The organism is Actinomadura macrotermitis, assembly GCF_009604375.1.
Taxonomy (GTDB): domain Bacteria; phylum Actinomycetota; class Actinomycetes; order Streptosporangiales; family Streptosporangiaceae; genus Spirillospora; species Spirillospora macrotermitis.
In genome coordinates, this window is record NZ_WEGH01000001.1 from 55800 (window position 1) to 111195 (window position 55396).

The 55396-nt window shown below is 73.6% G+C and carries 51 protein-coding genes and 1 tRNA gene (1 of these 52 running past the window's edge); 26 read left to right on the forward strand and 26 right to left on the reverse strand.

Annotated elements, in window-relative coordinates:
• From ACRB68_RS00265 to ACRB68_RS00275, 3 genes are all read left to right on the forward strand, one after another.
• Positions 1-649 carry the 3' portion of a phosphotransferase enzyme family protein gene (locus tag ACRB68_RS00265; protein ID WP_328593555.1) on the forward strand. Its footprint begins 386 nt before the window's first position, so only the last 649 of its 1035 coding nucleotides appear in the window; its start codon lies beyond the left edge, outside the window; its stop codon occupies positions 647-649.
• Positions 650-693: 44 nt separating this feature from the next.
• Positions 694-1284, forward strand: coding sequence for a TetR/AcrR family transcriptional regulator (locus tag ACRB68_RS00270; RefSeq protein ID WP_153530322.1), 591 nt, complete (start codon positions 694-696; stop codon positions 1282-1284).
• A 73-nt stretch (positions 1285-1357) separates the two neighbouring features.
• Positions 1358-2227, forward strand: coding sequence for an NAD(P)-dependent oxidoreductase (locus tag ACRB68_RS00275; RefSeq protein ID WP_153530323.1), 870 nt, complete (start codon positions 1358-1360; stop codon positions 2225-2227).
• On the opposite strand, the gene ACRB68_RS00280 is transcribed toward ACRB68_RS00275, so the two are convergent.
• Entirely contained in the window at positions 2200-2868 is a 669-nt protein-coding gene (locus tag ACRB68_RS00280; RefSeq protein WP_153530324.1) for a histidine phosphatase family protein, read from the reverse strand. The two genes, ACRB68_RS00275 and ACRB68_RS00280, sit on opposite strands and share 28 nt — an antisense overlap.
• 66 nt (positions 2869-2934) lie before the next feature.
• Here ACRB68_RS00280 and ACRB68_RS00285 point away from each other — a divergent pair, with 66 nt between their 5' ends.
• Genes ACRB68_RS00285 through ACRB68_RS00310 form a run of 6 tightly spaced genes read left to right on the forward strand, consistent with a single transcriptional unit; the run spans position 2935 to position 8695 of the window.
• Positions 2935-3321: a VOC family protein gene (locus ACRB68_RS00285; protein WP_153530325.1), complete on the forward strand. Its 387-nt coding sequence runs from the start codon at positions 2935-2937 to the stop codon at positions 3319-3321.
• A gap of 10 nt (positions 3322-3331) precedes the next feature.
• The gene (locus tag ACRB68_RS00290; RefSeq protein WP_153530326.1) at positions 3332-3958 is read left to right on the forward strand and encodes a class I SAM-dependent methyltransferase; all 627 of its coding nucleotides are present in this window, start codon (positions 3332-3334) and stop codon (positions 3956-3958) included.
• Between the two features lie 48 nt (positions 3959-4006).
• The gene (locus ACRB68_RS00295) at positions 4007-4831 is read left to right on the forward strand and encodes a hypothetical protein (RefSeq protein WP_153530327.1); all 825 of its coding nucleotides are present in this window, start codon (positions 4007-4009) and stop codon (positions 4829-4831) included.
• Complete coding sequence (locus tag ACRB68_RS00300) at positions 4828-5922, forward strand: hypothetical protein (protein WP_153530328.1); 1095 nt, start codon at positions 4828-4830, stop codon at positions 5920-5922. The genes ACRB68_RS00295 and ACRB68_RS00300 overlap by 4 nt, the downstream gene beginning before the upstream one ends.
• Positions 5923-5924: 2 nt before the next feature.
• Positions 5925-7379, forward strand: coding sequence for a hypothetical protein (locus ACRB68_RS00305; RefSeq protein ID WP_328594055.1), 1455 nt, complete (start codon positions 5925-5927; stop codon positions 7377-7379).
• Positions 7376-8695 (forward strand): AAA domain-containing protein, encoded by a 1320-nt coding sequence (locus tag ACRB68_RS00310; RefSeq protein ID WP_153530330.1) that lies wholly within the window; start codon positions 7376-7378, stop codon positions 8693-8695. Before ACRB68_RS00305 ends, ACRB68_RS00310 begins: the two co-directional genes overlap by 4 nt.
• Before the next feature lie 2 nt (positions 8696-8697).
• On the opposite strand, the gene ACRB68_RS00315 is transcribed toward ACRB68_RS00310, so the two are convergent.
• Complete coding sequence (locus tag ACRB68_RS00315; RefSeq protein ID WP_153530331.1) at positions 8698-9504, reverse strand: ABC transporter ATP-binding protein; 807 nt, start codon at positions 9502-9504, stop codon at positions 8698-8700.
• Between the two features lie 95 nt (positions 9505-9599).
• Between ACRB68_RS00315 and ACRB68_RS00320 the strand changes: the two genes are divergently transcribed.
• The 3 genes from ACRB68_RS00320 to ACRB68_RS00330 all read left to right on the forward strand — a co-directional run bounded on the left by ACRB68_RS00320 (position 9600) and on the right by ACRB68_RS00330 (position 11251).
• Positions 9600-10115, forward strand: coding sequence for a hypothetical protein (locus tag ACRB68_RS00320; protein WP_153530332.1), 516 nt, complete (start codon positions 9600-9602; stop codon positions 10113-10115).
• 85 nt (positions 10116-10200) lie between these two features.
• Positions 10201-10887, forward strand: coding sequence for a hypothetical protein (locus tag ACRB68_RS00325; RefSeq protein WP_328593556.1), 687 nt, complete (start codon positions 10201-10203; stop codon positions 10885-10887).
• Positions 10888-11035: 148 nt separating this feature from the next.
• Positions 11036-11251 (forward strand): hypothetical protein, encoded by a 216-nt coding sequence (locus ACRB68_RS00330; RefSeq protein ID WP_153530333.1) that lies wholly within the window; start codon positions 11036-11038, stop codon positions 11249-11251.
• 3 nt (positions 11252-11254) lie between these two features.
• Here ACRB68_RS00330 and ACRB68_RS00335 read toward each other — a convergent pair whose 3' ends face one another.
• Positions 11255-12745, reverse strand: coding sequence for a coiled-coil domain-containing protein (locus ACRB68_RS00335; RefSeq protein ID WP_153530334.1), 1491 nt, complete (start codon positions 12743-12745; stop codon positions 11255-11257).
• A gap of 91 nt (positions 12746-12836) precedes the next feature.
• Positions 12837-13358: a GbsR/MarR family transcriptional regulator gene (locus ACRB68_RS00340; protein ID WP_328593557.1), complete on the reverse strand. Its 522-nt coding sequence runs from the start codon at positions 13356-13358 to the stop codon at positions 12837-12839.
• 100 nt (positions 13359-13458) lie between these two features.
• Between ACRB68_RS00340 and ACRB68_RS00345 the strand changes: the two genes are divergently transcribed.
• Together ACRB68_RS00345 and ACRB68_RS00350 are read left to right on the forward strand one after the other, a co-directional pair.
• Complete coding sequence (locus tag ACRB68_RS00345) at positions 13459-14370, forward strand: ABC transporter ATP-binding protein (RefSeq protein WP_153530336.1); 912 nt, start codon at positions 13459-13461, stop codon at positions 14368-14370.
• The gene (locus tag ACRB68_RS00350; protein ID WP_153530337.1) at positions 14367-15962 is read left to right on the forward strand and encodes an ABC transporter permease; all 1596 of its coding nucleotides are present in this window, start codon (positions 14367-14369) and stop codon (positions 15960-15962) included. The genes ACRB68_RS00345 and ACRB68_RS00350 overlap by 4 nt, the downstream gene beginning before the upstream one ends.
• A gap of 9 nt (positions 15963-15971) precedes the next feature.
• Here the strand turns inward: ACRB68_RS00350 and hrpA are convergent, their stop codons facing one another.
• A complete protein-coding gene (hrpA, locus tag ACRB68_RS00355) occupies positions 15972-19928 on the reverse strand; it encodes an ATP-dependent RNA helicase HrpA (protein ID WP_153530338.1) in 3957 nt (1318 codons plus the stop codon).
• A gap of 176 nt (positions 19929-20104) precedes the next feature.
• On the opposite strand from hrpA, the gene ACRB68_RS00360 reads away from it, so the two are divergent.
• Positions 20105-21574, forward strand: coding sequence for a serine/threonine-protein kinase (locus ACRB68_RS00360; protein ID WP_153530339.1), 1470 nt, complete (start codon positions 20105-20107; stop codon positions 21572-21574).
• On the opposite strand, the gene ACRB68_RS00365 is transcribed toward ACRB68_RS00360, so the two are convergent.
• From ACRB68_RS00365 to ACRB68_RS00380, 4 genes are all read right to left on the reverse strand, one after another.
• Positions 21559-23055 (reverse strand): NADH-ubiquinone oxidoreductase-F iron-sulfur binding region domain-containing protein, encoded by a 1497-nt coding sequence (locus tag ACRB68_RS00365; RefSeq protein ID WP_328593558.1) that lies wholly within the window; start codon positions 23053-23055, stop codon positions 21559-21561. The genes ACRB68_RS00360 and ACRB68_RS00365 overlap by 16 nt on opposite strands.
• The gene (locus ACRB68_RS00370; protein ID WP_153530340.1) at positions 23052-23792 is read right to left on the reverse strand and encodes a hypothetical protein; all 741 of its coding nucleotides are present in this window, start codon (positions 23790-23792) and stop codon (positions 23052-23054) included. The genes ACRB68_RS00365 and ACRB68_RS00370 overlap by 4 nt, the downstream gene beginning before the upstream one ends.
• A gap of 224 nt (positions 23793-24016) precedes the next feature.
• On the reverse strand, positions 24017-24925 hold the full coding sequence (locus ACRB68_RS00375) for an SDR family oxidoreductase (RefSeq protein ID WP_153530341.1): 909 nt from the start codon (positions 24923-24925) through the stop codon (positions 24017-24019).
• 3 nt (positions 24926-24928) lie between these two features.
• Positions 24929-25690: an SDR family oxidoreductase gene (locus ACRB68_RS00380; protein ID WP_153530342.1), complete on the reverse strand. Its 762-nt coding sequence runs from the start codon at positions 25688-25690 to the stop codon at positions 24929-24931.
• 64 nt (positions 25691-25754) lie between these two features.
• Between ACRB68_RS00380 and ACRB68_RS00385 the strand changes: the two genes are divergently transcribed.
• Genes ACRB68_RS00385 through ACRB68_RS00400 form a run of 4 tightly spaced genes read left to right on the forward strand, consistent with a single transcriptional unit; the run spans position 25755 to position 29177 of the window.
• Positions 25755-26507 carry an enoyl-CoA hydratase family protein gene (locus ACRB68_RS00385; RefSeq protein WP_153530343.1) on the forward strand — a complete coding sequence of 251 codons (753 nt, stop codon included), beginning with the start codon at positions 25755-25757 and terminating at the stop codon, positions 26505-26507.
• Positions 26504-27367 carry a CoA transferase subunit A gene (locus ACRB68_RS00390; protein ID WP_153530344.1) on the forward strand — a complete coding sequence of 288 codons (864 nt, stop codon included), beginning with the start codon at positions 26504-26506 and terminating at the stop codon, positions 27365-27367. The genes ACRB68_RS00385 and ACRB68_RS00390 overlap by 4 nt, the downstream gene beginning before the upstream one ends.
• Entirely contained in the window at positions 27364-28113 is a 750-nt protein-coding gene (locus ACRB68_RS00395) for a CoA-transferase subunit beta (RefSeq protein ID WP_153530345.1), read from the forward strand. Before ACRB68_RS00390 ends, ACRB68_RS00395 begins: the two co-directional genes overlap by 4 nt.
• Positions 28110-29177, forward strand: coding sequence for an NAD(P)H-dependent flavin oxidoreductase (locus tag ACRB68_RS00400; protein WP_153530346.1), 1068 nt, complete (start codon positions 28110-28112; stop codon positions 29175-29177). Before ACRB68_RS00395 ends, ACRB68_RS00400 begins: the two co-directional genes overlap by 4 nt.
• Here ACRB68_RS00400 and ACRB68_RS00405 read toward each other — a convergent pair.
• Complete coding sequence (locus tag ACRB68_RS00405) at positions 29172-29786, reverse strand: TetR/AcrR family transcriptional regulator C-terminal domain-containing protein (RefSeq protein ID WP_153530347.1); 615 nt, start codon at positions 29784-29786, stop codon at positions 29172-29174. The genes ACRB68_RS00400 and ACRB68_RS00405 overlap by 6 nt on opposite strands.
• Positions 29787-29828: 42 nt before the next feature.
• On the opposite strand from ACRB68_RS00405, the gene ACRB68_RS00410 reads away from it, so the two are divergent.
• A complete protein-coding gene (locus ACRB68_RS00410) occupies positions 29829-30407 on the forward strand; it encodes a peroxiredoxin-like family protein (RefSeq protein ID WP_153530348.1) in 579 nt (192 codons plus the stop codon).
• On the opposite strand, the gene ACRB68_RS00415 is transcribed toward ACRB68_RS00410, so the two are convergent.
• Both ACRB68_RS00415 and ACRB68_RS00420 read right to left on the reverse strand, forming a co-directional pair.
• The gene (locus tag ACRB68_RS00415) at positions 30401-31414 is read right to left on the reverse strand and encodes an aldo/keto reductase (RefSeq protein ID WP_153530349.1); all 1014 of its coding nucleotides are present in this window, start codon (positions 31412-31414) and stop codon (positions 30401-30403) included. The two genes, ACRB68_RS00410 and ACRB68_RS00415, sit on opposite strands and share 7 nt — an antisense overlap.
• Before the next feature lie 109 nt (positions 31415-31523).
• Positions 31524-32372 (reverse strand): helix-turn-helix transcriptional regulator, encoded by an 849-nt coding sequence (locus ACRB68_RS00420; protein ID WP_153530350.1) that lies wholly within the window; start codon positions 32370-32372, stop codon positions 31524-31526.
• A gap of 107 nt (positions 32373-32479) precedes the next feature.
• Between ACRB68_RS00420 and ACRB68_RS00425 the strand changes: the two genes are divergently transcribed.
• Both ACRB68_RS00425 and ACRB68_RS00430 read left to right on the forward strand, forming a co-directional pair.
• Positions 32480-33001, forward strand: coding sequence for a MarR family winged helix-turn-helix transcriptional regulator (locus ACRB68_RS00425; protein ID WP_153530351.1), 522 nt, complete (start codon positions 32480-32482; stop codon positions 32999-33001).
• 150 nt (positions 33002-33151) lie between these two features.
• Entirely contained in the window at positions 33152-34321 is a 1170-nt protein-coding gene (locus tag ACRB68_RS00430; protein WP_153530352.1) for a PP2C family protein-serine/threonine phosphatase, read from the forward strand.
• Positions 34322-34349: 28 nt separating this feature from the next.
• On the opposite strand, the gene ACRB68_RS00435 is transcribed toward ACRB68_RS00430, so the two are convergent.
• From ACRB68_RS00435 to ACRB68_RS00475, 9 genes are all read right to left on the reverse strand, one after another.
• Complete coding sequence (locus ACRB68_RS00435) at positions 34350-35528, reverse strand: acyl-CoA dehydrogenase family protein (protein ID WP_328593559.1); 1179 nt, start codon at positions 35526-35528, stop codon at positions 34350-34352.
• Positions 35529-35561: 33 nt separating this feature from the next.
• Complete coding sequence (locus ACRB68_RS00440; RefSeq protein WP_153530353.1) at positions 35562-36368, reverse strand: FAS1-like dehydratase domain-containing protein; 807 nt, start codon at positions 36366-36368, stop codon at positions 35562-35564.
• Positions 36365-37510 (reverse strand): CoA transferase, encoded by a 1146-nt coding sequence (locus ACRB68_RS00445; RefSeq protein ID WP_153530354.1) that lies wholly within the window; start codon positions 37508-37510, stop codon positions 36365-36367. The genes ACRB68_RS00440 and ACRB68_RS00445 overlap by 4 nt, the downstream gene beginning before the upstream one ends.
• Before the next feature lie 66 nt (positions 37511-37576).
• Positions 37577-38731, reverse strand: coding sequence for an acetyl-CoA C-acetyltransferase (locus ACRB68_RS00450; protein WP_153530355.1), 1155 nt, complete (start codon positions 38729-38731; stop codon positions 37577-37579).
• A 12-nt stretch (positions 38732-38743) separates the two neighbouring features.
• On the reverse strand, positions 38744-39367 hold the full coding sequence (locus tag ACRB68_RS00455) for a TetR/AcrR family transcriptional regulator (RefSeq protein ID WP_153530356.1): 624 nt from the start codon (positions 39365-39367) through the stop codon (positions 38744-38746).
• A gap of 1 nt (position 39368) precedes the next feature.
• The gene (locus tag ACRB68_RS00460; RefSeq protein WP_153530357.1) at positions 39369-40148 is read right to left on the reverse strand and encodes an SDR family oxidoreductase; all 780 of its coding nucleotides are present in this window, start codon (positions 40146-40148) and stop codon (positions 39369-39371) included.
• Positions 40145-41326, reverse strand: a complete 1182-nt coding sequence (locus ACRB68_RS00465; RefSeq protein WP_328593560.1) for an acyl-CoA dehydrogenase family protein — start codon at positions 41324-41326, stop codon at positions 40145-40147. Before ACRB68_RS00465 ends, ACRB68_RS00460 begins: the two co-directional genes overlap by 4 nt.
• A gap of 71 nt (positions 41327-41397) precedes the next feature.
• Positions 41398-43308 (reverse strand): PP2C family protein-serine/threonine phosphatase, encoded by a 1911-nt coding sequence (locus ACRB68_RS00470; protein ID WP_328593561.1) that lies wholly within the window; start codon positions 43306-43308, stop codon positions 41398-41400.
• 399 nt (positions 43309-43707) lie between these two features.
• Positions 43708-44628 carry a hypothetical protein gene (locus tag ACRB68_RS00475; RefSeq protein ID WP_328593562.1) on the reverse strand — a complete coding sequence of 307 codons (921 nt, stop codon included), beginning with the start codon at positions 44626-44628 and terminating at the stop codon, positions 43708-43710.
• A gap of 101 nt (positions 44629-44729) precedes the next feature.
• On the opposite strand from ACRB68_RS00475, the gene ACRB68_RS00480 reads away from it, so the two are divergent.
• Positions 44730-44803 (forward strand) — tRNA-Pro (locus ACRB68_RS00480).
• Between the two features lie 81 nt (positions 44804-44884).
• Here the strand turns inward: ACRB68_RS00480 and ACRB68_RS00485 are convergent.
• Complete coding sequence (locus ACRB68_RS00485; RefSeq protein WP_207709540.1) at positions 44885-45706, reverse strand: tyrosine-type recombinase/integrase; 822 nt, start codon at positions 45704-45706, stop codon at positions 44885-44887.
• A 1031-nt stretch (positions 45707-46737) separates the two neighbouring features.
• Between ACRB68_RS00485 and ACRB68_RS42770 the strand changes: the two genes are divergently transcribed.
• Positions 46738-47508 carry a cation-translocating P-type ATPase C-terminal domain-containing protein gene (locus ACRB68_RS42770; RefSeq protein ID WP_407924284.1) on the forward strand — a complete coding sequence of 257 codons (771 nt, stop codon included), beginning with the start codon at positions 46738-46740 and terminating at the stop codon, positions 47506-47508.
• On the opposite strand, the gene ACRB68_RS00495 is transcribed toward ACRB68_RS42770, so the two are convergent.
• Positions 47487-48980 carry an MFS transporter gene (locus ACRB68_RS00495; RefSeq protein ID WP_153530359.1) on the reverse strand — a complete coding sequence of 498 codons (1494 nt, stop codon included), beginning with the start codon at positions 48978-48980 and terminating at the stop codon, positions 47487-47489. The genes ACRB68_RS42770 and ACRB68_RS00495 overlap by 22 nt on opposite strands.
• A gap of 385 nt (positions 48981-49365) precedes the next feature.
• On the opposite strand from ACRB68_RS00495, the gene ACRB68_RS42940 reads away from it, so the two are divergent.
• Positions 49366-49803: a hypothetical protein gene (locus ACRB68_RS42940; RefSeq protein WP_456356034.1), complete on the forward strand. Its 438-nt coding sequence runs from the start codon at positions 49366-49368 to the stop codon at positions 49801-49803.
• Here the strand turns inward: ACRB68_RS42940 and ACRB68_RS00500 are convergent.
• The 3 genes from ACRB68_RS00500 to ACRB68_RS00510 all read right to left on the reverse strand — a co-directional run bounded on the left by ACRB68_RS00500 (position 49733) and on the right by ACRB68_RS00510 (position 53892).
• A complete protein-coding gene (locus ACRB68_RS00500; protein ID WP_153530360.1) occupies positions 49733-51304 on the reverse strand; it encodes a helix-turn-helix domain-containing protein in 1572 nt (523 codons plus the stop codon). The two genes, ACRB68_RS42940 and ACRB68_RS00500, sit on opposite strands and share 71 nt — an antisense overlap.
• Positions 51305-52403: 1099 nt before the next feature.
• Positions 52404-53201: an SDR family NAD(P)-dependent oxidoreductase gene (locus ACRB68_RS00505; RefSeq protein ID WP_153530361.1), complete on the reverse strand. Its 798-nt coding sequence runs from the start codon at positions 53199-53201 to the stop codon at positions 52404-52406.
• Positions 53202-53313: 112 nt separating this feature from the next.
• Positions 53314-53892 carry a hypothetical protein gene (locus ACRB68_RS00510; protein WP_153530362.1) on the reverse strand — a complete coding sequence of 193 codons (579 nt, stop codon included), beginning with the start codon at positions 53890-53892 and terminating at the stop codon, positions 53314-53316.
• A 74-nt stretch (positions 53893-53966) separates the two neighbouring features.
• Between ACRB68_RS00510 and ACRB68_RS00515 the strand changes: the two genes are divergently transcribed.
• Positions 53967-54524, forward strand: a complete 558-nt coding sequence (locus tag ACRB68_RS00515; RefSeq protein ID WP_328593563.1) for a TetR/AcrR family transcriptional regulator — start codon at positions 53967-53969, stop codon at positions 54522-54524.
• Positions 54525-55396 lie beyond the last annotated feature (872 nt).

The window sequence follows — 55396 nt, forward strand, 5'->3', positions numbered from 1 at the left end:
GGACCGGCACACCCCGCCGGTGCAGCAGAGCATGCTCGTCGCGACGCCCCGCGCCGCCGACGCGGTCGCCGAGATCGACCGGGCGCTCGCGGCGGTCGCCGGCGAGGGCACCGATTTCGCCGCGCTGACCGAGCGGCGGCTGCTGGAGCGGCGCGCGCTGCTGGCCGAGTACGCCGACTTCCGGCCGCCGGAGCTGGACGCGAGCCTGGTGGGGCACCTGCACGGCGCGTTCCACGCGGGCCATCTGCGCTACGGCGGTTCGGGCAACGTCACCGCCGTGCTCGGCTGGGACGCGCTCACCGTCGGCCCGGTCGCCGGCGAGCTGGTCCGCGCCGCGGCGTCGCTGTTCGCCTGTGAGGACGAGCGCGGCCTGGACCTGGACCGGGTGCAGGCGTTCGTGCGCGGCCACCGGGCGGCGTTCCCGCTGGACGCCGAGCAGATCCAGTCGGCGGTGCACCGCACCTGGTGGGAGCTGCTCTGCGACGTGCGCCCGCTGCGGCACCGCTATCTCGGCGACGAGACGGGCGGGCGCGGCTCGGCGGGCGCGGCGGCGCTGGTGACGTGGTGGTCGGCGCAGCTGGACCGCACCCTGGACGCCGTCCCCGCCCCCTACACCGAGCCGCCCGCGGAGAGCCCGGCCTACGGCTGAACCTATCTTGACCGCTCGTTACAGATAAGCGTAGAGTCGCGGCCATGGCGCGCACCAGGGAGTTCGACACCGACGCCGTGGTGGACGCGGCGATGGAGGTCTTCTGGAGCCGCGGCTACGAGGCGACCTCCGTCCAGGACCTGGTGGAGGCCACCGGTATCGGGCGCGGTTCGCTGTACGCCGCGTTCGGCAGCAAGGACGGCCTGTACGAGGCCGCCCTCACCCGCTACTCGGCCCGCTCCACGGCCAAGATGAGCGCGCGGCTGGAGCGGGACGAGCCGGTCCGCGAGGTCCTGCGCCACCTGCTGCTGTCCCTGATCGACGACATCGTCACCGATCCGGGGCGGCGCGGCTGCATGGTGACCAACAGCGCCGTCGAGCGGCTGCCGCATGACGCCGTCGCTGGCCGCATCGTCGGCGATGCCTTCGACCGCATCGCCGAATCGGTCGTCGATGTCCTGCGCAAGGCCCGTTCCCATGGCGAGCTGCCGCCGGACACCGATGTGACGGCGCTCGGCGACTTCATCGTGACCACCATCCAGGGCCTGCGCGTGCAGGGCAAGACCGGGGCCGACCGGCGCCGGCTCGCCGCCATCGCCGAGACCGCCCTGCGCGCCCTGCCCGATCCGGGCTAGGAGCACCGGCGCCCGCCGGACCCGCCGCACGCCCTTTATCTGTAATGGACAGTCAAGAAAAGGACAGGAAACCATGACCACTGTCGCCCTGCTCGGCACCGGCATCCTCGGCACCGCGATGACCCCCAATCTGCTGAAGGCGGGCCACGCGGTGACCGTCTGGAACCGGACCCGGTCCCGCGCCGAGCCGCTCGCCGCGCACGGCGCCACCGTCGCGGACTCCCCCGCCGAGGCCGTGCGCGGCGCCGACGTCGTCATCACGATCCTCAACGACGGCGACACCGTCCTGCGCACGATGGCCGACGCCGCGCCGGGCCTCCGGGAGGGCCAGATCTGGGCGCAGATGAGCACGGTCGGCGTCGCCGCGGTCGAGCCGCTGGCCGCGCTCGCCGCCGAGCACGGCGTCACGTTCGTCGACGCCCCGGTGCAGGGCACCAAGGCCCCCGCCGAGCAGGGCAAGCTGGTCGTGCTCGCGGCCGGCCCGCAGGAGGCGCGCGGGCCGCTGGAGCCGGTGTTCGGCGCGGTCGGCCAGAAGACGCTCTGGCTCGGCGAGGACGGCGCGGCGGGCACCGCCTCGCGGCTGAAGCTGGCGGGCATCGCCTACGCGATCTCGCTGACCGCCGTCATCGGCGAGGCCGTCGCGATCACCGAGGGGCTCGGCCTGGACCCGGCGCTGTTCGCCGAGCTCGTCACCGGCGGCCCGATGGACAGCGGCTACCTGCAGGCGAAGATGAAGGCCATCACCACCGGCGACCTCGCGCCGAGCTTCACCGTGCACAACGCCGAGAAGGACACCCGGCTCATCGCCGAGGCCGCCGCGGCCGCCGGGATCAGGGTGGACATGGCCGAGGCCGCCCGCGAGCGGCTGCGCCGCGCCGAGGCGCAGGGCCACGGCGGCGAGGACATGGCCGCCGCCTACTTCGCCAGCCGCTCGGAGGGCTGAACGGGCCCGCCGGCGACGACCGCGAACCCGTACGGGCCGCCGAGCCGCAGCTCCACGATCGTCCCGTTGGGGACGATCGTGGAGCCGGTGTAGCGGTGGAACGCGCGCATCGCGTCGCTGTCGGGGGCGGTGATCCCGGTGGTCAGCGTCCACAGCACCGCGCGGATGAACAGGGCGTGGGTGAACACCGCGGTCAGGCCGTCATCGGGGCGCGCCGCCAGGCGGTCCAGGAAGGCGCGGGCCCGGTCGATGAGGTCCTGGAACGACTCGCCGTTCCCGCCGTTGACGTAGCGGGGGTCGGCGCGCCGCCAGTACGCCTCGGCGTGGGGGCGGCGCTCGGCGTTCGTCGTCCGCGGGCCGTGCAGGGCGCCGAGGTAGGTGAACTCCTCCACCGGCCACTCCTCGCACGGCACGTCCGGGAACCGCGCCATGGTGGGCAGCGCCGTCTCGCGCGCCCGCACGAACGCGGACGCGACGATCAGGTCCGGCGCGGCGGCGAAGGCCCCCGCGGCCGCCTCGGCCTCAGCCCGCCCGCGCGGCGTGAGCGGCGCCGCGCCCGGCCCGTTGGTGGGCAGCCCCGCGTTCGACTCGCTCTCGCCGTGCCGGATCAGCCACGCCCGCGCGCCCGTCGTCTCGATCATGGTGATCAGGCTGGCACGCGGACGCGGTGCTGGGAAACCCCCGCGGGCCGGGCGAGGATGGCGGGCATGGAGGTACTGAGCAGCCGCATCCTGCTGCGTCCGGCCGATCCCGGGCCCAGCCGCCGCTTCTACCGGGACGTGCTCGGTCTCGCGGTGTACCGCGAGTTCGGGCCGCCGGACGCCCCGGGCACGGTGTTCTTCCTCGGCGGCGGGTTCCTGGAGGTCTCCGGGCACGGCGGCCCGGCCGCCGGGGCACCGATGATCTGGCTCCAGGTCCGCGACGTGCGCGCCGAGCACGAACGGCTCGCCGCCGCCGGGGTGCCGGTCCTGCGGGAGCCGCGGACCGAGCCGTGGGGGCTGGTGGAGATGTGGATCACCGACCCCGAGGGCGTGCGGATCGTTATGGTCGAGATCCCCGACGACCATCCGCTGCGCCGCGACCAGCGGACCTGAAGGAGCCGCCATGAGACGCCCGCCGCCCGCCGTCGACGGCAGCGACTACTGGAACCACAACACCCACTACCACGGGCTCGTCCTCGCCGGCATGCCGCGCGGCTGCCGGGAGGCGCTCGACGTCGGCTGCGGCGACGGGCTGCTGGTGCGCAAGATGGCCGGGCGCGCCCAGCACGTCACCGGCCTCGACCACTCGCCGGAGATGGTCGCCAAGGCGCGGCGGCTCAGCCGCGGCGTGCCGAACGCCGAGTTCGTCCAGGCCGACTTCCTGGAGTTCGAGCCGCCCGGCGACGGCTACGACTTCGTGTGCAGCGTCACCGCCGTCCACCACATGGACTTCACCGCGGCGATCACGGCCATGCGCGCGGCCCTGCGCCCCGGCGGCACCCTGGTGGTCATCAGCCTGGCCAACCCCGACTCCTTCGGCGACCGGCTGGTCACCGCGCGCGGCGTCCCGGTGCACTACCTCAACCGGGTGCGGCACCGCCGCCGCCTCGGGGACCCCGGGGCGCCGATCGCCGACCCCGGCATGACCTGGACGCAGGTGCGCGAGCGGGCGCTGGAGCTGCTGCCGGGCGCGCGGTTCCGCCGGCACGCCCTGTGGCGCTACTCGATCGTCTGGCACCGGCCGAGGTGAGGACGCGAGGCCGGGGAACTGTCGGGCGGCTGCGCTAGCCTCCTCGCCATGTCCTCGGGCCCCGACGAGCTGGAGGCCCGCATCGGCGAGCTGCGGGCCGCGGTCCGCCGTGCGATGGCGGCCGGCGACCGCGCCGCCGCCCGGCGGCTGCGGGCCGGGCTGCGCGAGGCCGAGCGCGCCTGGGACGAGGCGGTGCTCGGAGCCGACGAGCCTTCACACGGGCCCTCACACGGGCCCTCGCACGGGCGCGTCCGGCCGCCGGCGCGCGACCAGGCGCACCGGGCGCTGACGCTGCTCGGCGTCCCCGCCGCGCCCAAGCTCGTCGCGTCGGTGCACGCGGCGTTCTTCCCCGCCGAGCCCGCCGCCTCCCTGGCCAACCTGCGCCGCGACGAGGAGCGCTCGTTCCGCAGCGCGCCCCACGCCCGCCCCTACTACCTGTGCGCCGCGCTCACCGCCGACCTGCTCGCCCCCGCGCGCGGTCTGCTCACCATCAGCACTTGGTCGCTGGAGCGCCGGGTCGTCGGGCGGCTCAGCGCGCGCGCCGACTTCCTGGCGGCCGCGATCAACGTGGCCGGGCACGTCCGGCGTGACACACCGGACGTGCAGCGGCTGCTGTGGCGTTTCGCGGCCAACATTCCGGACGCGTCCGGTGGTGCGATCGGTACAGTCGACCCGGTGGCCCTCGCCGGGGCCGCGCGGGCCGAGCTGGCCGTCCACCGCGACGCCGACCGGCGCGAGCGGGCCGCGGCGGCCGCCCGCGCCGCGGCCGGGCTCGGCGAGGCCGAGCGGCTGTTCGGCAGCCGGCTGCGGTCGCTGCGCGCCGCGTCCGGCGAGTCCCACCGGCCACGCCCCACCGACGGAGAAGACCGATGACCGAGACCGCGCCGGACCTGGACCGGCTGCGCGGCGGCGCTCCCCCGCGCAACCACGACGCCCGCACGATCGCGGCGCTCACCGCCAACCCCGGCTGCGCCCGGCGCGGCGTGATGGACGCCGCCGGGGTCGACAAGGACGCGGTGGCGCGGCAGCTGGGCTTCCCCGCGCCCTACGGCCAGTCCCAGTTCGCCATCACCCGCGGGAACGTGTTCGAGCAGCAGGTGAAGGCCGACGGCTGCGCCGAGCTGCTCACGCTGCTGCGCGACCGGCTCGGCCTCACCGTCCCCGAGGCCCGCTACGACGACCTGGAGGAGGTCGCGGGCAGCGAGAGCCGCGAGATGCGGCACGCCCGCACCCGGCGGCTGCTCGCGCGTGCCCTGGAGACGGGCGAGGGCACCCTGTTCGACCATCCGCTGCTGCGGCTGGAGATCGGCGGGCGGGCCGTCTACCTGGAGCCGGACGTCATCGCCTTCCAGCTCGCCGGCCGCTTCCACGTCGTGGAGATCAAGTCGTTCGCGGTGATCGACGGGCAGGCCGAGCCCGAGCAGGTCGCCGCCGCCGCGCGGCAGTCGGCGGTGTACGTGCTGGCGCTGCGCCGGCTGGTCGCCGAGCTCGGGCACGACCCGGCGCGGGTGGCGCACGAGGTGTTCCTGGTCTGCCCGGAGAACTTCACCAACCGGCCGACGGCGACGCCGGTGGACGTCCGCCCGCAGCTGGCGGTGGTGGAGCGGCAGCTGGCCCGGCTCACCCGGGTCGACGAGATCGTCGCGGCGCTGCCCGCGGACCTGACGTTCGCGCCCGGCGCGGCGCTGCCGGAGTCGGTGCGGGCGGTGCAGGCGCGCTACGCGCCCGAGTGCATGGCCAGCTGCGAGATGGCGTTCTTCTGCCGGGACGAGGCGCGGGCGTGCGGGGCGACCGGCGCGCTCGGCCGGTCGGTGCGCGACGACCTCGGCGGGGTCGACTCGATCGCGATGGCGCTCGCGCTGGCCGAGGGCACGCTGGAACCGGCCGCGGAGCTGGCCGAGACCGCCGCCCAGCTGCGCACCGCCACCCGGCTGCGCCGCGAGGCCCTGGGCGGTCTCCATTGAGCGTGCTGTCCTCGCTGGCGCGGCTGGAGGCGGCGGCGACGGGGCGGGCGCAGCCCGTGGCGACCGTCCGGCACTGCCATCTGGCCGGGGCGCCGCTGGTGATGATCCCGCTGAAGCTGGCGGGCGAGGCGGCGGCGCCGCTGGCGGTCATGCTCGGCCGGGACCGGGCCGAGCCCGCGTTGCTGGTCGTGCCGCAGCCGCGCAACCGGGACCTGCGGTTCGCGTTCGCGGCGGACCTCGCCAAGATCGTGCTGGAGCACATCGAGGCGAGCCGGGGCGCCGCCGAGGCGCTGGCGCCGGGTAAGGACGGCGAGGAGCGTTTCCGGTACACCGACGCCCCGCAGATCCTGCTGCCCAATCCGGGCGGGGTGGGGTTCCTGGCGCGGCTCGGGCGCTCCACCCGGTTCCGCAGCACCGAGGGCCCCTACGCGGTGGAGCCCGGTGTGCCGGCGCTCGGCCGCTGGCTGACCTGGTTCGCCGACCGGCACGATCACCCCGGGTCGTCGCTGCTGCTGACGGTGACCGAGGCGCTGCGGCTGCACTGGGCCACGGGCCAGAGCTCGCTGGAGGACGGCAATCTGGCCGCGCTGATGGGCTGGATCGATCCGCCGGACGGCCTGGACGGCGCGGCGGCTGCCGCCCGCGCCGAGGACCCCGTGGTCTGCCCGCCCGCCGGGCCCGCGACGGACCCGACGTTCGACAACGAGGTGCTCGCCCCGGCGATCGCCTCCTATGACGAGACCGGACACGAGCAGCGCGTCCGCACCGCGCTGGAGGGCCAGCTCGCCCCGACCTGGGATCTGATGTGGCGGGCGGTGGACCTGCTGCGTGCGCTGCCCGAGGGTGCGAGCGTGGCCAAGCGCTGGGAGCGCGACCGCGACGGTTTCACCTGGTTCCACCGCAACTTCGACGAGGGCGTGCCGCAGCCGCGCCGCGACACCGCCGTCCGGGCGGCGCGGCGGCTGCACGACCTGGAGCGCGCGCAGGACGCCTACGAGGCGCAGCGGGCCTTCGACGACCCGTTGATCATGGCCGAGCACCGGCTGAACGGGCAGGCGTTCGGCGGCGTGGTCGCCGGCGGCGACCCGGCCCGGCTGGACGAGTCCGGCAAACGCCCCAAACTGCGCCCGCATCTGCTGATCGCCACCGCCGACCCGGTGCGGCTGGACACCGGGACGGCCGTCTGCAACGCCGCCCGCCCCGGCCTCAAAGGCAAGATCGTCGACATCGGCCCGGACGGGGTCACGGTGGAGCTGACCGGCGGCATGGGCAACCGGCTCACCCCCGCCCCCGGCTCCGTGCCCGAACTCGGCGATCGGGTGGTGTTCACCTCGCTGACCGGCGGGTCGTTCGGCCCGGCCCGGTTCCCCGACCGCGAGAGCACGCCGTGGACGCACGGCGGCCCGCCGCCCGAGTACGTCCCGGCCGACGAGGACGCGCAGGAGGAGTGGTCATGACCCTGGACGCGCTGCCGCCCGCCGAGGCCGCGGGCCGGGTCGTGGACGCGGTGCTGGCCGACCTGGCCCGCGACCACCGCGGCGTGATCGTCGACTCGCCCCCGGGGGCCGGCAAGTCCACCCTGGTGGTGCGGGCGACCGCGCACCTGGCCGCCGCGGGCGAGCGCATGATGATCGTGGCGCAGACCAACGAGCAGGTCGACGACCTCATCGAGCGGATCGCCGCCAAGCATCCCGATATCGAGGTCGGGCGGCTGTCGGCGTCGGGGTACGTCCCGTCGGAGCGGGTGCTGGCGGCGCCGTCGGTGAAGGTGGCGCAGAAGGCCGACGACGTCGCCGAACGGCCCGTGGTGATCGCGACGGCGGCCAAGTGGGCGACGCTGTCGGAGGGGTCGTGGCCGTGGGCGATCGTCGACGAGGCGTACCAGATGCGCTCGGACATGCTGCTGCGCATCGCGGGCCGGTTCGAGCGGGCGCTGTTCGTGGGTGACCCGGGCCAGCTCGACCCGTTCTCCACCGTCGAGGTGGAGCGCTGGGCGGGCCTGTCGTGGGACCCGATGCGCAGCGCGGTGTCGGTGCTGCTCGCGCACAACCCCGATCTGCCGGTGCACCGGCTGCCGGTGTCGTGGCGGCTGCCCGCCTCGGCCGCGCCGGTGGTGTCGCGGGCGTTCTACCCCTTCACCGGGTTCCGGGCGGGCACCGGGCCCGGCGACCGGCGGCTGGAGTTCGGCGCGCGGGGCATGGGCACCGCGCACGACCGGGCGCTGGACGAGGCGGCGGCGTCCGGCTGGGCCCTGTACGAGCTGCCCGCCCGGCACACCCTGCGCACCGACGCCGAGGCCGTCCAGGCGACCGCGGACCTGGCGGTGCGGCTGCTGCAGCGCGGCCCGGTCGCGCACGCCGAGGGCGGGGCGGCGCCGGTCGGGCCCGGCCGGATCGCGGTCGGCGCGGCGCACCGCGACCAGGTCGCCGCGATCCGCGACGCGCTCGGCCCGGACGGCGCGGGGATCACCGTCGACACCGCCAACCGGCTGCAGGGCCGCGAGTACGACGTCACCGTCGTGCTGCACCCGCTGTCGGGGCGCCGCGACGCGACCGCGTTCCATCTGGAGGCCGGGCGGCTCTGCGTGCTGGCCTCGCGGCACCGGCACGCCTGCGTGATGGTGGCGCGCGCCGGGATCCCCGAGCTGCTGGACGCCCACCCCTCGACCGAGCCGGTCCGGCTCGGCGTGCCGGTGAAGTTCCCCGACGGCTGGGAGGCCAACCAGTCGGTGCTGGCGCATCTGGCCGCGCACCGCGTCGCCGCCGGATCCTGACGTCAGGCGGTCCCGGCGGTCGCGGCCCAGCGGCCGTGGTTGCGGGAGATGGTGATGGGGTGCTCGAAGCACTCGCTGATCAGCTCGGTGGTGAGCACGTCCTGGGCGCGCCCCGACGCCAGCACCCGGCCGTCGCGGAGCAGCAGCGCGTGGCCGGTGCTGGCGGGCAGCTCCTCCAGGTGGTGGGTGACCAGCACGCTGGCGAGGTCCGGGCGGCTGCGGCGCAGCCCGTCCAGGCTCGCCAGCAGCCGCTCGCGGGCGGCGACGTCCAGGCCGGTGGCGGGCTCGTCGAGCAGCAGCAGGCGCGGTTCGGGCATCAGCGCGCGGGCGATCAGCGCCCGGCCGCGCTCGCCCTGCGACAGGTCCGGCCAGCGCGCCCCGGCGCGCCGGGACAGCCCCATCAGCCCGATCAGCTCGTCCGCGCGGCGCAGCTCGGCCTCGTCCGGCGTCCAGCGCGGCACGAGCTCGATGGTGCCGGTCGCGCCGGTGAGCACGACCTCCCGGACGGTGCGCGCCGACTCCAGCGGGTGCCGCGGGTTGACGTGGCCGATGCGCGCCCGCAGGTCCGCCACGTTCACCCGGCCGAGCCGGTGGCCGAGGATCTCGGCGGTGCCCCGGGTCGGGTGCGTGTAGGCGCCGAGGATGCCGAGTAGGGTCGACTTCCCGGCGCCGTTGGCGCCGAGCAGCGCCCAGTGCTCGCCGGCGAGGACGGTCAGGCTGACCTGGTCGAGCAGCAACCGGCCGTCCCGCACCAGGTCGACTTTGTCAGTGTTTAGCACGACATCATGGGGCGAAGTGAAGGGGGACATGAGCCGACGTTAGCGCTCGCGCCGAGGCTCCCGGAGCAAAGAGGCACGCGGCCGGATACTGTGAGAGCCGGTGCCTCAGCGATCAGGGGAGGGACATGGAGGACATCGGCTTCATGTGCGCCCGCTGCGACGGCGAAGTGCATGACGTGACCCACAACCGCGAGGGCTCGCTGGACGGGGTCGGCTACCGCCACAACCGGCGGGTCGAACCCTGGGACCACCAGCTGGAGCTCGCGGTCGGCACCCCCGCGCCGCCGGCCGCCCGGTGCGACTTCTGCGGGGCGGCCGAACCGGGGTGGCTCTACCCGCCGACCCTGGACCCCGAGGACACCGACATCTTCGAGGTCGAGCTCGACACCAGCCGGCTGTCGGACGACGACACCGCGGTGGCCGTGCTGAACATGCTCTATCCGTGGCTGAGCTGCGACACCTGCTCGGTCCTGGTGGCCGACCGCAACATCGACCTGCTGATCGACCGCGCGCTGGAACTCACCCCGGTGCCCGCCGGCGGCCCGGTCGACGAGGAGACCGTGCGCGCCCGGCTGCGCGGGTCGCTGTCGGTCTTCTTCACCACCCGGCCCGGACGCCCGCAGCCCTCGCGCGCGATCTGAATCACCCCCGCCGGTCCCCGGACCGTCCGAGCGGCTCACTAAGATCGGTCCGGTTTTCGGTACGGTGTGTCCTCGGGGGATTCAAGTGATCATCAAGACGCGGTTCCACGGCCCGGACGGCTCGGGCAACGGCGGTTACGTGGCCGGGCTGCTGGCCGCGCACGTCGACGCCGACACCGTGACGGTGTCGCTGCGCAAGCCGCCGCCGCTGGAGAGCGACCTGCGCGTCTCCCCCGCCGACGACCGCTGGCTCGGCGCGTGGCTGTGGGACGGCGAGGACCTGGTCGCCGAGGCGCTCGCGGGCGCGATCGTGGTGCCGCCGGTCCCGCCCGTCGCGCACGCGGCGGCGCTGGCGGCGTCGTGCGGCTTCCCGCCGGGCGGGCGGCACCCCTTCCCGCGCTGCTTCGTGTGCGGCCCCGAGCGCGAGCCCGGCGACGGGCTGCGGATCGCCCCCGGCCCGGTCGGCGAGGGCACCGTCGCCGCGCCGTGGACGCCCGCCGCCGAGCCCGGGCCCGAGCTGGTCTGGGCGGCGCTGGACTGCCCGGGCGCCTGGTCGTTCGACCTGTCGGACCGCACCGCCGTGCTCGGCACGATGACCGCGCAGGTGCTCGGCCTGCCCGAGGCGGGCGAGGACTGCGTGGTGATGGGGCTGGCGCGCAGCCGCGAGGGCCGCAAGATGCACGCCGCGACCGCGCTGTACGGGGCGGACGGGCGGCTCCTCGGCCGGGCCGAGCAGATCTGGATCGAGGTCGACCCGGCCCTGTTCGGGTAGGCGCGCCCGCGGGGCCGCCGGGCGCCGCCGGGCGGCGGACGCCCCTGCCGGTCACCGCCGAGTGGCGGTAAATGTGTCGCCCGACATCATATGGATCGGTAACGTCGCGTTGAATCTGAGTACCCGTGACCAACGGAGGTCGGGTCAGATGAGCGGCAACGGGTTCCTCGTGCTCTGCGTGGCCGGGCTCGCGGCGTACATGGGCATGTCGTGGGAGCGCGCCCGCCGCGCCCTGTTCGATGTGCGCACCGGACGCAGGCGGGTCGACGGCCTGAGGCAGGCGGCGAACCGGGAACGGTTCCACGCCTACCTGATCGTCATCGCCTCGGTGGCGGCGATCTTCATGATCGCCAGGTACCGGTGACGCTCAGGGCCCGGTGAACAGCGGGTCCTCGCGGTCACCGGCGCCGTTGACGCGCCCGCCGTCGACCGGCCGGTCGCCGCCCGGCAGGGCGTGGCCGCCGGTGGGCGACGGCGGCACGCCGAGGGGCTGCCCGCCGAGCGGCCGGTCCCCGAGGGGGGGCAGGCCGAGGGAGGGCAGGCCCTGCGGCGGCGACTGCCCGGGCGGGGCCGGCGTCGGCGCCGGCAGCGGCATGACGGGCGGCGCGGCGGTCGGCGCCGGCGTCTGCCCCATCGGGGGCGCGCCCGAGCCGGGCATCCGCCCGCCGGGCGGCAGGCCCGACGACAGCGTGCTGTGGGTGAACTGGTCGACCTGGCGGCGGGCCCGGTCGGCCTCGGCGCGCGCGGCGTCGCGCTCCTCGGCGAGCGCGGTCAGCGCGGCCTGCTGCTCGGCCACCGACTGCGTCAGCTGGCGCAGCTGGACGACCTGGTCGGCGAGCTTGGCCGACAGGTCGTCGCGCTCGCCGGCGGCGGCCTTGGCCTGGGCCAGGGCGGCGTCGCGGTCGCGGACCGCGTCCTCGGCCCGGGTGACGGCCCGCGCCGCCTCGGCCTCGGCCTCGGCGCGGGCGCGCTGCGCGGCGGTGCGCTCGGCCTCGGCCTTGCTGGCGGCCTGCATGGCGCGCTGCCGCTGCGCCTCGGTGTCGCGCATGGCGTTGCGCAGGTCCTCGGCGCCCTGGCGGGCGACCGCCGCCTCGACGCGGTGGGACTCCACCGCGCCCTCGGTCTCGGCGACCCGGGCGTGCAGGGTGACCAGCTCGGCGCGGGCGCCCTCCAGCGCGGCCAGCAGCTCGGTCTCGCGGGCGGCGATGCGCTCGCGCTCGCTCTCGGCGGCCAGCTTGGCGGCCATGGCCTGCTGGGCGATCTGGTGGGCCTCCTCCCACGCCTGCTGCGCGGCGTCGCGCTTGGCGGTGGCGAGTTTGGCCTCCTCGCGGGCCCGGGCGGTCTCCTTCTCGGCGGCGTCCGCGCGCTGGCGGGCGGAGGCGGCCTCGTGTCGGGCCTCCTCGGCCTGCCGCTGGGAGGCGTCGCGCTCGCTCTGCGCGACGGCGAGCTCGCGGGCGGCCTCGGCGCGCACCTCGGCGACCCGGCGCTCCACGCCGGCCACGCTGAGCTCGGCGGTGAGGGAGTCGGCGAGCAGGTCGGCGGCCTTCTCCAGCCGCTCCACCATGTCCCAGGTGGCGGCGACCTGGCCGGTGAGGCCGGGCGCCTCGCGGCCGCGCTCGCGGCGCTCGCGCGCCTCGCGGGCGCAGGCGCCGTCGTTGTCCTGGCAGTAGCGGATGGCGCGGACGGCCCCGCGGGCCTGCGGCACCGGGCGCCCGCAGTTGGCGCACGGCCAGACCGTGACGGGGTCCCCGACGCGGGCCACCGCGGCGTCGCCGCGCCTGCCCTCGGGAACCGGCGTTCCGGGGGTCCCGGCCCTCTCCCGGAGGCCGTTATTGTCGCGCTCATCGCTGTTCGGCATGGGATGCACTTTACGGGCTGGTAGCTGGGACTGCAGTGATTTGGGGGCCTGACGAGGCGCCTCTCTTCACGGTCCGTGTTCCGAACCGGGGTCATTTCCCCCTGTGACCAGCGCGCAGTGACGCTCTGTACTCGTACCAGCGCTCGGTCATCGCCAGCAGCTCGCGCTCCATGAAGGCGAAGAACTCCGCCGACTCGGCCAGCCGGCGGCCCGCCGGGGTGTCCGGGCCGACCGCCCGCGCCCCCTCCAGCAGGCTGTTCTCCAGCACCCGGACCGTCCGGTCGCGGCCGACGATCACGTCCTGCCAGACGTCGTCGCGGACCCGGAAGACGTCGCGCCGGGTGCCGGGCTCGCGCTCGCGGACCACCATGTGCAACTGCGTCAGGTTCCGCACCGCGCCCGAGATGGCCGCCGGGCTGACCTGCAGCACCTCGGCGAGCTCGGCCGCGGTCAGCGCGCCGGAGTCGGCGGCCATGAGGGCGGCGAAGACGCGCGCGGGCATCCGCTGCCATCCCGCGTCGGTCATCTGGAGCGCGAAGCGCTCCACGAAGCGCTGGACGGCCTCCCGGTCCGGGCCCGACGTGGCCGGCCCGGTGGTGGACGGCTCCGTCACGCGCATCATCTCCCCTGGTCGTGCGGTGGCCGCAGTATATCCAACCTTCAATCGATTCAGTTTCTTCACACATTCGTGAAATTACTGTACCTTCTGAATCATGAACACGGCACTCAGCGTGTCCGGCCTGGTCAAGGACTTCGGCCGCACCCGCGCGCTCGACGGCCTCGATCTCACCGTCTCCACCGGGGAGGTGCACGGCTTCCTCGGCCCGAACGGGGCCGGGAAGTCCACCACGATCCGCGTCCTGCTCGGCCTGCTGCGGGCCGACGGCGGCTCGGCCGAGCTGCTCGGCGGCGACCCCTGGCGCGACGCCACCGCCCTGCACCGCCGCCTCGCCTACGTCCCCGGCGACGTCACCCTCTGGCCCAACCTGACCGGCGGCCAGGTCATCGACCTGCTCGGCCGGCTGCGCGGCGGCCTGGTCCCGCGCCGCCGGGACGAGCTGCTGGAGCGCTTCGAGCTCGACCCGCGCAAGAAGGGCCGCGCCTACTCCAAGGGCAACCGGCAGAAGGTCGCCCTCGTCGCCGCCTTCGCCTCCGACGCCGAGCTGCTGATCCTGGACGAGCCCACCTCCGGCCTGGACCCGCTGATGGAGGAGGTCTTCCAGGACTGCGTCCGCGAGGAGCGGCGCGGCGGCCGCACCGTGCTGCTGTCCAGCCACATCCTCAGCGAGGTCGAGGCCCTCTGCGACCGCGTCACCATCATCCGCAAGGGCCGCACGGTCGAGAGCGGCACCCTGGCCGGCCTGCGGCACCTCGCCCGCACCTCGATCGAGGCCGAGCTGGCGGCGCCGCCGGACGGCCTCCAGGCGCTGCCGGGCGTGCACGACGTCCGGGTGACCGGCACCAAGGTCGAACTGGAGGTGGACAACGCCGACCTGGACGCGGTGCTACGCCGGCTCACCGAGATCGGCGTGCGCGGCCTGGTCAGCCGGCCACCCACACTGGAGCAGCTGTTCCTGCGGCACTACGAGGGCGACCTCGCGGGCGCCGGAAAGGTCGAGCGATGACCGCCGCGTTCACCGGCACGGGAACCCTGGTGCGGCTCGCGCTGCGCCGGGACCGCGTCATGCTGCCCTCCTGGATCGCGATCGTCGTGCTGATGGCCTCCTCGTCGGCCTCGGCGACCGCCGGCCTCTACCCCACCACGGCGTCCCGGGTGGAACTCGCCACGGCCAACAACGGCACCCCGTCCCTGGTCGCCCTGTACGGCCGCGTCTACGACCCCGGCTCCCTCGGCGCGGTGTCGCTGCTGAAGATGACCGTGTTCGGCGCGGTCGCGGCCGCGATCATGTCGATCCTGATCATGGTCCGGCACACCCGCGGCGACGAGGAGACCGGGCGGCTGGAGCTGGTCGGCGCCACCGCGATCGGCCGCCGCGCCCCGCTCACCGCGGCGCTGCTGGTGACGGCGGGCGCCGACCTGGCGCTCGGCGCGCTCGCCGCGCTCGGCCTGGCGGGCGCCGGGCTGCCGGTGGCCGGCTCGCTCGTCGCGGGCCTCGCCTGGGCCACGGCCGGCCTGGCCTTCGGCGCGCTCGCCGCGGTGGTCGCGCAGCTCACCGAGAGCGCCCGCAGCGCGATCGGGCTGTCCTCGGCGGTGCTCGGCGCGGCCTACCTGCTGCGCGCGGTCGGCGATTCCTCGGACGGCGCCCGCCGGCTGTCGTGGCTCTCCCCGATCGGCTGGAGCCAGCAGACCCGCCCCTACGCCGGGGACCGCTGGTGGGCGGCGCTGATCACGCTGGCGTTCACCGCCGCCGTGACCGCCGCCGCCTACGCCCTCGTCGCGCGCCGCGACCTCGGCGCGGGCCTGCTGCCGGACCGCCCCGGCCCGGCGACGGCGTCGGCCGCGCTGCGCGGTCCGGTCACGCTCGCCTGGCGGCTGCAGCGGACCGCCGTGCTGGCCTGGACGCTGGCGTTCCTGGTGGTGGGGCTGCTGGTCGGCGGCATCGCGGGCAACGTCGGCGACATGGTGGACAGCGACCAGGCACGGGAGTTCATCACCAAGCTCGGCGGCCAGAGGGCGCTCACCGACGCCTTCCTCGCCACCGAGGTCGCCTTCCTCGCGCTCGGCGCGTCGGTCTTCGGCATCCAGTCCGCGTTGCGGCCGCGAGGTGAGGAGACCGCGCAGCGGGCCGAGATGGTGCTGGCCACCGCCGCCGGCCGGGTCCGCTGGGTCGCCGCGCACCTCACCGTCGCCCTCGCCGGCACCGCGCTGCTGATGGCCGCCGCCGGGCTCGGCGCCGGCCTCGGGTACGCCGGGCAGGCCGGCGACGCGCACCAGGTCGGCCGGGTGCTCGGCGCCGCGCTCGCGCAGATCCCGGCCGTGTGGGTGGTCACCGGCATCGTCACCGCCCTGTTCGGCCTGCTGCCGCGGCTGACCGCGCTCGGCTGGGCCGCGCTGGCGGCGTTCCTGCTGCTCGGCGAGTTCGGGACGCTGTTCGGGCTGCCCCAGGCCGTCCGGGACGTGTCGCCGTTCACGCACGTCCCGCATCTGCCGGGCGGGCAGGCGTCCGCGGCCCCGCTGCTGTGGCTGCTGCTCGTCGCGGCGGCGCTGACGGCGGCCGGCCTCTACGCCTTCCGCCGCCGCGACCTCGCCCCCTGAGCCGGCGGCTCAGGGGGTGAGCTGGGCCATGGCCTTGCGGATGCGCTTGTCGGAGACCGGATAGCGGGTGCCGAGCTGCTGGGCGAACAGGCTGACGCGCAGTTCCTCCAGCATCCACCGGATCTGCCGGACGGGCTCGTCGCCCCGGCGGGCCGGCGGCAGCCGCCGCAGCGTCTGCTCGTACTCCTGCTGGAGGACCTCGACCTGGTGGCTCAGCTGCCGGTCCCGGCCGGGGTTCTCCGGCAGCTTGTCCAGCCGGGCCTGCAGCGCCTTGAGGTAGCGCAGCACGTCGGGCAGGCGCCCCCGGCCCGTCGCGGTGACGAACCCGGCGTGGACCAGCTCGCCCTGCTGCCGCCGGATGTCGGTGAGCGCGGACACCAGGGTGAGGCTGGTGGTGCCGCGCAGCCGGCGGTCCAGCTCGTGCGAGGCCGCCAGGATCCGCTCGACCTGCGCCACGATCTCCGCCGTCGCGTCGTGCAGCCCGGCCCGGACGTGGTCGTACAGGCGGGTGAAGGCGGCCTGGTCCCAGGCCGGCCCGCCGGCCTCGGCGATCAGCCCGTCGGCGGCGGCCGTCACGCAGTCCTCGAACAACGCGGCGACCGACCCGTGCGGGTTGTGGCTGAGCGCGAGCTTGCCCTGGTTGGTCAGCCGCCCCTGGACCAGCTTCACCGGGGACGGCGCGTTCAGCAGGATCAGCCGCCGCGTCCCGCGCCACATGGCGCGGCGCTGCTCCGCCTCGGTCTCGTACATGCGCACTGCGACGCTGTCGCCCTCGTCGGTGAGCGCCGGATAGGCCTTGACCTGGTACCCGGCCTGCCGGCGCTCGTAGGTGCGCGGCAGCTCGCCGATCGTCCACGCGCGCAGCCCGGCCTTCTCCACGCCCTCGGCGGACGCGGCCTTGGCGAGGGTGCCGCGGACCTTCGGGGCGAGTTCGCGTTTCAGCGCGTCCAGGTCGGTGCCCTCGGCGACGGTCCTGCGGCGCTCGTCGACGATGCGGAACGTCATCCGCAGGTGCGGGCCGAGCCGCGACAGGTCCCAGGCCTCCCGCGCGATCGGCACGCCGGTCATCGCGGTCAGCTCCCGCTCCAGCGCGTCCAGCAGCGGCTCGGTGCGCGGCGCGACGCGCTCCAGCACCCGGCGGGCGTAGTCGGGCGCGGGCACGAAGTTGACCCGCAGCTGCTTGGGCAGCGAGCGGATCAGCTCGGTGACCAGCTCGGCGCGCAGGCCCGGCACCTGCCACTCGAAGCCGTCCGGCTTCACCTGGTTCAGCACCTGGACCGGGATGTGCACGGTGACGCCGTCGGCGTCGGCGCCCGGCTCGAACTGGTAGGTGAGGCGCAGCCGGAGCGGGCCCTGCTGCCAGGCGTCGGGGTAGTCGGCCTCGCGGACCTCGCCGGCGGCCCGGTTCATGAGCATCGACTTCTCGAAGCTCAGCCGGTCCGGCTCGGTGTGGCGGGCCTTCTTCCACCAGGCGTCGAAGTGCCGGCCCGACACCACGTCCTCGGGGACGCGCTCGTTGTAGAAGTCGAACAGGGTCTCGTCGTCGACGAGGATGTCGCGGCGCCGGGCGCGGTGCTCCAGCTCCTCGACCTCGTCCAGCAGCGCCCGGTTCTCCTTGAAGAACTTGTGGTGGGTCTCCCAGTCGCCCTCGACGAGGGCGTGCCTGATGAACAGCTCGCGCGACAGTTCAGGATCGATGCGGCCGTAGTTGACCGGCCGCTGCGCCACGATCGGCACCCCGTACAGGGTGACCTTCTCGTAGGCCATGACGGCGGCCTGCTTCTTGGACCAGTGCGGCTCGCTGTAGGTGCGCTTGACCAGGTGCCCGGCCAGCGGCTCGATCCACTCCGGCTCGATCTTGGCGTTGACGCGGGCCCACAGCCGCGACGTCTCGACCAGCTCGGCCGACATGATCCAGCGCGGCGGCTTCTTGAACAGCGCGGAGCCGGGGAAGACGGCGAACTTGGCGTTGCGGGCGCCGATGTACTCCTTGCCTCCCCGGCGCTTGTCTCCTTCGTCCTTCTTCTCGATGTCCATCAGGCCGATGTGCGACAGCAACCCGGCCAGCACGGAGACGTGGATGCGCTCGGGCGGGGCGGGGACGTCGTTGAGGGTGACGCCGAGGGACTTGGCGACCTGCTTGAGCTGCCCGTGCAGGTCCTGCCACTCGCGGATGCGCAGGTAGTGCAGGAACTCGTTCTTGCACATGCGGCGGAACTGGCTGCCCGACAGCTCCTTCTGCTGGTCGCGCAGGTAGTTCCACAGGTTCAGGTAGGCCAGGAAGTCCGAGGTCGGGTCGGCGAAGCGGCGGTGCCGCTCGTCGGCGGCCTGCTGGTGCTCGGCGGGGCGCTCGCGCGGGTCCTGGATGGACAGCGCCGACGCGATGACCAGCACCTCGCGGACGCAGCCGTTGCGGTCGGCCTCCAGCACCATCCGGGCGAGGCGCGGGTCGACGGGCAGCTGGGCGAGGCGGCGGCCGGACTCGGTGAGCCGCTTGCGCGGGTCCTGCTCCTGCGGGTCGATCGCGCCGAGCTCGTGCAGCAGGTCCATGCCCGCCTTGACGTTGCGGCGGTCCGGCGGCTCCACGAAGGGGAACGCGGCGATGTCGCCGAGGCCGAGCGCGGTCATCTGCAGGATGACCGAGGCGAGGTTGGTCCGCAGGATCTCGGGGTCGGTGAACTCCGGCCGGGACTCGAAGTCCTCCTCGGAGTACAGCCGGATGCAGATGCCCTCCGACACGCGGCCGCAGCGGCCCTTGCGCTGGTTGGCCGACGCCTGCGAGATCGCCTCGATCGGCAGCCGCTGCACCTTCAGCCGGTGGCTGTAGCGGGAGATGCGGGCGGTGCCGGGGTCGACGACGTACTTGATGCCGGGGACGGTCAGCGACGTCTCGGCGACGTTGGTGGACAGCACGATGCGGCGGCCGCGGTGCGACTGGAACACCCGGTGCTGCTCGGCCGCCGACAACCGCGCGTACAGCGGCAGCACCTCGGTCGCCGGGCCGCGTTTGCCCTGGAAGTGCTTGTTCAGCGCGTCGGCGGTGTCGCGGATCTCGCGCTCGCCGCTGAGGAAGACCAGCACGTCGCCGGGCGCCTCCAGCGCCAGCTCGTCCACCGCGTCGATGATCGCCTGGATCTGGTCGCGGTCGGCGTCGGCGCCCGGGTCGCCCGCGTCGCCGATGGGCCGGTAGCGGACCTCCACCGGGTAGGTGCGGCCGGACACCTCCACGATGGGGGCGTCGCCGAAGTGCCGGGAGAACCGCTCGGGGTCGATCGTCGCCGAGGTGATGATCACCTTCAGGTCGGGCCGGCGCGGCAGGATCTCCTTGACGTACCCGAGCAGGAAGTCGATGTTGAGGCTGCGCTCGTGCGCCTCGTCGATGATCAGCGTGTCGTAGCGGCGCAGCAGCCGGTCGGTCTGGATCTCGGCCAGCAGGATGCCGTCGGTCATCAGCTTGACCAGGGTGTCGTCGCCGGACCGGTCGGTGAAGCGGACCTTGTAGCCGACCGCCTCGCCGAGCTCGGTGCCGAGCTCCTCGGCGATCCGGTCGGCGACGGTGCGGGCGGCCAGCCGGCGCGGCTGGGTGTGCCCGATCGAGCCGAGCACGCCGCGGCCGAGCTCCAGGCAGATCTTGGGCAGCTGGGTGGTCTTGCCCGACCCGGTCTCGCCCGCGACGATCACCACCTGGTGGTCGCGGATGGCGGCCGCGATGTCGTCGCGCTTCTGGCTGACCGGCAGCTCGGCGGGGTAGGTGATCTCGGGCACGGCGGCGCGCCGGCGGGCGACCCGCCGTTCGGCGGCCGCCACGTCGGCGGCGAGCTGGGCGGTGACGCCCTCGCGGCGGGCGGCGTCGCGCATCTTCTGCGTCCCGTCGATGCGGCGGCGCAGGCGGTGCCGGTCGACGGGCATCAGCTCGGGCAGGCGCGCGCGCAGGTCGGCGAGCGGCGATCTCACAGGCGTCCTCATAACCGTCGTTCAGGATAGGTCGCGGGCGCCCGGCGCGGCGAACGCTTTTCCGGCGACCACTCGTCCAACATCGCACGTGGCCCGGCCATTCCGGGCCGGCCGCCCCGGTGGCCGCACGTGGCAATCACCGCCGGGCCCCTGCCCTCGCGCGCGTGGATCGTTCATTATGGGCCACCATGGAGACACCCAGCGCCGCGGGACGCTACCGGATCGACCGGCTCCTCGGCTCCGGCGCCTTCGCCACGGTGTGGCTCGGCCACGACGAGGAGCTGGCGTCCCCGGTGGCGATCAAGATCCTGGCCGAGCACTGGGCGCAGCACACCGACGTGCGCGAGCGGTTCGTGCAGGAGGCGCGGCTGCTGCGGCGGGTCGACTCGCACCGGCTGGTGCAGGTGTTCGACATCGGGGAGCTGGCCGACGGCCGCCCCTACTTCGTCATGACCTACGCCGACCAGGGCACGCTGGAGGACCTGCTGGCGATCGCGCCGCTGCCGCCGAACGAGGCGCTGCGGCTGGCGCAGGAGGTGTGCCGGGGGCTGCAGGAGCTGCACGGGCAGGGCATCGTGCACCGCGACCTGAAGCCGTCCAACGTGTTGATCCGCACCGTCGCGGCGGACGAGGAGCGGGTGATGATCTCCGACCTCGGCATCGCCCGCAGCGGGGACCGGCTGTCCAGCCTCACCCTGCCGGCCGGCTCGCCCGGCTACATGGCGCCCGAGCAGGCCATGATCGACGGGGCGCCGGACCACCGCGCCGACATCTACGGTCTCGGCGCGCTCACCTACCACCTGCTCACCGGCGAGCCGCCCGGCGAGACCCGGCGGCCGCCGAGCCTGCTGCAGCCCGCGGTCACGCCGCCGATCGACGCGGTGGTGCTGCGCGCGCTGGAGCCCGACCGGGACCGCCGCTGGCCCACCGCGGCGGCCTTCGGGCAGGCGCTGGCGCGCACCACCGGCAGGATCGACACCGATCCGCTGCCCGTCCCCCGGCCGGTCCCGCCGCGGCGGCGGCGCGGGCGGCGGCCGGGCCGCGCGGCGCTGCTCACCGCCGCCGGGATGGCGGCCGCCGCGCTCGGCGGCGGCGGGGCGGTGCTGGCGTTCGACGGCGACCACGCGGCCGACGCGCGCTCCACCGCGATCCGCCCGGCCGGCGATCCCGACACCGGGATCGGCGACCCGAACGGCCGCTGGCTGCGCACCGACCGCGACATCCCGCCCCGCTACCGGCGGCTGATCGTGCGCGCGGGTACCTGGTGCCGGCTGCGCGGCCTCAGCCCGGCGCTGATCGCGGCGATGCTGAAGGCCGAGAGCGGCTTCGACGCGGACCTGTCGGACCCGGGCCGGGACGAGTACGGCATCGCCCGCTGGACGCCGAGCGTCCTCGTGCAGTGGCAGCCGGGCGGCGCGTCCGTCCCCGAGCCGCGGCCCGCCGACATCACGCCGGAGGTGTCGATCCCGGCGCTCGGCCGGTACCTGTGCTACTGGGGCCGCGGCGTGCGGGACGTGCCCGGCGATCCGGCGCTGAACCTGGCGGCGGTGTACCGGACCTCGGCGGCGAAGGTGCTGCAGTCGCGCGGCGTCCCGGCCGGGTACCGGGCCTACGCCGACGAGGTCGGCCGCCATCTGCGGGACTACCGGCCGCGCTGAGGCCGGGCGGGCGCGACGGCGTCGTGCGGGGCGCGCGGGACCAGGCGCAGCGCGAGGACGGGGCAGACGGCGACGGCGCGGCGGGCGTCGGCCTCCAAGCGGGCCGGGATCGGGTCCTCGGGCAGCACCGGGTAGTGGTACTCGTCCATCCGGATCAGGCTCGGCAGGACGTCGGCGCACAGGCCGTGCCCGTCGCAGCGGCTCCAGTCGACCTCCATCCGCAGCTGGGCCTCGGTCTCGGCGGGCAGCACGCCGAGGACGGGCCGCCCGCAGCCGCCGCCGGACACGTGCCGCGCCACGTCGTCGGCGAACACCTCCAGCGACGAGCGCACGAACCGGATCGTCCCATCGGGGTGGTGGCAGGCGCCGCGGCCGGCGACCAGCCGCGACGCGCGCTGGACGACCTCCAGCGCGCCCGCGCCGTCGCGCCCGGCGGCGAGCGCGGCGAGCGCGCCGGCGATGTCGGGCAGGCCGAGGCGGCAGGGCCCGCACTGCCCGGCGGACTCGGCGGCCAGGTAGCGGGCCACCTGGGCGCACTCGCCGAGCGGGCAGGTGCCGCGGCCGAGCGGCATGATGATCCCGGCGCCGAGGGTGGCGCCGAACGCGGCCAGGCCGGCCCGCGACACCTGGGCGCGGGTGGCGCCGTCGCCGCTCAGCCAGGCGCCGTGGTAGCCGCCGACCAGCACGCCCTCCCCGGCCCGGCTGCCGCACAGGTCGAGCAGGTGCGCCAGCGGCGCGCCCGCCGGGGTCTCCACCACGGCCGGGAAGCGGGCCGAGCCGGTCACCGTCAGCAGCACGGTGCCGGGCTCGCCGGGCAGCCCCACCTTGCCGTAGCGCTCGGGGCCGAGCCCGGCGAGCACCGCGAGCTGGGCGTAGGTCTCGGCGTTGGACAGCAGCGTCGGCAGCCCGCCGACGCCCCGGGTCGCGGCGCGCACCTTGCGGCCGGGCGGGATCGGGCGGCGGCCGTCGATGCCGCGCACCAGGGCGCCGCCCTCGCCGGTGATGAACCGCTCGGGCAGCCGGGCGACGCGGGCGCGGGCGCCGAGGCCGCGTTCGGCGATCGCCCGCTCCATCGAGTCGGCGGCGCCGGGATCGGTGACGCCGATGATCACCTCGCGGGCGCCGAGCGCGGTCGCGGCGAGCGCCGCGCCGTCCAGGACCAGGTGCGGGGCGCGGCAGAGCAGCACCTTGTCCTTGGCGCTGCCCGGCTCGCCCTCGGTGCCGTTGACCACCACGACGGTGCGCTTGCGGCGGCGGACCGCACTGGCCGCGACCGCGCGCAGCTTGCGGGCGAACGGGAACGCGGCGCCGCCGCGCCCGTGCAGGTGCCCGGCCTCGGCGAGCGCGGCGAGCTGCTCGACGGTGTAGGGCTCGAGGCCCGGGTGCAGCCGCCGGTGCTCGTCCCAGTCCAGCCGCCGGGTGCCCTCCATGCCGAGGGTGAGCCGGGGCGGGCCGACCTGCCGGACCGCGATCGGCGTCACCGGGACCTCCGCGCCCGCAGCGCCAGCACCGGGCGGGCGGCCAGCGCGAGCGCCACGCCCGCCACGCAGAGCAGGTAGCCGGCGACCACCCAGGCGGCCGGGTGCCGGCCCGCGGTCAGCCCGTGCACGATCGCCAGCGGCCAGGCGACGTAGGCGGTCAGGTGCAGGGCCCGCCACAGCCAGGGCCGCCCGGTGACGGCGAAGCGGCCGCGCACCATCCCGGTCGCGACGGCCAGGACCATCAGGTAGGACGCCGCGGTGCCGGTCCCGAAGTCCATCATCCGGGCGAGCGACATCGGCACGAACGCCTGCAGGACGCCGATGCGGTGGTGGCCGAGCTGGCAGGCCAGGTGCACCAGCAGCATCGCGATCGACACGAACGCCAGCACCCGGTGCACCAGCTGGGCGCGCACCCGGTGCGCGGGCGACAGCAGCGTGCGGTCGGTGGCCAGCAGCCCGATCATCACCGCCACCGACAGCGTGACCAGCGCGAACACGCCCGCGAAGAAGTCCAGGAAGGCGTCGGCGGTGTGCAGCGGCGGCATCATCCAGCCGGCCGAGATGGCGACGCCGAGCAGCAGCCCGGCGGCGGCGAGCGCGACGCAGCCCGCGATCACGGCGGGGCGGGGCGGCCGCCGGAGGGCACGGCGGCGCCCGGGGCGGGGGTGGGCGGTGCCCACCCCGAAACCCGCCGTCAGCTCGTGCCGGAGGCGGTCTTCACGGTCAGGAGTCACCATTCCCGTCAGCACCGGCCTCTCGGATCGTCCATCGCGAACCCTGTGGCCATTACGACGCGCCCGTGCCCTGGTGTGTTCGCGGACACCCGCCTTCCCGCGGAAGGAGTCCGTGTTCCCCCGGCCCGGCCGCCGACCGGACCGTGTGTCGATGATGTGCACACAGCGGGTCAGGGGGCAAGGCCCCCCGACCGGCTTTTACCCTGGCCGGAACCGGCGGTGCGCGCTCAGCCCGCGCCGTAGACGGGCTCGGGGGCGAGCGCCTGGGCGAGCAGGTCCTTGACGGCCGCGCCGACCTCGGCGGGGTCCCAGCGGGCGCCCCTGTCGGTGGCCGGGCCGTGCCGGAAGGCGTCCATGACGCAGATCCGGCCGCCCTCGGCCTCGAAGATCCGGCCGGTGACGCCCCGGGACTCCGCCGAGCCGAGCCAGACGACCAGCGGCGAGACGTTCCCGGGCGCCATCGCGTCGAACTCGCCCGCGCCGGGCGCGGCCATCGTCTGGGCGAAGACCTCCTCGGTCATGCGGGTGCGGGCGGCGGGGGCGATCGCGTTGACCGTCACCCCGTACCGGCCGAGCTCGGCGGCGGCGACGAGGGTGAGCCCGACGATGCCGGCCTTGGCGGCGGAGTAGTTGCCCTGGCCGACGCTGCCGAGCAGCCCGGCGCCGGAGGAGGTGTTGACGACGCGGGCGTCCACCGGCCGCCCGGCCTTGGCCTCGGCGCGCCAGTGCCGGCCGGCGTGCTTGAGCGGCAGGAAGTGGCCCTTCAGGTGGACCCGCACGACCGCGTCCCACTCGTCCTCGGCCAGGTTGACCAGCATCCGGTCGCGCAGGAAGCCGGCGTTGTTGACCAGCACGTCCAGCCGGCCGAAGTGCTCCACGGCGGTGGCGATCAGCCCCGTCGCCCCCGCCTCGTCGGCGACGTCGTGGCGGCTGGCCACCGCCTGCCCGCCGAGCGCGCGGATCTCCTCGGCCACCTCTTCGGCGGGGCCGCCGGAGGCCGCGCCGGTGCCGTCGCGGGCGACGCCGAGGTCGTTGACGACGACGCGGGCGCCCTGGCGGGCGAATTCGAGCGCGTGGGCGCGGCCGAGGCCGCGGCCGGCCCCGGTGACGACGACGACCCGGTCCTGGCAGATCATTTCTCAGCCCTCTCGGTTGGCGGTGGCGGCGTCCAGGAAGGCGGGGCGCTCTCCCCCGCCGTGCAGCAGCAGCGACGAGCCGGTCACGTAGGACGCGCGGTCGGAGGCGAGGAACACGCACGCCTCGCCCACGTCGTAGGGGTCGGCGAGGCGGCCGAGGGGGACGGTCCGCTCGACCGCCGCGATCCCGGCCTCGTCGCCGTAGTGCAGGTGGGCCTGCTCGGTGCGGACCATGCCGAGGGTGATCGCGTTGACCCGCACCCGGGGCGCCCACTCGACGGCGAGCGAGGCGGTGAGGCTCTCCAGGCCCGCCTTGGCGGCGCCGTAGGCGGCGGTGCCGGGCGACGGGCGGACCGCGCTGACGCTGCTGATCATGATGATCGCGCCGCCCGCCGGGCCCATCCGCGCGGCGGCGGCCCGCGCCATGATCAGCGGCGCGGCCAGGTTCAGCTCGATGATCTTCAGATGGGTGCGCAGGTCGCCGTCGGCGACCGGCAGGAACGGGGCGCCGCCGGCGTTGTTGACCAGCACGTCCAGCCGGTCCAGGCCGCCCATGAACGCCTGCACCGCGCCCGGGTCGCGCACGTCCAGCGAGGCGAACGACGCGGTGCGCCCGCCCGCCTCGGGCAGGCGCTCCGGAGCGCGGCGGGCCACGGCGACCACGTCGGCGCCGGCCTCCAGCAGGGCGCGGCTGATGCCCGCGCCGACCCCGCGCACCCCGCCGGTGACCACGGCCGTGCGCCCGCTCAGATCCAGCGCCAGCATCGGGACCCCTTCCGTGCGGTCTGCTACGTTCAGTTCTAACAAATGTTTGGTGGAAAGGTAGCGCATGGGAGTCTCCACCACGACCCACCCCGGCGGGGTCGCCGAGATCGTCGTCGACGCGCCGCCGGTCAACGCCCTGACCGTGCGAGGCTGGTTCGACCTGGCCGAGGCCGTCCTGGCGGCGGGCCGCGACCCGGGAGTGGGCGCCGTCGTGCTGCGCGCCGAGGGCCGCGGCTTCAACGCCGGCGTCGACATCAAGGAGATGCAGAGCACCGACGGCCACGCCGCGCTGGTCGGCGCCAACCGCGGCTGCTACGCCGCGTTCGCCGCCGTCTACGACTGCGAGGTCCCGGTCGTCGCCGCCGTGCACGGCTTCTGCCTCGGCGGCGGCGTCGGCCTCGCCGGCAACGCCGACATCGTCGTGGCCGCGCAGGACGCCTACTTCGGCCTGCCCGAGGTGGACCGGGGCGCCCTCGGCGCCGCCACCCACCTGGCCCGGCTCGTCCCGCAGCACCTGATGCGGGCGATGGTGTACACCTGCCGCAACGTCACCGCGGACGAGCTGCACCGGCACGGCTCGGTGCTGGAGGTCGTGCCCGCCGAACGGCTGCGCGACGCGGCCATGGCGGTCGCCGAGAGCATCGCCGCCAAGGACCGGTACGTGATCCGGCGGGCCAAGGAGTCGCTGAACGGCATCGACCCGGTGGACGTCAAGCGCAGCTACCGCTTCGAGCAGGGCCTCACCTTCGAGCTCAACCTGGTCGGCGCCGGTGACGAGCACCGCGACGCCTTCGTCGCCAAGGGGGCCGCGCGATGAGCAAGGTCATGACGGCCGAGCAGGTCGCCGCCTCCCTGGAGGACGGCATGACGGTCGGGATCGGCGGCTGGGGCTCGCGGCGCAAGCCGATGGCGCTCGTCCGCGCGATCTGCCGGTCCCCGCTCACCGATCTCACCGTCGTCTCCTACGGCGGCCCCGACGTCGGGCTGCTCTGCGCGGCGGGCAAGGTGCGCAGGCTGGTCGCGCCGTTCGTCACGCTCGACTCGGTCCCGCTGGAGCCGCACTTCCGCGCGGCCCGGCAGCGCGGCGACATCGAGTTCACCGAGTACGACGAGGGCATGTTCATGTTCGGGCTGTACGCGGCGGCGCACCGGCTGCCGTTCCTGCCCACCCCGGCGGGGCTCGGCTCGGACGTGCTGAAGGTCAACCCGGAGCTGCGCACCGTCCGCTCCCCCTATGAGGGCGGCGAGGAGCTGATCGCCGTCCCGGCCCTCACGATGGACGCGGCGCTGGTGCACATGAACCGCGCCGACGCGCGCGGCAACGCCCAGTACCTCGGCCCCGACCCCTACATGGACGACCTGTTCGCCAAGGCCGCGGACCGGACGTACGTGTCGTGCGAGCGCCTGGTCGACACCGCCGATCTGCTCAAGGAGGGCCCGGTCCAGTCGCTGCTGATCAGCCGGGCGCAGGTCGCGGGCGTCGTGGAGACGCCGGGCGGCGCGCACTTCACCGACTGCGTTCCCGACCACGGCCGCGACGAGGCGTTCCAGAAGCTCTATGTGAAGGCGGCGGGCGACCCGGACGCCTGGGCGGCGTTCCGCGACCGGTTCCTGGCGGGCGACGAGGCCGCCTACCAGGACGCCGTCCGGGCCTGGCGAGAGGAGGAGGGCCGATGACGGGCACCACGGGCACCACCACGGCGACGCGGGCGGAGGTCTGCGCGGTCGCGTGCGCCGAGGCGTTCCGCGGCGACGGCGAGATCGTGGCGGCGGCCGTCGCCGGGCTCGTGCCGATGCTCGGGTCGCGGCTCGCCCGGATGACGTTCGAGCCCGGCCTGCTGACCACCGACGGCGGCCCGCACCTGACCGCCGAGGCCGTCCCGCTCGGCGCCCCCGCCGGGGACGTCGAGGGCTGGCTGCCGTTCCGCGACCACCTCTGGCTGGTGCTGAACGGGCGGCGGCACGTGGTGATGGGCGCGAGCCAGATGGACCGGTTCGGCAACGCCAACATCTCCTGCATCGGCGACTGGGCCCGGCCGAAGTCGCAGCTGCTCGGGGTGCGCGGCGCGCCCGGCAACACCCGCCTGAACACCACCAGCTACTGGATTCCCAAGCACTCCCCCCGGGTGTTCACCGAGACGGTCGACTTCGTCAGCGGCATCGGCCACGACCGGGGGGCGCACGAGATCCGCGTCGTCGTGACGAACCTCGCCGTGCTCGACTTCGCCACGCCGGACCGCGCGATGCGGCTGCGCTCGGTGCACCCCGGCGTGACCGTGGACGACGTCGCCGCCGCCACCGGCTTCGGGCTGGCGGTCCCAGATGACGTGCCCGAGACCCGCGCGCCGTCCGCCGAGGAGCTGCGGATCATGCGCGAGGTGCTGGACCCCAAGGGCCTGCGCGAGCGCGAGGTGCCCGCATGAGCGGGCAGGTCCTGGACACCCCGCTGACCCGGCTCACCGGCGTCCGGCACCCGGTCGTGCAGACCGGCATGGGCTGGGTCGCCGGCCCGCGCCTGGTGTCGGCGGTGGCGAACGCCGGCGGCCTCGGGATCCTCGCCTCGGCGACGATGACGCTCGATCAGCTCGCCCACGCGATCCACGAGGTCAAGGACCGCACCGGGGCCCCGTTCGGCGTCAACCTGCGGGCCGACGCCGCCGACGCGGGCGACCGCATCGGCCTGCTGATCAAGGAGGGGGTGCGGGTCGCCTCGTTCGCCCTCGCGCCGAAGCAGGAGCTGATCGGCCGGCTGAAGGACGCGGGCGTGGTGGTGATCCCCTCGGTCGGCGCCCGCCGGCACGCCGAGAAGGTCGCCGCCTGGGGCGCCGACGCGGTGCTGGTGCAGGGCGGCGAGGGCGGCGGCCACACCGGCCCCGTCGCGACCACGCTGCTGCTGCCGCAGGTGGTGGACGCCGTCGGCATCCCGGTGATCGCGGCGGGCGGCTTCTTCGACGGCCGGGGCCTCGCCGCCGCCCTCTGCTACGGCGCGGCGGGCGTGGCGATGGGCACCCGGTTCCTGCTGACGTCCGACAGCTCGGTGCCCGACGCGGTCAAGCAGGTCTACCTCGGCACCGCCGAGACCGTCGTCACCCGGCAGGTGGACGGCATGCCGCACCGGGTGCTGCGCAGCGACCTGGTCGACGTGCTGGAGCGCTCGGGCCGGATCGGCGGCCTCGCCCGCGCCCTGCGCAACGCCGCCGCGTTCAAGAAGGTCTCCGGGATGTCCTGGCGCGCGATGGTCTCCGACGGGCGGGCCATGAGGCACGGCAGGGACCTGTCGTGGTCGCAGGTGCTGATGGCCGCCAACACCCCGATGCTGCTGAAGGCCGCGATGGTCGACGGCCGTCCCGACCTCGGGGTGATGGCCTCCGGCCAGGTCGTCTCGGTGATCGACGACCTGCCGTCCTGCGCCGGGCTGATCGAGCGGATCGTGGCGCAGGCCGCCGAGGTCATCGCCGCCCGGCAGTCCTGCCTCGCGGGGTCATGACGGGCCGAGCCCGCGCAGCAGCGCGGCGAGGCCGCGCTCGAAGACCCGGTCGTCGCCGACCGACCGGGCCTCGCGCGCGGTCTCGGCCATCAGCGGGAACTCCTGCGGTGACAGTGCCGCGATGGCGTCGGTGCCCCGCCCCGCCAGCGGGCCGAGGCGCTCCAGCTGGACGGCCCCGATGATCTGGGCCGTCAGGGTGCGCAGCGCGACCACCCGCGCCGCGCCGGTGACGCCCGCGCCGGCCAGGATCTCCAGGACCCCCTCCGACCAGCGCAGCAGCCCCGGCGAGCTGTGCCGGTGGATCATGGTGAGCGGCACGGCCTCCGGGTGGGCGCCGATCGCGGCCCGCACCCGCCGCGCCATCTCCGCGACGCGCTCCTGCCAGGTCCCGGCGGCCGGCGGCACGGGGTCGACCCCGGCGAACACCAGCTCGACGATCAGACCCTCCAGCTCGTGCCGGTCCTGCACGTAGCGGTACAGGGCCATCGTGCTGGTGCCGAGGCGCTTGGCGACCGCGCGCATGGACAGCGCGGCGAGGCCGTCGTCGTCGACGACGGCGAGGGCGGCGGCGGCGATCTGGGACTGGGTGAGCGAACGCGGTCGTGGCATCAGGGTTGACAGCGTACGGCATACGCCTACGATCTTAAGCGTATGCCGTACACCTACCAGGAGGCCGCCGTGCGCTCCCCCGTCCCGTTCCGCGAGCTGACGCCGGTGACCGGCGACCCGGTCCCGCTGCCCGACCCCGATCGCCTCGTCCACCTGCAGCTGCGCCGCTTCGCCGGCTGCCCGGTCTGCAACCTGCACCTGCGCTCGGTGGCCCGGCGGCACGCCGAGATCGAGGCGGCGGGCGTCCGCGAGGTCGTGGTCTTCCACTCCCCCGCGGACGAGCTGCGCCGGCACGTCGCCGACCTGCCCTTCGCGGTCGTCGCCGACCCGGGCAAGCGGCTCTACGCCGAGTTCGGCGTGTCGGCCTCACCGCGCGCGCTGCTCGACCCGCGCGCCTGGGGCGTGATCGTGCGCTCGGTCGCCGACGGGCTCCGCCGCCGCTCGCCCTTCCCCGCCTCGCGCCCGCACGGCGGCCGCCTCGGCCTGCCCGGGGACTTCCTGATCGGCCCCGGCGGCACCGTCCTCGCGCACAAGGTCGGCGCGCACGCGGGCGACCAGTGGGAGGTGGACGAGCTGCTCGCCCTCGCCCGCGAGGCCCGCCGCGCGCCGTCGCCTCAGTAGCGCGAGCCGACCGGCGCCGGGAGGCCGTCCAGCTCGGCCAGGTCGGCGGCGGTGAGGTCCAGGTCCGCCGCGCCGGCGTTGTCGCGCAGGTAGCGCGACTTCTTGGTGCCCGGGATCGGGATGACATGGTCGCCCTGCGCGAGCGTCCAGGCGATCGCGACCTGCGCCGGGGTGGCGCCGTGCCGGGCGGCGACGGCCTTGACCACGTCCACGATCGCCAGGTTCGCCTTCAGCGCCTCCTCCTGGAACCGCGGGTTGCGGCTGCGGAAGTCGGTGTCGTCGAAGTCGGCGGCGGTGACGGCGCCGGTGAGGAAGCCGCGGCCGAGCGGGCTGTAGGCCACGAACGCCGCGCCGTTCTCCGCGCACCAGCCGACCACGTCGCCCGGCCCCTCGCTGACGGTCCCGCCGGTACGGTCCGAGCCGCCGCCGGCGCTGCCGCCCGGCGCGCCCTGCGCGTCACGCGTCCACAGCGACAGCTCGGACTGGACCGCGGCGACCGGGTGGATCGCGTGCATCTCGGCGGCCTGCGCGGCCGTCACCTCCGACAGGCCGAGGTGGCGGACCTTGCCCTGCGCGACCAGCTCGGCCATCGCGCCCCAGGTGTCGGCGAGCGGCACCTGTGGATCGACGCGGTGCAGGTAGAACAGGTCGATGACGTCGGTGTCCAGGCGGCGCAGGCTCTCCTCGGCCGAGCGCCGCACCTGCTCGGGCGAGCCGTCGCGGCGCATCGTCGAGGCGTCCTGGCCCTCCACGACCAGGCCGGTCTTGGTGGCCAGCACGGCCTCGCCGCGGCGGCCCTTCAGCGCCCGGCCGACGAGGGTCTCGTTGTGCCCGTTGCCGTAGACCTGCGCGGTGTCCAGGAACGTCACGCCGAGGTCGAGCGCCTCGTTGATCAGCGCGACCGACGCGTCGTCGTCGCGCTCGGCGGCGGTGTAGGCCCAGCTCATGCCCATGCAGCCGAGCCCGACCGCGCCGACCTCGGTGCCCTGGAACGTACGGGTGCGCATGAGTTCTCCTTATCGGGGGAAATGCGGTCACCCATGATCCTGCCGCGCTCGCGGTGCGGCAGGCAGTGCGCGTTCATCCTGGGTGTGCCACCACCACCCTCGCGGAGGGTCAGCTCGCCCGGACCAGCCGGACGCGCTCCAGCAGCCGGGCGAGGCGCTCCTCGGTACCGGTGCCGGGCCGGGGGTTCTGCAGGCACAGGTGGTCGCCGGGCCGGTCGCCGAGCGGCAGCACCACCGTGTCGAAGACCAGCTCGCCGACCTCGGGATGGCGGACCGACTTGACCGCCTGGGTCTCCCCCGACACCTCGTGCCGCTCCCACAGCTCGGCGAACTCGGGGCTGACCTCCCGCAGGTCCGCGGCGATCCGGTCGAACTCGGGGTCGTCGGGGTAGCGCGCCGCGTCGTGCCGGAACCGCGCGACGATGCCCGGCGCCGTCTGCTCCCAGGCGCCGTGCACGGCCCGGTAGCGGGCGCTGGTGAAGAAGGTGACCAGACTGTTGTGGTCCAGGTCGCCGAAGCCGAAGACGGCGCGGGCCGGGTCGTTGATCGCCAGGAAGTTCCAGCGCCGGTCGCGGATGTAGGCGGGGCGGGGCGCCCAGGCGTCCAGCATCCGGCGCAGCTCGGCGGGGACCGGGGACGTCGCGGCCGGGGCGGGCGGCGGGTTCAGGCCGGCCAGCAGGTACAGGTGCTCGCGCTCGGCGCCGTCCAGCCGCAGCGCCCGGCAGATCGCGTCCAGCACCTCGCCGGAGACCTTGATGTCGCGGCCCTGCTCCAGCCAGGTGTACCAGGACACCCCGACGCCGGCCAGCACCGCGACCTCCTCCCGGCGCAGTCCCGGCGTGCGGCGGCGGCCGCCCGCGGGCATGCCGACGTCGGCGGGGGTGAGGCGCGCGCGGCGGGTCCGCAGGAAGTCGCGGAGCTCCGCGCGGCGGCGGTCGGGGGCGGCCTCGCTGGTCATGAGGTCACGATAGTCCGCTTCGCCGGATATCCGGCGCTGGGACGAGGCGGGCGGGGCGCGGGTCGTCTATCGTGAGCATCCGGCGCCGGGCAGCGGAGAGGCGGTTGATGATGGTGACCGTTCCCGAGACAGGTCCGCCGGTACCCGGCGAGGCCGCCGGGCCGGCCGCGGGCGAGCTCGCGGCGGCGGTGGAGCAGGCCATCGCGACCGCGGTGCTGGCCTGGAACCGGGCCGGCCAGGACGTGGAGGTGCACGTCTCGCCGGTGCAGCTGCGCGCGATCGAGACGATCGCCCGGCACGACCGGATCAACCTCGGCGGGCTGGCCGCCGAGCTCGGTGTGATCCCCTCCTCGGCGAGCCGGCTCTGCGACCGGCTGGAGGCCGCCGGGCTGGTGGTGCGCGAGAGCGGCCCGGCCGACCGGCGGGAGATCATCGTGCGGCTCAGCCACGACGGCGTCCGGCTGTGCGCCGCCCTGTCGCGCCGCCGCCGCGCGGTGGTCGCCGAGGCGCTGGCCGAGCTGTCCCCCGCCTCGCGCGCCCGGCTGCTGGACAGCCTCACCGAGTTCGGCCGCGCCTGCGCGCGCCAGCTCCCCGAGGGGCGGGGCACCGCGCGCTCCCGGCCCGCCTGATCAACGTTTGTCATAGAGCAAATTCTCTGCCATTCTCTGCCCGGGGCCGCCCCGCCCCGCGGCCCTGCCGCGTGCGGAGGCGTCGCCCGCCGTGACCCGGCCGCGCCCGCGGCCCCCGCGGCTGACCCAGTGGAGAGGAACGGCGGCCACATGAGCACCCTGCACCGCGCGTGCGGTGTCGAGCGGGCACTGCGGGACGCGCCCGCGCACTCGCTCCCCGAGGCGCTCGCGGGCGCGCTCGGCCGGATCTTCCCGGAGGGCTCGGCGTTCCGGCTGCTCCTGGCCGACTACAACCTGCGCTCGCTGCTGCCGTTCGAGCCCGCCGCGGGCGAGGAGCCGGTGCGGGTGAACGGCACCGAGGCCGGGCGGGCGTTCACCGCCCTGCGTGTGGTGACCTCCGACGGGCCGCCCTTCCGGGTGTTCGTGCCGATCGCCGCACGCGGCGACCGGCTCGGCGTGTTCACGCTGACGCTCCCCGAACCCTGCACCGAGGCCGCCCTGACGGAACTGGCCGAGATCGGCCGCATCACCGGCGCGGCGCTGAAGGCCGCCTGGGAGCTCACCGACCGCTACGAGCGGGCCCGCCGCGCCCGGCGGCTCACCCTCGCCGCCGAGCTGCAGTGGCAGCTGCTGCCCGCCCAGTGCTGCGCGGGCGCGGAGTTCTCCCTCGCCGGGCACCTGGAGCCGGCGTACTCGATCGGCGGCGACAACTTCGACTGGGCCACCGAGCGCGACCATCTGACGATCACGGTCACCAACGGGTCGGGCACCGGGACGCAGGCGGCGCTGCTGACCTCGCTGGTCGTCGGCGCGCTGCGCAACGCGCGCCGCTCGGGCGCCGACCTGGCCGAGCAGGCGAGCCTGGCCGGGGACCTGGTGCACGCCCGCCACGGCGGCAAGGAGTTCACCGAGACGCTGCTGATCCGGATCGACCTCGCCGACGGCACGACCACCGTGGTGGACGCCGGCTCGCCGCGCATGCTGCTCATGCGCGGCACCCAGGTCACCCCGGTCGAGCTGGACCACCAGATGCCGCTCGGCATGTTCGCCGACACCGACTACCGGCCGCAGCGGTTCCGGCTGGAGCCGGGCGACCGCCTGGTCATCGCCAGCGACGGGGTGTACTCGGCGGGCTCGCCGCGCGGCGGCGAGTTCGGCGCGCAGGTGCTGGAGCAGGCGATCCGGCGCACCCGGCTGCAGGACGCCGCGGCGGTGCCGCTGTCGGTGGTCGGCGAGCTGATCGCCTTCCACGAGGGCCGCGACCTGGCCGACGACGCCGTGGTGGTCTGCCTGGACTGGCAGGGCGCGGCCGCGCGCTGACGCCCCGCCCGGCGCCGCCGGGCCCGGCTCACTCCGCGAGCAGCCGCCGGCCGATGATCATCTTCTGGATGTCGGCGGTGCCCTCGCCGATCAGCAGCATCGGCGCCTCCCGGTAGAGCCGCTCGATCTCGTACTCCTTGGAGTAGCCGTAGCCGCCGTGGATGCGGAAGGCGTCCTCCACGACCTCCTTGCAGTACTCCCCGGCCAGGTACTTGGCCATGCCGGCCTCCAGGTCGTTGCGCTCCCCGGCGTCCTTGCGGCGGGCGGCCATCACCATCATCTGGTGCGCGGCCTCGACCTTGGTGGCCATCTCGGCGAGACGGAACAGCACCGCCTGGTGCTCGGCGATCGGGCGGCCGAACGTCTCGCGGCGCCGCGCGTAGTCCACCGCCAGCTCGCAGGCGCGCCGGGCCACCCCGCAGCCGCGCGCGGCGACGTTGACGCGGCCCACCTCGACGCCGTCCATCATCTGGTAGAAGCCGCGGCCCGGCGTGCCGCCGAGGATCTGCCCGGCGCCGATCCGGAAGCCGTCGAACAGCAGCTCGGTGGTGTCGACGCCCTTGTAGCCCATCTTCTCGATCTTGCCGGGCACGGTGAGGCCGGGCGCGACCTCGCCGAAGCCGGGCTCCTTGTCGACCAGGAACGTGGTCATCCCGCGGTGCCCGGCGGCCGGGTCGGTCTTGACCAGCGTGGCGACCAGGTTCGCCGAGCCGCCGTTGGTCAGCCACATCTTCTGGCCGGTGATCAGGTAGCCGTCCCCGTCGGGCACGGCGCGGGTGGTGATCGCCGCGACGTCGGAGCCGCAGCCGGGCTCCGACATCGAGAACGCGCCGCGCACCTCCCCGGCCGCCATCCGCGGCAGGTAGTACGACCGCTGCCCGGGCGTGCCGTGGTGGGCGATCATCCAGGCGACGATGAAGTGCGTGTTGACGATGCCCGCCACGCTCATCCAGCCGCGCGACAGCTCCTCCACCACCAGCGCGTAGGTGAGCAGGGACTCGCCGAGCCCGCCGTGCGCCTCGTCGATCATCAGGCCGAACAGGCCGAGGTCGCGCATGCCGTCCACGATCGCCTGCGGGTACTCGTCGGCGTGCTCCAGCTCGGTCGCGACCGGCAGGATCTCCTTGTCCACGAACGCCCGCACGGTCGCGACGATCTCCCGCTGCTCGGCGGTGAGCCCGTAGGTCTGCTGCAGCCTGCCCTTCACGCGGCCTCCGCTCTTCCTGCTGCCGGGGGTGTCTCAGGAGAAGGTGGCGGTCATCGCGGTGACGTCGGCGGGCGCCCGCACCGCCAGCTCGCCGTCCGGCGTCCCGGTGACGGCGAGCGGCTGGCCCGCGTAGACCGGGCGGCGGGCCCGGAACGACAGCTCGGTGACCTTGTGGCCCTCGCGGCGCGGCAGCTCCAGGCAGAGCAGCGCGAGCAGCGGGCCGTGCACGAGCAGGCCGGGGTGCCCCTCGGCGTGCGTCGCGTACTCCTCGTCGTAGTGGATGCGGTGGGCGTTGTAGGTGAGCGCGCTGAACCGGAACAAAAGGACCGGGTCGGTGGTCGCCCGCAGCAGCCAGGGGGCGTCGGCCTCGGGCACCTTGTAGGACGGCGCCGCGGCCGGGACGGCGGCGTCGCCGCTGCGGTAGACCAGGTCCTGCTCCTCGACCGCGATCTTGTCGCCGTCGCGCAGGAAGGTGTGCCGGACGGTCACGAGCAGCAGCTCCCCGCTCCGGCCCTCCTTGGGGACGGCCGAGACGAGCTCGGCGCGGCGGGTGACGGTGTCGCCGAAGCGCAGCGGCTCGCGGACCAGGAAGCGGCCGCCGGCGAACATCCGCCGCCGGTCGGGGATCGGCGGCAGGAACCGGCCGCGCGCCGGGTGCCCGTCCGGGCCGAGGTCGGCCTGCGCGGGCCGGTCCAGGAAGTACAGCCACTGCCACAGCGGGGGCAGCTCCGCGCCGGGCGGCGCGGCGTCCAGCAGGCCGGCCAGGGCGGCGGCCGGCTCGGCGTCCAGCGCCTGCGTGAGCTCGCAGGGTTCGGGGGACCAGCCTTCGATGTCGATCATGCAACGGCTCCGTTCGCGCGCAGGGTCTTCGGATCCAGGCCGAGGGCGGACAGGATGGAGTCGGTGTGCTCGCCGAGGCGGGGCGCGGGGGCGGCCGTGCGCTCCCCGGCGTCCAGCGGCGAGGCGGGGACGCGCAGCCGGCCGACGCCGGGCTGGTCGACCTCGCCCATCATCGGGTTGCCGGCCAGGTCGAGCTCGCCGAAGCGCTGGTAGGGCGCCCAGAGCACCGAGGTCCCCGCCAGCGCGCGCTCGACCTCGGCGAGCGGGCGCTCGGCGAACCAGGGGGCGAGGATCGCGGCGAGCGCCTCGCGGTGGCGGTAGCGGTCGCCGTCGACGGCGAAGTCGGCGCCGAGCAGCCCGGCGAGCGCGGCGATCTTTTCGGCGTGGCCGGTGGCGGCGCACAGGTCGGTGAAGTGGCGCGCGGTGAGCGCGACGACCATGACCCGGTCGCCGCCGGCCAGCGTGAAGTCGCGGCCGAACCCGCCGTACAGGTGGTTGCCGATGCGGGGCCGCTCCACGCCGAGCTGCGCCTCGGCGAGGAAGCCGAGGTTGCCGGCGGTGGCGAGGGCGACGTCGTAGAGGGGCAGCCTGATGCGGGCCCCCTCCCCCGTCCGCGAGCGGCGGCGCTCGGCGGCCAGCAGGCCGACGGCGGCGTACAGGCCGCAGGCGACGTCCCAGGCCGGCAGCACGTGCGAGACCGGCCCGGCGTGCTCGGGCGGGCCGGTGACCAGCGGGAACCCGATCTCGGCGTTGACGGTGTAGTCGACGGCCGCGCCGCCGCCCGGCCGTCCCTCGATCTGCAGGTGGATCAGGTCGGGCCGGGCCCCGGCGAGCGCCTCGTAGGACAGCCAGCCCCGGCCGACGGCGTTGGTCAGCACGATCCCCGCGTCCGCGACCAGGCGGGTGACGACGTCGCGGCCCTCGTCCGAGCGGAAGTCGGCGGTGATGGAGCGCTTGCCCTTGTTCATCCCCGTCCACAGCAGGCTCGTGCCCGAGGGCGCGAGCGGCCAGCGCGCGGTGTCGGCGGCCCCGCCGACCGGGTCGACGCGGATCACGTCGGCGCCGAGCTGGGCCAGCGTCATGCCGCCGAGCGGAGCCGCGACGAAGCTGGAGATCTCGACGACCCGCAATCCCTCGAGCATCGGCCGGCCCCTTTCGTGGCTTCCCCCGGGAGTATGCCGGAAGGCCGACCGAAGATCATCTGCGGGTCACAGGCGCTCGATCACCGTGACGTTGGCCTGCCCCCCGCCCTCGCACATCGTCTGCAGGCCGTAGCGGCCGCCGGTGCGCTCCAGCTCGTGCAGGAGCGTGGTCATCAGCCGGGCGCCGGTGGCGCCGAGCGGGTGGCCGAGCGCGATCGCGCCGCCGTTCGGATTGACGATCGCGGGGTCGGCGCCGGTCTCCCGCAGCCAGGCGAGCACGACGGAGGCGAACGCCTCGTTGATCTCGACCGCGTCGATGTCCTCGATCCTCATGCCGGCCTTCTTCAGCGCGTACGCGGTGGCCGGGATCGGCGCCGACAGCATCCGGATCGGGTCCTCGCCGCGCGCCGAGACGTGGTGGATCCGGGCGCGCGGCGTCAGCCCGTGGTCGCGGACGGCCCGCTCGGAGGCGATCAGCAGCGCGGCGGAGGCGTCGGAGATCTGCGAGGCGAGCGCGGCGGTGAGCCGGCCGCCCTCCACCAGCGTCTTCAGCCCCGCCATCTTCTCCAGGGTGGTGTCGCGGCGCGGGCCCTCGTCGGCGGCGACGCCCTCAAAGGGGACGATCTCGCGTGCGAAGCGGCCCTCGTCGATGGCGCGGATCGCCCGCTGATGGGAGGTGTAGGCGTACTCCTCCATCGCCCGGCGGGAGATGTCCCAGTCCCGGGCGATCATCTCGGCACCGGCGAACTGGGAGACCTCGCCGGTGCCGTAGCGCGCCGCCCAGCCCTTGGAGCCGGTGAACGGCCCCTCGGTGAAGCCGAGCGGCTCGGCGGCGGTCATCGCGTAGGAGATCGGGATCTGCGACATGTTCTGCACGCCGCCCGCCACGACCAGGTCCGAGATGCCCGACAGGACGGCCTGCGCGGCGAAGTGCACGGCCTGCTGCGAGGACCCGCACTGGCGGTCCACGGTCACCCCGGGCACCTCCTCGGGCAGGCCCGCGGCGAGCCAGCAGGTGCGCGCGATGTCGCCCGCCTGCGGGCCGACGGCGTCCACGCAGCCGAACACCACGTCCTCGACCGCCGCCGGGTCCACGCCGGTGCGGGCCATCAGCGCGGTCAGCACGTGCGCGCCCAGGTCGGCGGGGTGCGCGGCGGCCAGGCCGCCGCCGCGCCGCCCGACGGGCGTGCGGACCGCGTCGACGATGTATGCCTCGGCCATCAGGGGGTCTCCTTAGGGGCGGCTCGCCTGGATCCCCTCCAGGACCATGGCGAGGTACTGCTTGGCGATGTCGTCGGCGGACAGCCGTCCGCCGCGCTGGTACCAGTTCGCCGCCACCCAGACGGTGTCGCGGATGAACCGGTAGACCAGGGTCCGGTCGAGGTCGGCGCGGAAGGCGCCCTCCGCCACCCCCCGCGCGAGCAGCGAGGTCCACATCTCCTCGAACCGGCGGTGCGAGTCGAGCAGGTAGTGGAACCGTTCGCTGGTGGCCAGGTGCTTGGACTCGTTCTGGTAGATCACGACGGCGGGCCGGTGCCGGTCGATCGAGCGGAACGACTCCACCACCAGCGCCTCGAGCGTCTCGCGGGCGCCGAGCCCGGCGGCGAGGACGCGGTCGTAGGCGCCCCACATGTCGTTCAGGAACGTCGACAGGATCTCGTCGGCCATCGACTCCTTGGAGTCGAAGTGGTAGTAGAGGCTGCCGCCGAGGATCCCGGCGGCGTCGGCCACCTTGCGGATCGTGGTGGCGGAGTACCCCTGGGAGGCGAACACCTCGGCGGCGGTGGCGAGCAGCTCGGCCCGCCGTTCCGCGCGCGCGGCCGCGGTGCCCTCGGCGTCGCGCCGTCGTGGACTCATGTCAGGCTCTCTGGCTGGAAACGGAGACGACCTCGCCCGTCATGTAGGACGAGTAGTCGCTGGCCAGGAAGACGATAACGTTGGCCACCTCCCACGGCTCGGCGTAGCGCCCGAAGGCCTCGCGGCGGGTCAGCTCCTCCAGCAGCTCCTCCGACGTCACCTTCACCAGGTGCGGGTGCATGGCCAGCGACGGCGACACCGCGTTGATCCGCACGCCGTGCTCGGCCGCCTCCAGCGCGGCGCAGCGGGTGAGCGCCATGACGCCGGCCTTGGCGGCGGCGTAGTGCGACTGCCCCTTCTGCGCCCGCCAGCCGATCACCGAGGCGTTGTTGACGATGACGCCCGCGTCCTGGTCCCGCATGATCCGCAGGGCGGCGCGGGTGCAGCGCATGGTGCCGTTCAAGGTGATGTCCAGGACGCGGTCCCACGCCTCGTCGGTCATGTCGGCCAGGTCGCAGGTGCCCCCGAGGCCGGCGTTGTTGACCGCGACGTCGATCCGCCCGAACCGCTGCAGAGCGAGGTCGTAGAGCGCCTGAACCTGCTCTTCCTTGGTGACGTCGCAGGCCAGCGCGGCGACGCGATCCGCGCCGAACTCCTTCTCCAGCGCCTGCCGCGACTCGCCGAGGCGTCGCTCGTGCGCGTCGGAGACGACGACGCGGGCGCCCTCCTCCAGGCAGCGGCGGGCGGTGGCGCCACCGATCCCGGCGCCCGCGGCGGCGGTGACGACGACGACGCGGTCCTTCAGCAGCCCGTGGCCGGGGACGTAGGGGGGCGGCGTCATGGGCGATGCTCCCTAGGCAGGCCGAGCACACGCTCGGCGATGATGTTCCGCTGGATCTCGTTCGACCCGGCGTAGATGGTGTCGGCGCGGGAGAACAGGAACAGCCGCTGCCAGTCGCCGAGGTCGTAGGGCTCGCCGTCGGCGACCAGGCCGGCGGCGCCGAGCACGTCCATGGCGAGCTCGCCGAGGTCGCGGTGCCAGGTCCCCCACACCAGCTTGGAGATCGACGACTCGGGGCCGGGCGCGCCCGACGCGACGCCCGCCATGGTGCGCAGCGCGTTCAGCCGCATCACCTCCAGGCCGATCCAGGCGCGGGTGAGACGGTCGCGCAGCAGCGGGTCGTCGAGGGCGCCGGTGCGGCGGGCCAGCTCGATCACGCCCTCCAGCTCGCGGCGGAACCCGACCTGCTGGCCGAGGGTGGCGACGCCGCGCTCGAAACCGAGGGTGGCCATCGCGATCCTCCAGCCGTCGCCGGGGGCGCCGACGATGTTGGCCGCGTCGGTGCGGGCTCGGTCGAAGAAGACCTCGTTGAACTCCGAGGTGCCGGTCATCTGCACGATCGGGCGGACGTCCACGCCGTCCTGGCGCATCGGGACCAGCAGGTAGGACAGGCCGTGGTGGCGGGCGGAGCCGGGCTCGGTGCGGCAGACGACGAAGCACCAGTCCGATTCGACGGCCAGCGACGTCCAGACCTTCTGGCCGGTGACGCGCCAGCCGTCGTCGCCGAGCTCGGCGCGGGTCTGCACGTTGGCGAGGTCGGATCCGGCGTCGGGCTCGGAGTAGCCCTGGCACCACAGCTCCCGGACGGCCACGATCGGCGGCAGGAAACGCGCGCGCTGCTCGTCGGTGCCGAAGGCGAGGATCGTCGGGCCGAGCAGGTTCTCACCGATGTGGTTCACCCGGGCGGGGGCGTCGGCGAGGGCGTACTCCTCGTTGAAGATCACCTGCTGGGCGAGGGAGGCGCCGCGGCCGCCGTACTCGGCGGGCCAGCCGACGCACGTCCAGCCGGCGGCGGCCATGTGCCGCTCCCAGGCCAGCCGCTCGGGGAACGCCTCATGTTCGCGGCCGGGGCCGCCGAGACCGCGGGCATGCGCGAAGTCACCCGACAGGTGCGTCTCCAGCCAGTCGCGGACCTCGGCCCGGAAGGCCCGGTCGGCGGGGGTCTCGTTCCGCTTCACCCGCCGCACTCTACCAAACGATTGTTAGAAAGAATCGACGCGGGGGCGCCCTCATGAGGACGCCCGTCGCCTTACTGCACGTGCACGGCGAACAAGGTGGTGTCGTCGGCGGCCCGGTCGTGCTTCATCCGCGCCAGCACCCGGTCCAGCGCCAGGTCGGGCCCCGGCACCGAATCGGCCAGGATCTCGGTGAGCCGCACGATCTGCTCCCCGAGGTCGGTGCCCCGGCGCTCCACCAGGCCGTCGGTGTAGAGGAACACCAGGTCGCCCGGGTACAGCCGGATGGCGTGCGTGGCGTACTCCACGCCCGGCAGCGCGCCCAGCATCGGGTCCGGCTCGCCCTCCAGCGGCACCGCGGCGCCGCCGCGCACCAGGATCGGCGGCGGATGCCCCGCCGAGGTCCAGCGCAGCATCCGCTCGGCCGGATCGTAGGCCGCCACGATGGCGGTGCCGGTCGCGGCCGGGTCCAGATCGTTCACCAGCTCGTTCAGCCAGCCGACCAGCTGCCCCGTCGCCGCCCCGGTCGAGGCGAGCCCGAGCAGGCCGTTGCGGCTGCGCGCCATCGCCGCGGCGGCGGGCAGCCCGTGCCCGGCCGCGTCGCCGATCGCGAACATGCCCTGCCCGTTCGGCAGCACCCGGGTGGCGAACCAGTCCCCGCCGATCCGCGCCGCGCTCTCGGCGGCCAGGCTGCGCACCGCCACCCGCAGCCCCGGCAGCGGCGTCATGTCGGCCGGGTCGGGCAGGATCGCCCGGCGCAGCGTCACCGCGACCTTGTGCTGCTGGGCCGTGCGGGCCTGCTGGCGCAGCATCTGACGGCGGGTCTCGGCCAGCGCGCGCTCTATGCCGCGCCGGCGGGTGATGTCCTGGGAGACGATGTTGATGGAGACCGGCAGGCCCGCGCCGTCCAGCACCGGCTCGGCGAACACCCACAGGTGCCGGTGGCGGCCCTCGGGCGTCGGCACCCGGTGCTCGAACTCCACCGGCTCGCGGCGGGTGAACAGCGTCTGCACGGCCTCCTCGACCATCGCGACGTCCCCCTCGGCGACGACCTTGGCCAGGCCGTAGGGCGAGGCGGGCACCTCGTCGTCGTCCAGGCCGTAGTTGGCGGCCATCTGCGGCGACCAGTTCGCCTGCCCGCTCACCAGGTCCCACTCGCCGAAACCGAGCCGGCCGAGCCGCTCCACCCGGTCCAGGCGGCGGCGGACCCGGTCCTCCTCGTGGTGGTAGCGCCACGTCACCACGACGCCGGTGGGCACGGCGACGGCGCGCACGCTCATCCGGGACGCGCGCGGGACGCCGTCCTTGGCCGTGGCGTAGGCGAACGGCTCGCGCCGGAACGGCACACCGGTCTCCAGCACGCGCACATAGGCGTCGAACAGCCCCGACAGGGCCGAACCGGGATCGGTGGGCAGCAGGCGCAGGCCGGTCAGCTCGTCGGCGCCGCGGCCGAACAGGTCGCGTGCGGTGTCGTTCAGCGCGGCGTACAGCAGGTCGGCGATCCGGCCCTGCTCGTCCCGGACGGGGACCAGGTGGGCGGCGCCGTCCATGGAGGCGTCCAGGACCGCCCGCGCCTGCGGGTCGCCCGGCAGCGCGTCCAGCAGCGCCGCGTCGTTCGCGGGCTCGGCCGGCGTGAGCCGCCACAGCGCCTCCTCGCGGACCGCCGCCTGCTCCGCCGGGGCGGGCTCGGCGATGCCCGGCGCCTGCGGCGGCGCCAGGGAGGCGTCGGCGGGATCAACGGCGACCTCGGGCTCGCCGACGACCAGGGCGGCGGCCTCGGCCATCTCCAGGTCCAGGTCCCGCGCCAGCCAGATCAGGTGCTGCAGCGCCTCGCCGGTCGGACAGCCGAGGCGTCCGGCGAGCACGACCCGGGCCTCGGCCAGCAGGGCCCGCTCGCGGGCGGCGCCGCGCAGGTCCGCCAGCTCGTCCGGCGCCTGCGGGCTCACCGCCCCCAAGGTCGTGTCGTCGCCGACCGTCACCGCCACCCCCAGATTCCGGTTCTCACGGCCTCGCCGGAGAAAAGGTACACACGACCCTGAACTACAACTTCATTCGATTTCTTCCATAGATCACCTCTTTATTCCGTCTTTACCTTGACCGCCGCCACAATGCCCGGACGAGGGAAACCACCGCCTACCTGCAGATGTACTCCCGCTCCGCAGGCTCCCCGGGGCGGGCCGAGCCGGAGCGGCCCGTCCAGAGACGGCAGGAATACCTGGCGCGCCCCCGCATCCGGGCATGGCTGATCTACCAGGATCGCGAACCGGTAGGCACCGCCTGCTATCGCGCCGGTATCGCCGAATTCAAAACACATCCCGGCAGTGAGGCATAAATCACAGCGTTCGGCCTTCCGCCACCGCGAAGACGGGAACCGGCCCGAACTCCTAACCGGCCGCCCGGTAGACCTGCTTCGTCAGCGAGGTCAGCCGGGCGGACGCCGCCTGGAACGACGACCCCGCGGGCTGCAGCGTGAGCACGACCACGATGCGCCGCTCCCCGACCAGCCCGGTCGTGTGCAGGACGGGCCGCCCGATCCCCAGATCCGAGATGGGCCGCACCCGCACCGCGTCCGCCTTCGCCCGGCACGAGACCGGCGGCGTCTCACCGAAGCCCGACCAGCCCTGCTTGACCGCCCAGGGCCGCGGCAGGGCGCGCGGGATGCCGAAGTACTGGTCGAAGTCATCGGTCCCGCACCGCGTCGCCTGCCGCAGATGCCCGAGCATCAGCTCCCGATCCCGCTCAGGCGCCTTGTCCAGCAGATACCGCCAGACCTTCACCACGTCATCGGCGCTCAACGCCGTGTATCCCCAGAACCCGGGCTTGCTCGCCGGCGGCGGGGCGGTGTCGTCCAAACCGACCCGTTTCACCATCCGCTGGACGATCCGCCCCTGCCCGCCCCGCTTCCAGAAGGCCGTGGCCGCCTTGTCGTCGCTGGAGCGCAGCATCGTCCGCAAAAGAGCCCGATCCGCCGCCGGCACCTTCGGATGATCGTGCAGGTAGTCCAGGGCGATCAGCAGCTTGACCACCGACGCCGAGCGGAACGTCAGATGCCCGCCGTGCTCGACCAGCACCTTCCGGCGCGGCCGGTCGAACACCACATACCCGGCCCGCACCCCCGCGGGCACCCGCGGCACGACCCGGACCGGCTTCGCCTTCGGCGCCGGCGTCGAGGACCGCTCAGCCCGGCTCACCGTCCCGGCACCCACCGGCCTCTTGTCATCATCGCCGCCGCACCCGCACACCGCGCTCAGCGACCCGGCGCCGACCACCAGGGCCAACCCGCCGCGCACCACCAAGGAGAACACCGGCCATGCCTACCAGATCCACCACCCCGAGGCGCCCGCAATCCCGGTACGCACCAGCGCTCAGACTGCGCTAGAGTACTCACGTCTGCTGCGGCAGGCACCGGGACGTAGCGCAGTTTGGCAGCGCACTTGACTGGGGGTCAAGGGGTCGTGGGTTCAAATCCCGCCGTCCCGACAAATGAAAAAGCCCCACTGACTATGGCGAAAGCCAAGGTCAGCGGGGCTTTTTCGTTTTCTGATTGATCCTCTCCGGCGATCACACCGCCCGGAGCCGGGGACCATCTGGGGACCGACGATCACTCAGATGCAGACTCAGCGCCTCCCCCGCCTCCGTGATGGACCGGGCGTCGGGGTGCAGGTACCGCTGGGTCGTGGTCAGCGAACCGTGTCCGGCGATCTTCCGAAGGACGTGCACCGGTACGCCGGCGTCAGCCATCCAGGTGAGCCCGGTGTGCCGGAGGTCGTGCCGGCGCAGATGCTCGTAGCCGAGGCGGGTCACCACCTCGTCCCAGTGGGTCGCGTCCCGCAGAACGGCGGTGGTGATGCGTCCTCCGCGCGGACCGGTGAACAGCCGGTCCATCGGCTTGTCCTTCAGCGCTTCCAGCCTCTGCCCGACCAGGCCGCGGATCTCTTCGATCAGCGGGACCTTGCGGGCCCGTTTGCCCTTGGTCCCCTTGTCGATGAGGCCACCGGGGCCGGGTGTGGTCTGCCGGCGCACGTTCCAGATCCAGGTGTCGCGGTCGATGTCACCGGCCCGCACCCCGGACACCTCGCCGATGCGGGTGGCGGTGCAGGCGGCGAACAGGACCACCTCGCCCCAGCCGCGGTAGCGGTCGGCCGACCTTTCCACCAGCGCGTCGGCGAGTTCGACCAGCGCGGCCCAGTTCGGCAGGGCCAGTGAACGCGGGTCGTCGAGTTCGTCCTCGGCCTGCTTGTATTCGAGCTGCCAGCCGACGACGCGAGCCGGGTTGTGGTCGATGATCCCGTCCCGGACGGCCTGCTCCATGACCCGCACCAGCACGGCAAGGCTGTTCTTGACGCTGGAGCGCCCGCAGCCATCCGCGATCCAGCCATGCACCGTGCTTCATCTCATCGAGACCGCTCCGGTGCATCCGCTGGAGTCGGCGCCTGCTCCAGCAGCCGGTGAGTGGCTCCAAAGACTCTGGTCCAGGTTGCACGGCGCGCGCTGAACTGGTGCCGATGGCCTGCGCCGGTTGCGGTAGGTGGGCTTACCCTTCTTCCTCGCTGCCTGCTTGTCGGGCTCCTTCCTCGGCATCGCTTGACACAGGTCTGGATCGCGTTCGATCCAGCTCGCCGCTGCGGACCGCGCCCGGTCCGCAGCGAAATCCTTTGGATTTCCATTTCTTGCCCTGCGCCAGCGGAGCCCGCCGCATCCGATGATGGTCACAGACGGCATGAGACATCACGCCATCTACGGAACGCGGCCAGGAGGGCGGGGCACGGTCGGCTGCGACAGCAAAGAAGACGACGGCAGCGTGTCGTCGGGCAAGGTGGAACGCCTCGGTTTGATTGGAGGCCGGTCGTCAGCGCTGGAGGGCCTGGGAAGAGCCGGCGCTGAAGCACAGCCGCCAGAGTCGCAACGACTGCAAAGCGGTTGTCACCGTTGGGTAGAGATCGCAAGCGAGATCAACGTGTCGACACACAGCATGGGTCGAGTCACCCGTGCAGTAGAAGTGGCTGGATGGGTATGAACTTGGAGGTGAGATAGCTTCGAGGCGAAGGCAATCCGCTCGGCGGCGACCAGGGATTCACAGGTTGACATACCGCTCAGGCGGTGAGGCCTTACACGCGTTCGAAGCCCGTCGGGGCTCCTGAATCCGGGGACGGCCGGTCCCTGGCGTGCCGTTGGTCAGGTGTGGTCGAGTTCGGCTTCCAGCGCTCCACGGGCGCAGGTAGCTCGCGGAATATAAGGTCGAGATAGGCATCGACTTCCCCGCGCTGCGGGTCGTCCCCGACGCCGAGACCGTCCATGACCACGGGCTGGACGACCTGCTGGGCACCGACACCGTGATCGTGTTCGCCCGGTCGTCTCCCGAGACCAAGCTGCGGATCGCCGGCGCACTGCGCGCCCAGAGCAAGATCGTCGCGATGACCGACGACAGCGTCAACGAAGCTTCGGCGCTGTATCGTGCCCACATCGGCGCGGTGCCGCTCCCACTGACCATCCTGCAGATCCTGGCGTTCGGCCTCGGCGCCGAGCCTCTGTCCGTCCTGACGTTCGGCCGGAAGCCCGCCGAACCAGGCGTCATGGACCGGCCGCCCCTCCCCTCCTCCGAAGGCGTGATCACCGCGACCTGCTCGTCCGCGCCTGGGGCTATCTTGGCCGCGCTGGTCATGGGCGTGTTCTTCCACGTCCGGTGGCGGGCCGACCGGCCCCGGCAGCCCGCTCCATCACGCCTGTCTGACCGCGACCACTGCGATCTTCGCCGGCTTCGCCGCCTGGACCGGCCACACCTCGCTCCGGCGGATCGGGCTGTTCAACAACCCGTTGCTTCTGGCGGGCATCGGCTTCGAACTCGCCTTCACCGCCGCGCTGAGCTACATTCCGCCGATCCGCCATCTCGTCAGCACCGCCGTCCTCCTCCCTCTACGTACTGGCGCTGCTCGTCTTCCCCGTTATCTCGTGTAGGGCACCGACGAGCTCCGCCGCTGGGCGATCCGCCGTACCGGCGCCCGCTCTCCACAGCCGTGACATCACGCCCTGTGCCCTACCACCCCGAAGATGAAGGCGGCGTAGGCCGGACAGGGCACGCAAGTCGACGCTGCGGGCCGGGAACCGGCCGCCGGCGTGGGGATGCCGCGCTGAGGCCGAGGAACCTGCCCGGGCCAGTGGCCGATCATGAGCGAGCCGCCTCGTAGTCGGGGAGGACGGCCGGGGTGGTCCGGGTCGCCGGGCGCGTAGTGAGGATCAGTACGGTCAGCCCGGCGAAGATGACCGCGGCGATGATGCCGGTGATGTGCAGGCCGGCGGTGAACGCCTCCCGCGCGGTGTGCAGCAGATCCGCGCCCTGCCCGGCGGGCAGGTGCCGGCTGGCAGCGACCGCGTCGGCCAGCGAGTCGGAGGTGCCGTCCATCCGGCTGTGGTAGACCGCCGTGGCCACCACGCCGAGCAACGCGAACCCCAGCGATCCGCCGATGTAGTTGCCGGTCTCCGACATCGATGCCGCCGAGCCGGCGCGCTCGGGCGGCACGGACCCGACGATCATGCCGGTGCCCAGCGCGAACAGCGGGCCGGTGCCCAGCGCCAGGACGGCGATGCCGGTCATCGACAACGGCAAGGAGCCGGGACCGCCGACAGCGACCAGAAGGAGGCTGCCCAGCGCCGATCCCGCCAGGCCGCCGGCGATCGCGGTCGTCTGCTTCACCCGCCGGGCCAGGGCGGGCGCCGCCATGGTGCCGACCGCCACGCCCAGGCCCATGGGTGCGAACAGCATCGCCGAGGCGACCGGCGAGAAGCCCAGCACGCTCTGCAGGTACTGGGTCACCAGCAGGCCCGTACCGGCCATGGCGATGCCGGCGCAGACCAGTGCGATGATGACGGCCGTGAACGGGCGGTTGCGGAACAGCCGCAGGTCCAGCAGCGGTGTCTCCAGCCGCAGTTGCCGGCGTACGAACACGACTCCGATGGCCGCGCCGACGATGAGGGCCATCGCCGGCACGGCCCGCGCGCTCTGGATGGTCAGTCCCTTGATGCCGTACACCATCAGGAGCATCGCCGCGAGCGACAGCCCGACGCTGGCCGGGTCCAGCCGGCCGGCCTGGTCGCTGCGGAACTCCGGCAGCAGGACGGGCCCGGCGAGCACCAGCAACGCCATCGTCGGTACAGCGGCCAGGAACACCGATCCCCACCAGAAGTGCTGGAGCAGGAGCCCGGCGAGCACAGGGCCGAGCGCGCCGCCGGCGAACTGGCAGGTCGCCCAGATCGCGATGGCCTTCCCGCGCTGTCGTTCGTCGCGGAACATGTTGGTGAGCAAGGCGAGGGTGGACGGCGCCAGGGTCGCACCGGCCACGCCCAGCAACGCACGCACGACGATCAGCATCAGCGGGTCGGTCACGAAGGCGGCCACGGCCGACAGCACCGCGAACGCCGCCGCACCGGTGATCAGCAGTCGCCGACGGCCGACCCGGTCGGCGAGGGTGCCCATCGTGATGACCATGCCGGCCACCAGGAATCCGTAGCCGTCGCTGATCCACAGCTGCTGGACGGCGGTGGCGCCCAGGTCGGCGCTCAGCCGTGGTAGCGCCAGGAGCAGCGCCGTGGTGTCCATGGCGACGAGCAGTGTCGGCAGCATGAGGAGCGCCGCTCCCAGCCACACCCGATCGATCCGCATATCCGAGCTCTCCTTCTCTCGACGTTTCGCCGATCGGTCGGAGCGGCCGGGGGCTTCTCGACATCGGTACGGGGGAAAATCTCTGCGAGATTTCCAGCGGGGATGCCAGGAGGGCTGCGAACCCGGCCTGGAGCCCTCCAGCCGTCACGCACGAACGTGAGCTGGTCCACCGGCGGTGACCGATCCGTCCACGCCGTCCTGACGCTGAACGCCGACTCCACCGAGTTCCGCTTCGACATCCGCGGCGTCCCTGCCGAGGCCTCGATGGACCACGCGATCACCGCAACGTGGCCCGCGAAGCCGCCGCGGCGATCACCCCGCTCTGCCCTCGAACGGCCGAGGACGTGAACGCGTGACCGGACTTCCCGCCCTGTGGCCCGAGCGGGTGTGGGCCCACCACAACCTGCACACCCGGCTGGTGTCGGTCCGCGACCCCAGCACCCGCCGCGTCATCGCCTCGGTGCCCGCGTTGCTGCTGCGCCAGGTGACCTTCCACGTGTCACGAAAGCGCCGCCTGGCCGTCATCGAGCGCGGTATCCGCGAGGTCCACGCCCACGTCGCCGGCTCCGCCGGGAGGAACGCGCCGACATCGCCGCGATCAGCCGCCTGCTCGCCAGCAACCTCGACCAGCGTGGACGCCCCAGCGCGTCGTGACCAGTCCCCCGGCCCAGACCGGAGCCCGGCCGGGCCGGAACGTACCGTTCGCGCGACGGCGTTCCCACCAGGAACGCCGTCGTCCGTGGCGGCCAGGGTCACTTCGGGACGAAAAGCCGCAGACGGACACCTCCACTTTCCATGCCGAAGCTCGCGAAGGGCTGGATGATGGCGTTGCGGAACGTGTCGATCCGGGCAGGGAGGACCTTGGCCAAGTGCTCTGCGGCGAGGGTGCCTTCGCTGAGGTCTCTGCCCCCGGCGAAGATGAGGGCCGCTCCGATGGGAAGGCTCTGGATGCCTTTCTTGGCCAGTCCGCTCTCGATGGCATGGATGGCCGCAGAGGTCGCGGTGTCTGAGCCGGTACTGATTTCCTGCACGTCTGCGGAGATCGTCAGTTCGACGAGTCTCATGTTCGCGGCGAGAGAGACGGTCGAGTCGACGCTGGGGGACGACGACGGAGATCCGCCGCTCTTGCGCGCGGCTAGGTTGATGTAGATCCCGCCGATTACCCCCGTGATGATCGCGAAGATCGCGCCCCCAATGCTCACAAGTCGCCCCACCCTCCGCATGCTGCGCAGAGAGAGGCCAGGCGTCCGGTGGCTGTCCGGCCTGGTAGGCGTGTTGGTGCGGACGGCCGAGGCGGTTGTCTGTGCGGTGTCCGGAGCGGGCTGGGTCTCGGCGGACAGTTGCCCGAGGCCGTGTTCCAGGGCCGCGAGGGCGGTATCGGCGTGGGCGAGGCGGTCACGGGCGATCTGCTGATCGGCGGGACCGAGGAGGTCGTCGGAGGGCACGACCGCGCCCGGGGCAGGATCGCCGTCGCCGTCGAGGTCCGGAGTGTCGAGGCCAGTGAGGGTGGCGACGGCCTGCTGGAGCTGACGGGCGGTGCGCAGGCGGAGTCGTTCGGCGATGATCCGCTGGCGTTCGGCCTCGCGGAGCCGCTGCTCGGTCTCGGCTTGGAGCCGGTGAGCGGCCTCCAGTCTTGCCTGGGTCTGAGCAAGCTGTTCTTTGACGGCGCGGAGCTGGTCGTGCAGATCTGAGTAGTGGGCGTTGCCGGCGTTGAGGCGGTCGCGTTCGGCGCGCAAGGCTTCGCGTTCAGCCAGGAGGGTCTGGACGGCGAGGTCGAGGCCGTCACGGAGACCCAGCAACCCGGCGGTCAGAGCATGGTTGCCGGCGACCGACATCTGGACGCGGGCCAGATGATCCTGCTTGGCGGCGATTTCGCTCAGAGTGGCCACGATCTGCCGCATCGGATCGGGGACGCCCTCCAGCCCTTGGCTTTCCCGTCGTTCCCCGTCGTCCTGGTGACGGTCGACTGGGGTGAGCTGGTCCGGGGCGCGACTAGCGGCCTCCCACAGGGGCCGGGCCCGGTCGCTCAAGGTCCGCTGGGCGTGCTGGTCGCCGGGGACGCAGCCGCGCATGAACGCCTCGATGAACTTCCAGTCCGGGCAGCGTCGGCCGCTGAGATTGTCCGAGATTGTCGACCTGCCGTACGGGATTCGCTCGGCGAGGTTCCGCAGGGACTGGCGGTGCTGGTCGGCGACCGTTCTCAGAAATTCCGCCAGGATCCGTGGCTCCAGGTGCTCCCCGTCCAGCGGCCGCCACTTGGCCATCGCCCACGCGCCTTCCTCTTTTGCCCGGACACCTCGGACGTCCGCGATCACATCCCGCACGACCAGCGGCTCCCCCAAGCCTTCGCGCCGGACAAGACCATCACGGCTAAACCCGAAGCATCCAGCACATTCCCACGATGCAAAGGGATTGAGACCTTGACCGCCGAACCCCACACCTCGCACCCCGCCCGACCTACCCCCGAGTCGGGGACCGCCGCCGAGCCGCCGACCCCGGCACCACCCTCTTGTCGCCACCGTCTTCGCCGTCACGGCCGGCGGCTCGGCCAAGCCGCCCTGTACGCCGCCGTCCGCGGCACCGCAGCCGCCCTGGGCACCGCAATCGGAGGCTCGATCATCTACTGGATCAATATCTGGATCACGCACTTCTAGACCCTGTATGGCCGGGCCAACCGAGCCCGGCCATACAGGGGGTGCCAGCGGAATACGGCAAAAGGGGCCGCAGGCTGGCGCTGACCGGACAGAAGCGCGGCTCTGGACGGCGTGCCCGGTGGGAACTGCGCAGCCCATCGACTTGAGCCGCACGGACGCTACGTTGCGGCCCACGCTCGATGCGACTGTCCACAGCCGAAATCCCGAGGCCCCCTCCGCCCTTCCGACCTGCGTGACGATCCTTTTCTGGCGTATCTGGGAAGTGGCCGTTATTTCATCTGAGGAAACTCAGATCAGTGCGCCTGCGGCGGTGGAGTCGCTGGTCACGGCTATGGGGCCGGGGCTAAAGCGGGTGCCGTTAACGAACGTCTCACCAGCCGCAAAACGAGCGCGGGGCCTGTTGAACCTCTGCCGGTGGGACGGGTAGCCGCGCGGCCGTCCCTGCGGAGCGCGTGTTCACGAATTGTTACGGTCGTTGATGTCGCAAAAGGACTCACCGGAAAGATCCCTGGCAGGCATCACGGGCGGGGCGTGACCCCTTTCTGCCGTATGCCGGCCGTCCCCCTACGAGGCCCGGCCCCGCATCACCACCCGCGTCCTGGCCCTGCTGGCCGCCCAGGGACGCATCCGGCGCGGCCGACCGCAGGACAGCTGGCTGTCCAGCCGCTTCCGCTGGACCCCACACCAAGTGTCTGAGAAGTCCCCGATGAGCTGCGAGGTGTGGTCGGGCTTCGCGGCGGGCCGGGCCGGCGGACGGAGGTGAGGGGGTTCAGCTGTTCTTGAAGGGGTTGAGGGTGCGTCCGGCTAGGTAGCCCAGGCGCACGGGCAGGGGCTTCATGGCGACGGCGGAGATCTTGTTGACCAAACCGGGGACGCACACGGGTTTGCCGTTCTGGACGGCGTTCCAGCCTTCGGCCACGACGGCTTCGGGCTGCTGCCACAGGATGCGGGGCAGGCGGTTGGCTTTGTCGCGGGTGCCCATGACGTCGTGGAATTCGGTGCGGGTGAAGCCGGGGCACAGGGCGGTGACGTGGATGCCGTGCGGTTTGAGCTCCATGTCGAGGGCCTGGGAGATGTTGAGGACGTAGGACTTGATGCCGGTGTAGAGCAGGCTGGCTGCGGGCGGGGCGAACGCGGCGACCGAGGACAGGTTGACGATGCGGCCCCAGCGGCGTTCCTTCATGCCGGGGATGACCAGGTGGGCGAGTTCGGTCTGGGCGGTCACCATCAGCTGGATCTCCCCGGCCAGGGTGTCCCAGGGGGTGTCGGCGAACGCGGTCTTGCCCGACAGCCCGGCGTTGTTGATGAGGACGTCGATGTCCAGGCCCTGGGCGTCGGCATAGTCCATGATCGCCTTGGGGGCGGCGGGGTCGGTGAGGTCGGCGGCGAACACCTCATAGCGCCGCCCATCGTGCTGCGATGCCAGCTCCGCGGCCAGTTCCTGGAGGCGGTCGGTGCGGCGGGCGACCAGCAGGAGCTGGTAGCCGCGGGCGGCCAGGTGGCGGGCGAACGTGGCGCCGATGCCGGCGGAGGCGCCGGTGATGAGCGCGGTGCGGGGAGTGGTCATCGGAGGGTTCCTTCGGTCGGGTAGGGGGTGGTGATGGTGAGGAGGCCGCTGCCGGGGAGCCGGGTGATCAGCTCGCCGGGATAGCCGTTGGCGCCGTACCGCAGCCTTCGCGTCACTGGGTGGCTTCCTTTCGGCCGGGCAGTTCACGCGGGCCCGGGGTGAAGCCGCGGCGGACGGTGCCGATGTCACCGCGGTAGGCGCCGACGGGGCCGGTGAGCAGGAAGGGCAGCGGGATGCGGCGCTGGCGTGCGGTGAATCCCCACGTCCCGATGCCCAGGTAGATGCCGGGCGCCGCGCGGCGGACCTCGTCGACCATGTTGATCGCCCCGCACATCGAGGCGTAGGCGCGGTAGATGAGCGTGTAGGCGGGGAGGCCGTCATAGCGCGACGGCGCGATGAGCGTGTGCATCGCATAGCGCTGCCGAACGCGGCCGAACTGGCGGAAGGTGTTGTAGCCGCGCCCGGTCTGGCCGTCGACGGGCCGGAACGCCTTGCACAGCCACGGCGCGAGCGGATTGGACACCGTGGCGCGCCCGGTCACCGAGGCGAACACGCCGGGCTGGGCCAGCAGCCGGGCGGTGTACTCCCCGTCCATCTCCTCGATGGACGGAGCGGGCAGCGTGGCGAAGAACGCCAGCAGCCCGGTCGTGTCCAGCCCGAGCAGCCCGGCGGCCGCGTGGTCGGTCTCCATGGGCCCCTCACTTCTTGAATGATCCTCAAGAAACCTAGCGCCTTCTTGAGGACCGTTCAAGATAGGATGTGGGGGTGCCCCGGAACCGACGCCCCCAGGACCGCGAGGAGAAACGCGAGGAGATCCTCGCCGCCGCCCAGCGGCTGTTCATCGACGACGGCTACGAGTCGGCGTCCATGGGCCAGATCGCCAAGCACGCCGGCGTCACCGTCAACACGATCTACTGGTACTTCCGCGACAAGGACGACCTGCTCATCGCCGTCCTGGACCGCCTGCTGGCCGAAGCCCTCGCCCAGTACGCGACCATCGCCGACCGGCCGCTGGGCGACCGGCTCCTGTGGGCCGTCGACCGGCTCGAACGGCTGCACGGCCTCGTCAACACCGTCCACACCCGCGCCCCGGCCTCACCCGCCGTCCACGCCTGGCACAGCGGCTTCCACGAACTCGCCGACGCCCTGGTCGCCGACGACCTGCGCAACGCCGGCGCCGCCGAAGCCGACCTCCCTGCCATGACCGCGATCGGCACCTTCGTCATCGAAGGCCTCCTCACCCACCGGCGCGACGACGTCGGCAAACGAGCCGTGATCGACCTCCTCGTCCACACGCTCACCACCGTGCCGACCCGAACCTGACCCGAAACCATCACGCCGCACCACGCGGGTCCACATCGCAACGGCGAACGGCGGCAACGCCTCCGCTTCCAGCGGGGGTGTTCAAGGATCGTTCCGATGTTCGTCATCCCCCTGATCGCTGACCGAGGCCGCTGACGACGCGATGTGAACAACCAGCGCAACACCTCCGTAAACCACGCCGCTCCCCGGCACACCACCCAACCGCCCGAGAAGCGCTCGTGAGCACACTGATCACCAGCAGGGAACTCCTCACCACCGGCGACCACTACCACTTCGCCTTCGGTGACGAGACCGCAGCCGACGCCTCCCCTCACGCCCCCGCCCCGCCTACCAGCCAATGGCTTATCCCCGGCAGGCACGAGGTGATGGTCAAAGTCATCGAAGAGCTACCCGGCAAAAAAGATCCGGTTCGAACTGTGGGACGGCCCCGCTCCCGCCCCCGACCCTGGATACGAACTGAGCCAGGCATTCACCCTCGACCTGCCCAACGGCGACATCGGCCTGTACAACGCCGGCGGCTCCCGCCACGTCCTGCAAGTACCAGCAGGCCGCTACCACGGCCGCCTCACCGCATGGAACCGGGAACGCACCGCTCGCGCCTACCGCGAAATCGGCGAGCGCCACAACTTCGACGACCAGGTCCCCGAGTTCGCTCACGCGCAACAAGACCTCACCGGCCAGGAACGCTACCTAGCGCAACTATGGGCTCAGAGCCCATAGCCGGACACTCTGGCCAGAGCATCCCCCTCGCGATATCGCCGATCGGCACGATGATGGCGCTCATGCTGCAAAGACGCCGGTCGGTCGTGGGTCAGGCTGCGCCGCACGGCCATGGCGGCGAACCAATGCTCCAGCGTGGCCTGCATGATGCT

What these genes read in the sequence shown, in the direction of transcription:
- ACRB68_RS00270 (WP_153530322.1), top strand. Translation starts at nt 694, where the DNA reads ATGGCGCGCACCAGGGAGTTCGACACCGACGCCGTGGTGGACGCGGCG.
- ACRB68_RS00275 (WP_153530323.1), top strand. Translation starts at nt 1,358, where the DNA reads ATGACCACTGTCGCCCTGCTCGGCACCGGCATCCTCGGCACCGCGATG.
- ACRB68_RS00280 (WP_153530324.1), bottom strand. Translation starts at nt 2,868, where the DNA reads ATGATCGAGACGACGGGCGCGCGGGCGTGGCTGATCCGGCACGGCGAG.
- ACRB68_RS00285 (WP_153530325.1), top strand. Translation starts at nt 2,935, where the DNA reads ATGGAGGTACTGAGCAGCCGCATCCTGCTGCGTCCGGCCGATCCCGGG.
- ACRB68_RS00290 (WP_153530326.1), top strand. Translation starts at nt 3,332, where the DNA reads ATGAGACGCCCGCCGCCCGCCGTCGACGGCAGCGACTACTGGAACCAC.
- ACRB68_RS00295 (WP_153530327.1), top strand. Translation starts at nt 4,007, where the DNA reads ATGTCCTCGGGCCCCGACGAGCTGGAGGCCCGCATCGGCGAGCTGCGG.
- ACRB68_RS00300 (WP_153530328.1), top strand. Translation starts at nt 4,828, where the DNA reads ATGACCGAGACCGCGCCGGACCTGGACCGGCTGCGCGGCGGCGCTCCC.
- ACRB68_RS00310 (WP_153530330.1), top strand. Translation starts at nt 7,376, where the DNA reads ATGACCCTGGACGCGCTGCCGCCCGCCGAGGCCGCGGGCCGGGTCGTG.
- ACRB68_RS00315 (WP_153530331.1), bottom strand. Translation starts at nt 9,504, where the DNA reads ATGTCCCCCTTCACTTCGCCCCATGATGTCGTGCTAAACACTGACAAA.
- ACRB68_RS00320 (WP_153530332.1), top strand. Translation starts at nt 9,600, where the DNA reads ATGGAGGACATCGGCTTCATGTGCGCCCGCTGCGACGGCGAAGTGCAT.
- ACRB68_RS00330 (WP_153530333.1), top strand. Translation starts at nt 11,036, where the DNA reads ATGAGCGGCAACGGGTTCCTCGTGCTCTGCGTGGCCGGGCTCGCGGCG.
- ACRB68_RS00335 (WP_153530334.1), bottom strand. Translation starts at nt 12,745, where the DNA reads ATGCCGAACAGCGATGAGCGCGACAATAACGGCCTCCGGGAGAGGGCC.
- ACRB68_RS00345 (WP_153530336.1), top strand. Translation starts at nt 13,459, where the DNA reads ATGAACACGGCACTCAGCGTGTCCGGCCTGGTCAAGGACTTCGGCCGC.
- ACRB68_RS00350 (WP_153530337.1), top strand. Translation starts at nt 14,367, where the DNA reads ATGACCGCCGCGTTCACCGGCACGGGAACCCTGGTGCGGCTCGCGCTG.
- hrpA (WP_153530338.1), bottom strand. Translation starts at nt 19,928, where the DNA reads ATGAGGACGCCTGTGAGATCGCCGCTCGCCGACCTGCGCGCGCGCCTG.
- ACRB68_RS00360 (WP_153530339.1), top strand. Translation starts at nt 20,105, where the DNA reads ATGGAGACACCCAGCGCCGCGGGACGCTACCGGATCGACCGGCTCCTC.
- ACRB68_RS00370 (WP_153530340.1), bottom strand. Translation starts at nt 23,792, where the DNA reads ATGGTGACTCCTGACCGTGAAGACCGCCTCCGGCACGAGCTGACGGCG.
- ACRB68_RS00375 (WP_153530341.1), bottom strand. Translation starts at nt 24,925, where the DNA reads ATGATCTGCCAGGACCGGGTCGTCGTCGTCACCGGGGCCGGCCGCGGC.
- ACRB68_RS00380 (WP_153530342.1), bottom strand. Translation starts at nt 25,690, where the DNA reads ATGCTGGCGCTGGATCTGAGCGGGCGCACGGCCGTGGTCACCGGCGGG.
- ACRB68_RS00385 (WP_153530343.1), top strand. Translation starts at nt 25,755, where the DNA reads ATGGGAGTCTCCACCACGACCCACCCCGGCGGGGTCGCCGAGATCGTC.
- ACRB68_RS00390 (WP_153530344.1), top strand. Translation starts at nt 26,504, where the DNA reads ATGAGCAAGGTCATGACGGCCGAGCAGGTCGCCGCCTCCCTGGAGGAC.
- ACRB68_RS00395 (WP_153530345.1), top strand. Translation starts at nt 27,364, where the DNA reads ATGACGGGCACCACGGGCACCACCACGGCGACGCGGGCGGAGGTCTGC.
- ACRB68_RS00400 (WP_153530346.1), top strand. Translation starts at nt 28,110, where the DNA reads ATGAGCGGGCAGGTCCTGGACACCCCGCTGACCCGGCTCACCGGCGTC.
- ACRB68_RS00405 (WP_153530347.1), bottom strand. Translation starts at nt 29,786, where the DNA reads ATGCCACGACCGCGTTCGCTCACCCAGTCCCAGATCGCCGCCGCCGCC.
- ACRB68_RS00410 (WP_153530348.1), top strand. Translation starts at nt 29,829, where the DNA reads ATGCCGTACACCTACCAGGAGGCCGCCGTGCGCTCCCCCGTCCCGTTC.
- ACRB68_RS00415 (WP_153530349.1), bottom strand. Translation starts at nt 31,414, where the DNA reads ATGCGCACCCGTACGTTCCAGGGCACCGAGGTCGGCGCGGTCGGGCTC.
- ACRB68_RS00420 (WP_153530350.1), bottom strand. Translation starts at nt 32,372, where the DNA reads ATGACCAGCGAGGCCGCCCCCGACCGCCGCCGCGCGGAGCTCCGCGAC.
- ACRB68_RS00425 (WP_153530351.1), top strand. Translation starts at nt 32,480, where the DNA reads ATGATGGTGACCGTTCCCGAGACAGGTCCGCCGGTACCCGGCGAGGCC.
- ACRB68_RS00430 (WP_153530352.1), top strand. Translation starts at nt 33,152, where the DNA reads ATGAGCACCCTGCACCGCGCGTGCGGTGTCGAGCGGGCACTGCGGGAC.
- ACRB68_RS00440 (WP_153530353.1), bottom strand. Translation starts at nt 36,368, where the DNA reads ATGATCGACATCGAAGGCTGGTCCCCCGAACCCTGCGAGCTCACGCAG.
- ACRB68_RS00445 (WP_153530354.1), bottom strand. Translation starts at nt 37,510, where the DNA reads ATGCTCGAGGGATTGCGGGTCGTCGAGATCTCCAGCTTCGTCGCGGCT.
- ACRB68_RS00450 (WP_153530355.1), bottom strand. Translation starts at nt 38,731, where the DNA reads ATGGCCGAGGCATACATCGTCGACGCGGTCCGCACGCCCGTCGGGCGG.
- ACRB68_RS00455 (WP_153530356.1), bottom strand. Translation starts at nt 39,367, where the DNA reads ATGAGTCCACGACGGCGCGACGCCGAGGGCACCGCGGCCGCGCGCGCG.
- ACRB68_RS00460 (WP_153530357.1), bottom strand. Translation starts at nt 40,148, where the DNA reads ATGACGCCGCCCCCCTACGTCCCCGGCCACGGGCTGCTGAAGGACCGC.
- ACRB68_RS42770 (WP_407924284.1), top strand. Translation starts at nt 46,738, where the DNA reads ATGACCGACGACAGCGTCAACGAAGCTTCGGCGCTGTATCGTGCCCAC.
- ACRB68_RS00495 (WP_153530359.1), bottom strand. Translation starts at nt 48,980, where the DNA reads ATGCGGATCGATCGGGTGTGGCTGGGAGCGGCGCTCCTCATGCTGCCG.
- ACRB68_RS00505 (WP_153530361.1), bottom strand. Translation starts at nt 53,201, where the DNA reads ATGACCACTCCCCGCACCGCGCTCATCACCGGCGCCTCCGCCGGCATC.
- ACRB68_RS00510 (WP_153530362.1), bottom strand. Translation starts at nt 53,892, where the DNA reads ATGGAGACCGACCACGCGGCCGCCGGGCTGCTCGGGCTGGACACGACC.